This is a genomic window from Longimicrobium sp. (assembly GCA_036389795.1).
Classification (GTDB): Bacteria; Gemmatimonadota; Gemmatimonadetes; order Longimicrobiales; family Longimicrobiaceae; genus Longimicrobium.
Genome location: DASVWD010000239.1, coordinates 1 through 43655 on the forward strand (window position 1 = coordinate 1; position 43655 = coordinate 43655).

At 72.9% G+C, this 43655-nt stretch carries 36 protein-coding genes and 1 pseudogene; 18 read left to right on the forward strand and 19 right to left on the reverse strand.

What is annotated here, in order from left to right:
• Window positions 1–354 precede the first annotated feature (354 nt).
• The 5 genes from VF746_28020 to VF746_28040 form a co-directional block, all read right to left on the reverse strand.
• The gene (locus tag VF746_28020; GenBank protein ID HEX8696298.1) at window positions 355–2064 is read right to left on the reverse strand and encodes a M28 family peptidase; all 1710 of its coding nucleotides are present in this window, start codon (window positions 2062–2064) and stop codon (window positions 355–357) included.
• Window positions 2065–2471: 407 nt separating this feature from the next.
• Complete coding sequence (locus VF746_28025) at window positions 2472–4130, reverse strand: S41 family peptidase (protein ID HEX8696299.1); 1659 nt, start codon at window positions 4128–4130, stop codon at window positions 2472–2474.
• Window positions 4130–4630, reverse strand: coding sequence for a nuclear transport factor 2 family protein (locus VF746_28030; GenBank protein ID HEX8696300.1), 501 nt, complete (start codon window positions 4628–4630; stop codon window positions 4130–4132). Before VF746_28030 ends, VF746_28025 begins: the two co-directional genes overlap by 1 nt.
• Window positions 4631–4657: 27 nt before the next feature.
• The gene (locus VF746_28035) at window positions 4658–5014 is read right to left on the reverse strand and encodes a dimethylsulfonioproprionate lyase family protein (GenBank protein ID HEX8696301.1); all 357 of its coding nucleotides are present in this window, start codon (window positions 5012–5014) and stop codon (window positions 4658–4660) included.
• Window positions 5011–6243, reverse strand: a complete 1233-nt coding sequence (locus VF746_28040) for a serine hydrolase domain-containing protein (protein ID HEX8696302.1) — start codon at window positions 6241–6243, stop codon at window positions 5011–5013. Before VF746_28040 ends, VF746_28035 begins: the two co-directional genes overlap by 4 nt.
• A gap of 802 nt (window positions 6244–7045) precedes the next feature.
• Here VF746_28040 and VF746_28045 point away from each other — a divergent pair.
• Window positions 7046–8182 carry a histidine kinase gene (locus VF746_28045; protein ID HEX8696303.1) on the forward strand — a complete coding sequence of 379 codons (1137 nt, stop codon included), beginning with the start codon at window positions 7046–7048 and terminating at the stop codon, window positions 8180–8182.
• Entirely contained in the window at window positions 8179–8979 is an 801-nt protein-coding gene (locus tag VF746_28050) for a LytTR family DNA-binding domain-containing protein (GenBank protein HEX8696304.1), read from the forward strand. Before VF746_28045 ends, VF746_28050 begins: the two co-directional genes overlap by 4 nt.
• Here the strand turns inward: VF746_28050 and VF746_28055 are convergent.
• From VF746_28055 to VF746_28095, 9 genes are all read right to left on the reverse strand, one after another.
• The gene (locus VF746_28055) at window positions 8976–9185 is read right to left on the reverse strand and encodes a hypothetical protein (protein ID HEX8696305.1); all 210 of its coding nucleotides are present in this window, start codon (window positions 9183–9185) and stop codon (window positions 8976–8978) included. The genes VF746_28050 and VF746_28055 overlap by 4 nt on opposite strands.
• 269 nt (window positions 9186–9454) lie before the next feature.
• Window positions 9455–9856, reverse strand: coding sequence for a c-type cytochrome (locus VF746_28060; protein ID HEX8696306.1), 402 nt, complete (start codon window positions 9854–9856; stop codon window positions 9455–9457).
• Window positions 9857–10038: 182 nt separating this feature from the next.
• Complete coding sequence (locus tag VF746_28065) at window positions 10039–10434, reverse strand: hypothetical protein (GenBank protein ID HEX8696307.1); 396 nt, start codon at window positions 10432–10434, stop codon at window positions 10039–10041.
• Entirely contained in the window at window positions 10425–11039 is a 615-nt protein-coding gene (locus VF746_28070) for a cytochrome c oxidase subunit 3 (GenBank protein HEX8696308.1), read from the reverse strand. The genes VF746_28065 and VF746_28070 overlap by 10 nt, the downstream gene beginning before the upstream one ends.
• On the reverse strand, window positions 11036–12973 hold the full coding sequence (gene ctaD / locus VF746_28075) for a cytochrome c oxidase subunit I (GenBank protein HEX8696309.1): 1938 nt from the start codon (window positions 12971–12973) through the stop codon (window positions 11036–11038). The genes VF746_28070 and ctaD overlap by 4 nt, the downstream gene beginning before the upstream one ends.
• Window positions 12970–13992 (reverse strand): cytochrome c oxidase subunit II, encoded by a 1023-nt coding sequence (gene coxB, locus VF746_28080; GenBank protein HEX8696310.1) that lies wholly within the window; start codon window positions 13990–13992, stop codon window positions 12970–12972. The genes ctaD and coxB overlap by 4 nt, the downstream gene beginning before the upstream one ends.
• A complete protein-coding gene (locus VF746_28085; GenBank protein HEX8696311.1) occupies window positions 13989–14525 on the reverse strand; it encodes a c-type cytochrome in 537 nt (178 codons plus the stop codon). Before VF746_28085 ends, coxB begins: the two co-directional genes overlap by 4 nt.
• A gap of 17 nt (window positions 14526–14542) precedes the next feature.
• On the reverse strand, window positions 14543–15346 hold the full coding sequence (locus VF746_28090) for a substrate-binding domain-containing protein (protein HEX8696312.1): 804 nt from the start codon (window positions 15344–15346) through the stop codon (window positions 14543–14545).
• Between the two features lie 131 nt (window positions 15347–15477).
• Window positions 15478–17343 carry a methanol/ethanol family PQQ-dependent dehydrogenase gene (locus tag VF746_28095; protein HEX8696313.1) on the reverse strand — a complete coding sequence of 622 codons (1866 nt, stop codon included), beginning with the start codon at window positions 17341–17343 and terminating at the stop codon, window positions 15478–15480.
• Window positions 17344–18053: 710 nt separating this feature from the next.
• On the opposite strand from VF746_28095, the gene VF746_28100 reads away from it, so the two are divergent.
• On the forward strand, window positions 18054–18917 hold the full coding sequence (locus tag VF746_28100) for a formate/nitrite transporter family protein (GenBank protein ID HEX8696314.1): 864 nt from the start codon (window positions 18054–18056) through the stop codon (window positions 18915–18917).
• A gap of 241 nt (window positions 18918–19158) precedes the next feature.
• Here VF746_28100 and VF746_28105 read toward each other — a convergent pair.
• Window positions 19159–19943 (reverse strand): annotated as a pseudogene (locus VF746_28105) (IS5 family transposase).
• 114 nt (window positions 19944–20057) lie between these two features.
• Between VF746_28105 and VF746_28110 the strand changes: the two are divergent.
• From VF746_28110 to VF746_28140, 7 genes are all read left to right on the forward strand, one after another.
• Window positions 20058–20981: an ABC transporter substrate-binding protein gene (locus tag VF746_28110; GenBank protein HEX8696315.1), complete on the forward strand. Its 924-nt coding sequence runs from the start codon at window positions 20058–20060 to the stop codon at window positions 20979–20981.
• A gap of 94 nt (window positions 20982–21075) precedes the next feature.
• Window positions 21076–22065: a PQQ-dependent catabolism-associated beta-propeller protein gene (locus VF746_28115; GenBank protein ID HEX8696316.1), complete on the forward strand. Its 990-nt coding sequence runs from the start codon at window positions 21076–21078 to the stop codon at window positions 22063–22065.
• Window positions 22066–22316: 251 nt separating this feature from the next.
• A complete protein-coding gene (locus VF746_28120; protein ID HEX8696317.1) occupies window positions 22317–22799 on the forward strand; it encodes a cupin domain-containing protein in 483 nt (160 codons plus the stop codon).
• A gap of 206 nt (window positions 22800–23005) precedes the next feature.
• Complete coding sequence (locus VF746_28125; GenBank protein HEX8696318.1) at window positions 23006–24361, forward strand: hypothetical protein; 1356 nt, start codon at window positions 23006–23008, stop codon at window positions 24359–24361.
• A 58-nt stretch (window positions 24362–24419) separates the two neighbouring features.
• A complete protein-coding gene (locus tag VF746_28130) occupies window positions 24420–24614 on the forward strand; it encodes a hypothetical protein (GenBank protein ID HEX8696319.1) in 195 nt (64 codons plus the stop codon).
• Between the two features lie 2 nt (window positions 24615–24616).
• Window positions 24617–25540, forward strand: coding sequence for a radical SAM protein (locus VF746_28135; GenBank protein HEX8696320.1), 924 nt, complete (start codon window positions 24617–24619; stop codon window positions 25538–25540).
• Window positions 25541–25542: 2 nt separating this feature from the next.
• A complete protein-coding gene (locus VF746_28140) occupies window positions 25543–26730 on the forward strand; it encodes an aminotransferase class III-fold pyridoxal phosphate-dependent enzyme (GenBank protein ID HEX8696321.1) in 1188 nt (395 codons plus the stop codon).
• 105 nt (window positions 26731–26835) lie between these two features.
• On the opposite strand, the gene VF746_28145 is transcribed toward VF746_28140, so the two are convergent.
• The gene (locus tag VF746_28145) at window positions 26836–29388 is read right to left on the reverse strand and encodes a BamA/TamA family outer membrane protein (GenBank protein HEX8696322.1); all 2553 of its coding nucleotides are present in this window, start codon (window positions 29386–29388) and stop codon (window positions 26836–26838) included.
• A gap of 430 nt (window positions 29389–29818) precedes the next feature.
• On the opposite strand from VF746_28145, the gene VF746_28150 reads away from it, so the two are divergent.
• From VF746_28150 to VF746_28165, 4 genes are all read left to right on the forward strand, one after another.
• Window positions 29819–30472 (forward strand): hypothetical protein, encoded by a 654-nt coding sequence (locus VF746_28150; GenBank protein ID HEX8696323.1) that lies wholly within the window; start codon window positions 29819–29821, stop codon window positions 30470–30472.
• Between the two features lie 361 nt (window positions 30473–30833).
• Window positions 30834–31223, forward strand: coding sequence for a BlaI/MecI/CopY family transcriptional regulator (locus tag VF746_28155; GenBank protein HEX8696324.1), 390 nt, complete (start codon window positions 30834–30836; stop codon window positions 31221–31223).
• Window positions 31220–32953, forward strand: a complete 1734-nt coding sequence (locus tag VF746_28160) for a M56 family metallopeptidase (GenBank protein HEX8696325.1) — start codon at window positions 31220–31222, stop codon at window positions 32951–32953. The genes VF746_28155 and VF746_28160 overlap by 4 nt, the downstream gene beginning before the upstream one ends.
• 83 nt (window positions 32954–33036) lie before the next feature.
• Complete coding sequence (locus tag VF746_28165; protein ID HEX8696326.1) at window positions 33037–34581, forward strand: serine hydrolase; 1545 nt, start codon at window positions 33037–33039, stop codon at window positions 34579–34581.
• Between the two features lie 170 nt (window positions 34582–34751).
• Here the strand turns inward: VF746_28165 and VF746_28170 are convergent, their stop codons facing one another.
• Window positions 34752–36911, reverse strand: a complete 2160-nt coding sequence (locus VF746_28170; protein HEX8696327.1) for a glycoside hydrolase family 15 protein — start codon at window positions 36909–36911, stop codon at window positions 34752–34754.
• Window positions 36912–37042: 131 nt separating this feature from the next.
• Window positions 37043–38005 carry a cytochrome c oxidase assembly protein gene (locus VF746_28175; protein HEX8696328.1) on the reverse strand — a complete coding sequence of 321 codons (963 nt, stop codon included), beginning with the start codon at window positions 38003–38005 and terminating at the stop codon, window positions 37043–37045.
• Between the two features lie 222 nt (window positions 38006–38227).
• Here VF746_28175 and VF746_28180 point away from each other — a divergent pair, with 222 nt between their 5' ends.
• The gene (locus VF746_28180; protein ID HEX8696329.1) at window positions 38228–38701 is read left to right on the forward strand and encodes a YsnF/AvaK domain-containing protein; all 474 of its coding nucleotides are present in this window, start codon (window positions 38228–38230) and stop codon (window positions 38699–38701) included.
• Window positions 38702–38789: 88 nt separating this feature from the next.
• On the opposite strand, the gene VF746_28185 is transcribed toward VF746_28180, so the two are convergent.
• A complete protein-coding gene (locus VF746_28185) occupies window positions 38790–39314 on the reverse strand; it encodes a glycine zipper domain-containing protein (GenBank protein ID HEX8696330.1) in 525 nt (174 codons plus the stop codon).
• Between the two features lie 407 nt (window positions 39315–39721).
• On the opposite strand from VF746_28185, the gene VF746_28190 reads away from it, so the two are divergent.
• The 3 genes from VF746_28190 to VF746_28200 all read left to right on the forward strand — a co-directional run bounded on the left by VF746_28190 (window position 39722) and on the right by VF746_28200 (window position 43384).
• The gene (locus VF746_28190) at window positions 39722–41119 is read left to right on the forward strand and encodes a sodium:proton antiporter (GenBank protein HEX8696331.1); all 1398 of its coding nucleotides are present in this window, start codon (window positions 39722–39724) and stop codon (window positions 41117–41119) included.
• Between the two features lie 248 nt (window positions 41120–41367).
• Entirely contained in the window at window positions 41368–41832 is a 465-nt protein-coding gene (locus VF746_28195) for a PDZ domain-containing protein (protein ID HEX8696332.1), read from the forward strand.
• Window positions 41833–42046: 214 nt separating this feature from the next.
• Window positions 42047–43384, forward strand: coding sequence for a serine hydrolase domain-containing protein (locus VF746_28200; protein HEX8696333.1), 1338 nt, complete (start codon window positions 42047–42049; stop codon window positions 43382–43384).
• The last annotated feature ends 271 nt before the right edge of the window (window positions 43385–43655 follow it).

Below are 43655 nucleotides of genomic sequence, written 5' to 3' on the forward strand. Positions count from 1 at the left end.
AAACAGATTGGCATCACACAGAGGACACGGAGGACACGGAGAGAACTTCAATCTCTCCGCTGTTCCTCTGTGTTCTCTGTGCCCTCTGTGTGAGACCTTTTCAGGGCTGATACCCGAACGATTCCCTGCGAAATGGTATCACGCAGAGGTAGCAGAGGAAGACCAATCGGGCGATGTGTTCTCTACTACCTCTGCCGACCCTGCGTGAGACATTCCGGACACGGGTCTCGAACGGCGGCCAGTCGAATCGACAGAACACGAAAACGCCCCGGCCGCCGGAAGATCCGGCGGCCGGGGCGATCCGTCGCGGCAGGAAAAGGAGGGCAGGCTGTAGCTATCCCCCGTCCCCTGCGGCTACTGCCGGCACTGCCCGTACGGGTCCGGCTTCGGCTTGTCCACCACCAGCCGCTCCGGCCGGTCGCCCACCGCCTTCGCCACGTCGGCGATCAGGCGGCTCACCTTGGCCAGCTTCTCGTAGTCGAGGTACTGCGGCTCGTCGGTGAGCATGTGGTAGTCGAAGTGGCCGCCCGTGGTGAAGAAGGTCACCGGGATCCCCCACCGCGCGTAGTTGTAGTGGTCGCTGCGGCAGTAGATGTTGGCCGGGTGCCCGTTGGCGTCCCACGAGTAGTCGAAGGTGAAGCCGTGGCTGGCCGACGTGTTCACCTGCTCGATCAGGTCGCCCAGCTGCGTCGAGAGCCGGCGCGAGCCCACCAGCTGCACGTAGCCGGCGCCGCCGCCCTGCAGGTCGTCGGCGCGGCCGCGGCCCACCATGTCGATGTTGAGCTGCGCCACGATCGAGTCGCGCGGCACCGTGGGGTGCTCGGTGAACCACTCCGAGCCCAGCAGCCCCTTCTCCTCGGCCGTGTGCCACACGAAGAGCACCGAGCGCTTCGGCCGGTTGGCCGCCAGGTACTCCGCGATCTCCAGCATCGCCGCCGTCCCGCTCGCGTCGTCGTCGGCGCCGTTGAAGATCGAGTCGCGCCGGGCGGGGCGCTCGGCGCGCAGCCCCTGGAGCACCCGCTGCACCTCGGCCGCCTTGGCCGCCGTGGCGCTGTCGGGCTGCTGGTCGGCGCCGGTGGGGCGCAGCACGCGGTTGAACGCGCGGAGGGAGTCGTGGTCCAGCGCGCCCGGGGCCACGCCGTCGTGGTCGTTGTGCGAGCCGATGGCCACGTACTGGCCGCGCAGCCGCGGGTCGCTCCCGCGCAGGACGGCCACCACGTTGCGCGCCGGGTGCTCGGCCGGCGTCTCGGTGAACGCCACCGTGCCGCTCACCGCCTTCCCCGCCGCGCCCGGCTGCAGGCCCGCCAGCGGCGCGCCCAGCAGCTTCTCGGCCGCCGCGGCGGTCACCAGGACCGCCGCCGGCGCGGCCGGCGCCTGCGGCTGCTGGTGGCCCGCCTGCGAGAGCATGAGCTGCGGCTCGGTGAAGAAGCCCAGCACCGGCGGCGGCGTCACGTCCATCGACGCGATCGCCACCCCGGCCGCCGTGGCGTAGCGCCCCAGCGGCGCCGCCGTCCAGAAGCGCCAGCTCGGGCGCCCGTCCGGCCCCGCCGGCGCCGCGAACACCACCAGCTTCCCCGCCGCCTGCTCGGGCGAGATCATGCCGGGGTCGCCGATGCGGCCGCCGTAGACCACCTGCGTGCCGCTGGCCGCCAGCCGCTCGCCGAAGGTGAAGGCGCCGGGCACCGAGGGGATCAGCACGAAGTCCGTCCCGAACGCCAGGCGCTGCCCGTCCACGGTGAGCACGGCGCTCCGGTCCGCCCCGCGGCGCACCAGGGGGATGGTCTGGAAGAAGGTGCCGCCCTCGCCGGCCGGCTCCAGGCCGATGCGCCGCGCCTGGCGGGCGATGTAGTCGGTGCCCATCACGTTGCCGCGCGTGCCCGACTCGCGCCCCATCATCGAGTCGTCGGCCAGCACGTACACGTGCGTCATCGCGTCGGCCGCGGTGATGGCCGCCGAGGTGGGCCGCGGCGGGTGCTTGAGCGGATGCTCCGGCGCCTGCGCGAGCGCCGGCCCCGCGAGCAGCGCGAGCGCCAGCGCGCCGGTGGAACCTGCGTGGATCTTCACGGAACGGAACTCCTGGTGATGGGAACGGGGCGCACGCCGCGCCCGAGAAAACGACAAGACACTGCGAACCGCCCGGTTCGGGCATGTCCCTCCGCTGCGCTCCGGGCCGGGCTGCGCGCGCCGTAGGGCACGATACGACTGTGCCCAACGGCGCCGGGCCCCGGTCGCGCCAAACCCCCGGCGCGCCCGTGTCCCGGCCCTCCGGGCGCGCATCCCTCATGCAACTTCAGGGAACAGGGGACAGGTTACAGGGAACAGGCGGCACCATCCCCCGTCCCCGCAGGGCCCCGTAAAGTCCACCCTCTCCCGAAGTTGGGAGAGGGTTGCCGCTCTAAGGCGGCGGGTGAGGGCCCCCGCGGCCGCGCCAAAGTCCGCGATCGTGCATGGGACAGCGGGGGCCTGCTTGCTCAGCCCCGGCTGCGCGCCGCCGCCGTCGCGGGGACCGGCGCCGGCACCGGCCGCGGCACCCGCGCGAAGGTCTCCGCCTGGGTGGCGGCCCCGCGCAGCAGCCCGAGCGCCGCCTGCAGCTGGTCGTCGCGCGCCGCCGCCCGGCGGAAGCTGGCCGAGTCGCCGAACGCCAGCGAGGCCACGCGGTCCTCCAGCAGCCGGTCGATCCACCCGGATCCCGCGTCGAACTGCCCCCGCTCCACCGCCACGCCTTCCCTGCGCAGCCGCGCGAAGAGCTGCTCGCGCCACTCCGGCCCCGGCACGAAGTCCGGCCGGGCCGTCCTCGCCAGCTCCAGCGTGAGCTCCGAGAGCACCTCGTTCGTCGCCGACGCCCGCGCCGAGAGCGCCCGCGCCAGCGCGCGCTCGGGCCCCGCCAGCGTGTCGGAGCGCACCACCACGTCCGGGGTGATCCCCCCGCCGCCGTACACGGGCCGCCCCTGGTCGGAGTGGAACACCGGCCGCGCCGCCAGCGCCGAGTCCGAGGGCGGCAGCGTGTCCTCGGGCGCGAAGGAGCCGTCGGGGAGCAGCTTGCGCTCGCGCTGGATGGAGCGGCCGCTGGGCGTGTACCACTTCCCCGTGGTCAGCTTGAGCGCCCACCCGCCCTCCAGCGGGAAGAGGTCCTGCACCAGCCCCTTACCGAAGGTCGGCTCGCCGACGACCACCGCGCGGTCGTGGTCCTGCAGCGCCCCCGCCACGATCTCCGCCGCCGACGCCGTCCCCTCGTCGGTGAGCACCACCACCGGCTCGGCCGGCGCCAGCGGGTCGGCGGCCGCGCGGTACACCTCGGTGGGGACGTTGCGGTAGACCACCCGCAGCACCTCCTGCCCCCGCTTCACGAACACGTTGCTGACGCGGATCGACTGGTCCAGGCTCCCGCCGCCGTTGCCGCGCAGGTCCAGGACGAACGCCCGCGCCCCCGCCTTGCGGAGCCCCGCCACCGCCCGGTACACCTCCTCGGCCGAGCTCTCGCTGAAGCGGTCCAGCGGCAGGTAGCCGATGCGGTCGTCCAGCATCAGCGCGTAGGGGACCACGGGGATGTGCACCACCGCCCGGCGCGCCTCGATGCGCACCGGCGCGGCCTCGCCGCGGCGCACCAGCGCCACGCGCACGGTGGTCCCCTCCGGCCCCAGCAGCCGCGCCGTCACCCGGTCCAGCGGCACCCCCGTCACCCGCACCCCGTCCACCTCCACGATGCGGTCGCCCACCCGCACCCCCGCGCCCTCGGCGGGCGTCTGCGGATAGACGCGCATCACCGTGGCGGTGTCGCGCACCACCTCCACCAGCATCCCCAGCCCGCCGTAGCCGTTGCGCAGGCTCTCGCGCTGGAAGTCGGCCAGCTCCTCGGGCGAGTAGAGGTCCGCGTACGGGTCGCCGATGCGGCGCAGCAGCCCGCGCGCCGCCATCTCGTACAGGCTGTCCTCGGGCACCTGGTCGGCGCCCAGCGCGTACACGCGCGCGAAGACCTCCTGGAAGAGCTGCGCGCCGTCGCTCACGGCGCTCTGCAGCATGAAGCCGCCCACCACCAGCGGCGGCACCAGCGCCGCCAGCAGCGCGCGCTTCAGGCCGCGCCTGCGCTCCCGCGCGTCCACGCGGCGGGCGGGGGTCCTGCGACGGCTCATCACCGGCCCCGGGTCGGCGGCAGCTCCGGGCACCCCTCGCGCCGGCGCGTGTCGGTCACCTGGATCACCTTCCACCCGTCCGCGGCGCGGAAGAGCTGGAAGGCGTTCACCCCGCAGTGCGACAGGCGGTCGCCCGCGTAAAAGGTGTAGCGCATCCACGCCGTGGCCAGCGGGCCGTCCACCCGCACCTCCAGCCCGTCGATACGCTCGTCGTACACCACGTCGTGCGGCGTGCCCACCGTGCGCACGAAGGCCTCGATCGAGTCCACGCGCACCCCCGTCTGCCCGTCGGGGCGCACGCCCGTCGTCATCAGCCGCGCCGTGGGGTGCATGACGGAGCGGACCACGGTGCTGTCGCCCGCGCGCATCCCGTCGAAGAGGCGGCGGATCGTGGCCGCGACTTCGGCCTCGGCCGCGGCGCCGGTGGTCTGCTGGGCGCGGAGCGGGGCCGCGGGCGCGAGCGCCAGGACGGCGAGAACGGCCAGGGAGATGCGCTTCATCCGTCGAGACTCGTTCGAAAGGAATGGTCAGGAGGTTCGGCCCTCGCCGGGCCGTTCCCCGCCCTCGGGGCCGTAGAAGAACACCCAGGTGGCGAAGTCGTCCGAGAAGTCCTCGAAGCGGTGGACGACGCCGGCCGGGACGAAGAGCACGTCGCCGGGCCCGAAGACGTGCCGGTCGGCGCCGTTGACGAACCACCCCGTCCCGGAGATCACCACGTACACCTCGTCGCGCGTGTGCGGCTGCTGCGGGTCCGTCCCGCGCGGCGCGTACACCTCCACCACCAGCGAGCCGTGCTCGAGCTGCGTGGTGAAGCGCTCGCCGCCCGGCCCGGGCAGCGTGGCCAGCGCCTCGGCCGCGGTGACGCGGCGCCGCGCTTCGCTCACCGGCCCCGGCTCCCGGCGGGGAGCGACTCGACCACGATGCGCGCCAGCTCGGTGACGACCTGCCCCGGGCCGCGGCCCAGGGCGCCCTCCGCCGTGGTGTTCACCTGGAAGGCGACGGCCACGCCGTGCTCGGGCCAGTAGCGCACCTCGGTGAGGTAGCCCGGCATGTAGCCGCTGTGCCCCCAGGTGACGCCGAGCGGGGTGGGGCGGACGATGACGCCCAGCCCGTACCGCGCCTCGCGCCCGAGCATCGGGGCGGGGACCCCCACCAGCGCCTTGTCGAGCAGCGCCCGTGGGAACGCCCGCCCCTCGTAGAGCGCCTTCGCCCACCGCGCCAGGTCCTCGGCCGTGGAGGCGAAGCCGCCGCCCGCCCACTCGAACTGGGGATTGACCGCGAAGCGCCCCTGGGCGTCGATCATCGCGTCCGCGCCGCCGAAGGGATTGCCGGGGCCCGCATACCCCTGAGCCAGTCCGTTGATCCGGCGGCTGTCGGAGGGCACCGTGTTCGCCAATCCGAGGGGCAGGAGCACCCGCCGCTCCACTTCCGCGTACAGCGTGGAGCCGGTGATCCGCTCGATGATGGCGCCCAGGACGATGTAGTTGGTGTCGGAGTAGTCCCACCCCTGCCCCGCCGCGAACGGCGCCCGCGCGTCGAAGAGGTACGCCAGCCGCTCCTGAGGCGTCCACACCCGGTCGGGATCGGCGGAGAGGTCGCGCAGGAAGCGCTCGTTCAGCTCGTAGCGCACCAGCCCGCTGGTGTGGTTCATCAGCATCCGCACGGTCACGTCCCGCGCGTTCGGCAGCCGCCCGAACCACGGCTCCGCGCCGAGATGCTTCGCGATCGGGTCGTCGAGCCCCAGCCTCCCCTCGCCCACCAGCTGGAGGGCGACGGCAGCCACGTACGTCTTCCCCACGCTCCCCGAGAGCATCCGGTCCGCCGGCCGCATCGCCAGGTCGCGCGCCGTGTCGGACTGACCCGTCGCCAGCCCGAGCACCGTCCCGTCCGGCAGCGCGATCCCGGCGGTGGCCCCGGGGAAATGCCCCGCCGCGTGGATGCTGTCGAGCTTCGCCTGCAGCCGCGCCACCAGCGCCGCGTCCACCCGGCGGACGGACGGCGCCGCGGCCGCCGCCCGCTGCGCCCGCACCGCCGGCGAGCACGCCGGCGCGGCGACCAGGACGGCGGCGAGGAGCGGGCGGAGCGAGCGGAGGAGGTACGGGGTCCGGATCATCGATTCGGATCCTGGTGATGGCTGGCCGGCTGGCCGGGCGAATGAATTCGCTGCAACGACCACACGAAGTCCGCCTGCGCGGACTGGCGGGCTGCGCCCGCGCGCTTCGCGCCGACGGGGCGAGTATCGATGCGAGGGAGCAACCTGCCTCGCCCGTGCGGCGCCTGCCACCCGCGCCGAACCCGCGCCCACACCGAAGGAGCCCGCGCAGGCGGGCTTTTCGCCGTTGTAGCCGCGGGTTCACCCGCCTTTCCCCACCCAGACCCACCCCCAACGGAGCAAGCCCCGGCGCGGCGGGGAGCGGGCCGGCGGGTGGGACCGGCCATCCTCCGCGCGGCCGGGGCCGCTCGGGTCGGGGCGCCGCCGGCGCGCGGGCGCCGCAGCGCGATTCTATCCTGTCTCGGGAAGCCTAGAAAGCCTCCATCCTTCCCGCCTGGACCGGCGTCTCACGTGGAGTCCGCCCCCGCGGCCCTCAGCCGTGCCCACCCGGAGAAGCGCATGAGGGCTTTGAAGTGGGGGTTGCGTCGGCGTTATCGAGCCGCGGAGGACGGTGCTCTCTCCACTCGCCGGACTGCTGCCCGGCGCTAACAGCTTAGCACCGCGGGCGGCCGCGCAGGTACCGGAACGGGACGGGACGTGTCGGCGGGTGACGAGCGGTGGACGCGCGGGACGAGCGGAGAGCACCCGTTTCCCGAACACACCCCGAAATCCGAATGACTGGACGGCGCCCGCCCGCCGCCCGCACCTTCCTGCCACGCGGCCGATCCCGGTCGCGCGGGAACGGCGAGGACCGGAGCGAGGCGTGGAGACGAGCGAGGCGGGCGCGGGAGGAAGGTGGAAGCGGATCCGGGGCGACCTGCTGCTGGGGCTCGCCTTCTGGAGCGCCGTGGACCTCTTCTTCTTCTCGCGCCTCTACGTGCAGATCGGCGTGGCCGAGAAGCCGCCCTTCACCGCGCGCCAGATCTTCGGGCCCCACCTGCTGGAGACCGTGGCCGACGTGGCGCTGTGGACCCTCTACACCCCGCTCATCCTCCACCTGGCGCTGCGCTTCCGCCTGGGCCGCCGCCTCCTCCCCTGGGCGGTGCACCTGGGGGCCTCGCTCCCGCTGGCGGTGGTGAGCAGCCTGGTGGGGTGGGTGGTGGTCACCGCCACCTGGCCCGTGCCCGACCCGGCGCTCGCGCGCTGGCTCGCCTCGACGGTGCACAACAACGTGCAGGTGTACTGGATGGCCGTGGTGGCCGCCCTGGCGCTCGACTACTGGCGCCGCGCCCGCGAGCGCGAGCTCAGGGCCTCGCAGCTCGAGACGCAGCTGGCCCGCGCGCACCTGCAGGCGCTGGAGATGCAGCTGCAGCCGCACTTCCTCTTCAACACCCTCAACTCCATCTCCGAGCTGGTGCACGAAGACCCGCACGCCGCCGACCGCACCATCACGCGGCTCGGCGACCTGCTGCGCATGAGCATCGACCGCCAGGCCGGGCAGGAGGTGCCGCTCGCGCGCGAGCTGGAGTTCGTGGGCGCCTACCTGGAGATCGAGCGCACGCGCTTCCACGACCGGCTCACCGTGGAGACGCGCGTGGACCCCGGCGCGCTCGACGCGCTGGTCCCCTCGCTCATCCTGCAGCCGCTGGTGGAGAACGCCATCCGCCACGGCGTGGCGCCCCGCGCCCGCCCGGCGCGCATCGTCCTGGGCGCCGAGAGGGACGGCGACGTGCTGCGCCTCACCGTGGCCGACGACGGGCGCGGGCTCCCCCCGCGGGTGCGCGAGCGGGTGGGGCTCGGCAACACGCGCACGCGGCTCACGCAGCTCTACGGAGACCGGCACCGCTTCGAGGTGGCCGCCGCGCCGGGCGGGGGTACGCTGGCCACGGTCGAGGTCCCCTACCGCCGCGCCGCGGACGCGCCCGCGCGCGAGGCGCCGCGCCTGGTGGAGGCCCGGTGAGGCTGCGCACGCTGGTGGTCGACGACGAGCCGCTGGCGCGCCGGCGCGTGCTGCGGCTCCTGGCCGCCGAGCCCACGGTGCAGCTGGTGGGCGAGTGCGGCGACGGCCGGGAGGCGGTGCGGGCGATCCGGGAGCTCCGCCCCGACCTGGTGTTCCTGGACGTGCAGATGCCCGAGATGGACGGCTTCGCGGTGCTGCGCGCGCTGGAGCCGGGCCCGCTGCCGATGGTGGTGTTCGTCACCGCCTTCGACCAGTACGCCATCCAGGCCTTCGAGGTGCACGCGCTCGACTACCTGCTGAAGCCCTTCGACCCCGAGCGCCTGCAGGCCGCGCTGCGCCGCGCCGAGACGCGCGCCCACCGCGCCGGGCGCGACCACGAGCGCCGGCTGGTGGAGCTGCTGGAGCACGTGGCCCAGGGGCAGCAGGAGCTCGGCCGCCGCATGGCGCCGCCGGGCGCGGCCGCGGGGCGGCTGCTGGTGAAGCAGGGCGAGCGGATGGTGCTGCTGAAGGCCGAGGACGTGGACTGGATCGAGAGCGAGGGGAACTACGTGGGGCTGCACGTGGGGAAGCAGAAGTACCTGGTGCGCGGGACGATGGCGTCGATGGAGGAGCAGCTCGACCCGCGCCGCTTCCTGCGCATCCACCGCTCCACCATCGTGAACCTGGACCGGGTGAAGGAGGTGCGCCCCTGGTTCGCCGGCGACTGCATCGTGGTGCTGAACGACGCCACCGAGTTGCGCCTCTCCCGCCGCTACCGCGACCGCCTGGAGGGGATGGTGGGCGGCACGGCGAGCTAGGTCGATCCCGCCTCTTCCAGCGGGTCGTCGTACCATGGATCGTCCTCCAACCCATCCATCAGCGTCGCCTCCCAGACCCGCCGCTCCGCGAGCTCCTCTTCCCAGGCGGCGGGGTCCGCCCTGAGCGCGTCATAAGCGGCGTTCACTTCCGCGAAAAACCGCCGACGGCGTTCGGCCTCATCCGGGAGGTCGGGAGGATTGGTCATCGGTGGAGTGGTTGGAGGAGATGATGTATGGGACAACAGGGCCTACGCCCGGGGAGCGTTTCGCCGGTAGGGGGGTTCTTGCGATCCCCGCAGACCGATCTGGATGCGCTCGGACCGAGGCACTGTGCTCATGGGCGTCCAGAGCGGGATCAAACGCCGAACTCTCGGCGACTGGTCTGCATCCAGCTTGAACTTGCCCGCTCCAAGGGCGCGCTGAAGCCCCCCAAATGGTTTGTTGAGGATCTCATCGTTCGTGTCCATACCTGAGGTTACCTCAGCGTGTAAAGGTACGCCGCGATGTCGCGCGCGTCGGCGTCGGTGACGCGGAGGTTGGGCATCGCGGTGGCGCTGTCGATGCCGGGCGGGTCCTTGATCCAGCGCTCCAGGTTGGGCGGCGTGTTCTGCAGCACGCCGGCGATGTACATGCGGCTCGCCACGCCGGCCAGCGGCGGCCCCACCCGCCCGCGCGCGCCGGGGACGCCGGGGATGGTGTGGCAGGCGTCGCACCCGTAGCGGCCGATCAGCTCCCGCCCCTTCTGCGGGTTGCCGCCCGTGAGCCGCACCGCGTCGCGCGAGCGGTAGTCCTCGCACCCCGCGAGCACCAGCGCGACGATCCCCGCCAGCGCCGCCCCGCGCGCCACCGCCCACGCCCCGCCGACCGTTCTGCGCATCACCCGTCTCCCGCTACCGGGCTCCCGCTCCGCAGGCGGCACGCGCCCACGCTCCAGGAAACCATGCCGTCCGAGTCGAAGGCCGACCCCGCACCGAACCAGCCTGCGAAGGCAGGCTTCTCGCCGTTGTTGCCGCGGGTTCACCCGCCCCTGCCCGAATCGCACCCCGCACTTCGCACTCACTACAGCTGGCACGGCCGCAGGATCACCGTCCCCGCCCACTGGGCCAGGATGATGAGCGCGAAGAACGCGCCGAGCACCATCCCCACGATCGCCAGGAAGCGGCTGCGCGGGAGCGTTCCTGCGCCCTCCGTGGGCCAGTCGCGCCCCAGCTCGCGCCAGTGGGCGCGCGACAGCAGCCCGCCCGCAACCGCCAGCGCCAGGGAGACCAGGTTGGCCAGGTGCACCCACACCTCGCCGTCGCGGCACGCCACGGGGACCAGCGCGTACGCCACCTGCAGGTTCAGGAAGAACGCCGCCGCGGGGAGCAGCACCCCCACCCACAGGGGGACGAACCCCCGCGGGCGGTCGAAGCGCGTCTCGCCGCGCACGCTCGCGTCGGTCTCGGCTACAGCCATCGCGGGGAGAAGTAGACCAGGAAGTAGAGCGGCACCCACACCAGCGACAGGAAGTACTGGTAGACCGCCGCGTCCTCGGCGTCGGAGAAGTGCTTGTCCTCCCACTTCGACGAGTAGGAGAGCGCCGCGAACACCCCCGTCTCGAGCAGGTCCGCGATCAGCAGGGTGGCGTGGGCCCCCAGCACCAGCCAGGCCACCGAGCCGTAGGCGTTCTCGTCCCAGCGCACGTTCAGCGAGCGCAGCTCGAAGTAGCGGAGCACGGTGGCCGCCAGCGACATCGCCGCCCCGACCGTGAGCCAGAGCCGCACCGGGACCAGCTCCCGCCGGAGCGCCGCCCGGTGGACGAACGCCAGGGGGACGATGACCAGCAGGATGAGCACCAGGTTGACGGTCGGCACCAGCAGGTCCGGGAGCGGCACCGGCGGCGGCGGCCAGGTGAGGAAGTTCCGGCGCAGGTAGAGGTAGGCGGCCGCGCAAATGGCCAGCGTGGCGCCCTCGATGGTCATGAACGAGAGGGTGCCCCACCAGTTCACGGACTTCGAGCCGAAGACGACCTCCGGCAGCCCGGAGACGTCGAGCGTGGCGCGGCGCGGCTCGGGCGTCATCCCTTGGGATCCTCCGTGCGCTTCGGCGGCAGGCCCCAGAGCACCAGGAAGGGGAAGAGCAGCACGGTCCCCAGCACCGCGCCCCAGGGGGTGAAGACCAGCGCGATCAGGAGCGCCCCCGTGGCCAGCGCCGCGAAGAAAGGCCACGGCGTGTCGCCCGGCAGCGGGTGGCGGGCCTCGGGGTCGGCGTCCATGGTGCTGGTGATCAGCACCTCGCGCCGGTCCGTCCTGAGCCCCGTCACCACCGGCGCGTCCGCCGTCTGCTGCCAGAGCGGCGAGCGCCCCTGCACCACGGGGATGTGCAGGAAGTTGTAGGACGGCGGCGGCGAGCTGGTGGCCCACTCCAGCGAGTCGGCGCCCCACGGGTCGTCGCCCGCCGGGGTGCCGCCGCGCAGGCTCTTCAGCACGTTGGCCACGAAGACGAGCGCGCTCAGCGCGATGGTGAAGGCGCCCACCGTGGCCAGCAGGTTCAGGTCGCCCCAGCCGGTGCCCGCGAGGTAGGTGTAGACCCGGCGCGGCATCCCCATCAGCCCCAGGAAGTGCATGGGGAAGAAGGTGAGGTTCACGCCGACGAAGAAGAGCCAGAAGTTCACCTTCCCCATCCGCTCGTCCATCAGCCGGCCGGTGAACTTGGGGAACCAGTAGTAGAACGCGGCCCAGAGCGGGAAGAGCGCCCCCCCGATCAGCACGTAGTGGAAGTGGGCCACCACGAAGAAGGTGTCGTGCGCCTGCAGGTCGAAGGGGATCGACGCCAGCATCACCCCCGTGACCCCGCCGATCACGAAGAGGAAGATGAAGCCCAGGATGAAGAGCAGCGGCGTGTCGAACCGGGGGCGGCCCGCCCAGAGCGTGGCGATCCAGCAGAAGATCTGCACCCCGCTGGGGATGGCGATCATGATGCTGGCGGCGGTGAAGAAGCTCTGCCCCATCTGGAAGATCGGGGTGGCGAACATGTGGTGCACCCACAGCCCGAACCCCACGAAGCCGTTGGCCACCAGCGACAGCACGATGGCCGTGTAGCCGAACACCTCGCGCCGCGTGAAGGCCGGCAGCATGGCCGAGACCATCCCCGTGGCGGGGATGAAGATGATGTAGACCTCGGGGTGCCCGAAGAACCAGAAGAGGTGCTGCCAGAGGAGCGCGTCGCCCCCTTCGGCCGGGTTGAAGAAGTGCGTGCCCACGCCGATCATGCGGTCCATCGCCAGCATCATGCTCCCCGACGCCACCGTGGGCATGGCGAAGAGCACCATGAAGCTGGTGACCAGCATCGACCACACGAAGAGCGGGATGCGGTTCAGCGACATCCCGGGCGCGCGCATCTTGAAGATGGTGACGGTCAGCTCGATGGCCGCCACCAGCGCCGCGATCTCGGTGAAGGTGATGGTCTGCGCCCAGATGTCGGAGCGCTTCCCCGGCGCGTACTCGGGGCCCGACAGCGGCACGTAGTTGAACCAGCCGTTGTCCGGGCCCGAGTTGGTCAGCAGGCTGACGTAGAGGAAGACCCCCCCGATCAGGAACACCCAGTACCCGAAGGCGTTCAGCCGCGGGAAGCTCACGTTGCGGGTGCCGAGCATCAGCGGCACGAAGTACAGCGCCATGGCCTCCATCACGGGCACGGCGAAGAGGAACATCATGGTGGTGCCGTGCGTGCTGAAGAGCTGGTCGTACTGGTCGGGGCCGATGAAGCCGTTCTCCGGGCGCGCGAGCTGGATGCGCATCAGGAGCGCCTCGATCCCGCCGAGCACCAGGAAGACGAAGGTGGTGACGACGTAGCGCGCGGCGATCGCCTTGTGGTTGGTGGTGAAGAGCCACCCCGCCACCCCCGGCTTGCGGCGCCAGACGCGGTCCAGCTCGGCGGTCTCCCGCTCGCCCAGGAGCCCCGCGGGCGGCTGCGCCTTCCTTTCCTCGGCCACCCCGCTCGGCGGTGGGTTCATCGGAGCGTCTCCAGGTAGCTGAGCAGGGCGTGCAGGTCCTTCGGGTCGATCGGGTTGGCCGGCATGCGCGTCCCCGGCTTGATCCGCTGCGGGTCGGTGATCCAGCCGCCCAGGTGCCCGCGGTTGTTGGGCAGCACGGCCGCGGCGATGGTGCGGCGGCTGGCCAGGTGCGTGAGGTCCGGAGCCACGCTCCCCCCCGCCGGCGTGCCGCGGATGGTGTGGCACATCACGCAGGCGTTGCCCAGGAAGACCTCGAGCCCCCTGCGCGTCACCGAGTCCGCCGGCGGCCGCGCGTTGGTGAGCTGGTGCTCGAACCAGCGGGCGAACTCGGCCTCGGGCTCGGCCACCACCTCCAGGCCCATCTTGGCGTGCTGGTGCCCGCAGAACTCGGCGCACTGGCCGCGGTAGACGCCCGGCCGGTCGGCGCGCAGCCAGGTGAGCGTGGTGTAGCCGGGGATCAGGTCCTTCTTCCCGTGCAGGTTGGGCACCCAGAACGAGTGGATCACGTCGTCGGACTGCAGCATCAGCCGCACGGGCCGGCCGACGGGAATGTGGATCTCGTTGGCGATGGTCAGGTGCCGGCTCTCGTCGGGGTCCACGTAGGTGGCCTCCCACCACCACTGGTGACCGGTGACGGTGATGGTGAGGATGTTCCGGTTCTGCGGCGTGGCCACCGCGCGGCCGGTGAAGAAGTCCAGGAGGAGGAAGACCACCAGGATCGCCACCGTGGCGCCCACGGCGGTGGTGACCCCGCGCCGCATCCGCCGCTCCTTCTCCTCGGGCTGGATCTCGTCGCGCCGGCGGTGGAAGACGGCGTAGAGGAGCGCCGCCATGACGATGAGCCACACGGCGGAGGCCACCACCAGCATCGGCCAGAAGAGGTTCTCGATGCGCTCCGCCTGGATCCCCGCCGGGTTCAGCACGTTCTGCCGTCCCCCGCACGCGGCGAGGAGGACGGCGGCCGCGGCGGCGGGCGCGGGGCGGAGGAGGGGAAGGACGCGGCGCACGGCGGACCTCACGGCGGCGGCGCCTGCGTGGGCGGCTTGACGGTGACGCGGCGCTCCGGGTCGGGGTTGGCGTCCTCCAGCTGGTCGCCGCGGCCGGACCAGGTGTCGAAGGGCGTCAGCTCGGAGAGCGAGCGCACGTACGCCACCAGTTTCCAGGTGTCGGCGGTGCCGATGCGGCCCTTGAAGGAGGGCATCCCGTTGGGGCGCCCCTGCTGGATCGTCTGGAAGATGTTCTCGGGCTCGCTCCCGTAGATCCACTGGTCGTCGATGAGCGGCGGGCCCATGCTCCCCCCGCCCCCCGGCGAGTGGCAGCCGGCGCAGTTGAACCACGAGAAGAGGCGCTTCCCCTCGGAGACCGCCCAGGCGTTCTCCTCGTAGACGGTGGCGGTGGCCTCGGGCGTGGGCGGGCCCGCCTGCAGCCCGCTGGTGCGCACGATCCCCCCGGCCGCGGAGCCCGGCGGCACCTCGCGGAAGTCGCGGTCCTCGCGCTCGCAGGCGGCGAGCAGGGCCGCCAGGGCCAGCACCGTCGGGGCGAAGCAGCGCATCCGGATCTCTTTCCTCGTCATGGTGCCGACGCGACCCGGGGCGTCTCCACGCGCGGCACGCCGTAGCGGTCCAGGATCGCGTCGATCTCGGCGCGGCGGCGGCGCAGCACCTCGTCGACCTCCGCGCGCAGGGTGGCGTCGCCGCGGCGCACGCCCATGGAGATGTCGTAGACCATGGGGAAGAACGGCAGGTCGACCTGCGGCTCCACGGGGACGATCTCCAGCGGGACGCGGTGCTCGCGCGCCCACCACCCGGCCAGCGGCCCCCAGACCACGGCGACGTCGATCTCGCCGGCCGCCAGCGCGTCCATGATGCGCGCCGGCGGGTTGGGCTCGCGGTAGTCGCCGTAGACGCTGTAGCCGCGCAGGTTGCCCACGATCCCCCGCCGGGCCAGCGCGTGCGCGGGCGGCGCGTTCGCGTAGTCGTCGCCCAGGAGGGGGACGCCGATCTTCAGCGTGCGCAGCGCCGGGTCGTCGAACGAGCGGAGGTGGAGCCCGCGGCCGCCGCGGTAGGCGAAGACGTAGGTGGAGCGGTAGTAGGGCCGGGTGGTCTGCACCAGCTCGTAGCTGCTGGGGACGCCGGCCACCAGGTCGCAGGCGCCGGCGCGCAGCGTGTTGCGGACGAAGCCGCGGCGCTGGGCCCACCAGGTGTAGCGCACCTTCGCCCCCAGGTCGCGCGCCACCAGCTCGGCGATGCGGTTCTCGAACCCCTCGCCCGCCGCGTTGGAGAACGGGAGGTTGTTGGGGTCGGCGCAGACGCGGAGGGTCCTGCCCTCGGAGCACGCGGAGAGCGTCGTCGCGAGGACGGCGATCAGCGCCACGCGCGGGCCGCGGAGCCAGGTGCGAAAGTGCGAAAGTGCGAAAGTGCGATGGGACCCCCGCATGAGCGAGGTCCCGCGCCCGCAGGCGCCGTTCACTTTCGCACTCTCGCACTCTCGCACTTTCGCACTCCTCACGGCAGCGAGAACACGTACAGCGTCCCGCCCTTGCTCGTATACTGCGGCAGGTCCTGCATGGCGCCCACGAAGCCGCCGCCCGCGGTGGGGTCCTGCGGCGAGAGGTCGCCCGAGACGACGGCGCCCGACCAGCCGCCCACGCCGTCGAAGATCGCCACGTACTGCTTGCCGTCGGGGCCGCGGAAGGTGATCGGCTGGCCGATGATCCCCGAGCCGGTGCGGAACTGCCAGAGCAGCCTGCCGGTGCGCGCGTCCACCGCCTTGAACCAGCGGTCCATCGTGCCGTAGAACACCACGTCGCCCGCGGTCGCCAGCGCGCCGCTCCACACGGGGAAGCGCTCGCGGAGCTTCCACACGGCGCGGCGCCCCACCGGGTCCCACGCGGTGAACTCGCCGCGGTGGCCGCCGGGGCCGCCGTAGAAGCGCACGTTGGCGCCCACGAACGGCGTGCCCGCGATGTAGTTGGCCTCCACCGACTCCCAGTCCATGCACAGGTTCTGGTGCGGCATGTAGAGGAGGCGCGTGCGCGGGCTCCAGGCGGCGGGCTGCCAGTCCTTGGCCCCCGGCGCGGCGGGGCAGATCTCGCGCGTCACCTCGCCGATGCGCGGCTCCTTCTCGCTGGCGTACTGGAGCCGGCCGCTCTTGAGGTCCACGCCCTTCGTGGAGGTGATGTAGACGTAGGGGTCGGCGGAGAGCACCTGGCCGGTGCCGCGGTCCATCACGTACACGTAGCCGTTGCGCTCGGCGCGCAGCAGCGCCTGCACGGTGCGCCCGCCGATGGGGAGGTCGACCAGGATGTTCTCGTTGATCCCGTCGTAGTCGAACAGGTCGTGCGGGGCCCACTGGTAGAACCAGCGCGCCTGCCCGTCGTCGGGGTCGCGCGCGAAGATGCCGGCCGACCACTTGTTGTCGCCGGGGCGCTGGGCGGGGTTCCAGGGGCCGGGGTTGCCGGTGCCGTAGTAGATCAGGTCCAGCCGCGGGTCGTACGACACCCACCCCCACACGGTGGCGCCCCCGGTCTTCCACATGTCGGGCGGCCAGGTGGTCACGCCCAGGTTGTTCCCCCGGTCGCTGGCGTAGAAGGGCCGGAAGCCGGGGCCGATCAGCACGTCGGGGTCGGGGCCCGTGTTGTACGCCTTCCAGACGGTGCGCCCGGTGCCGGCGTCGAGCGCCTGGACCCACCCGCGCACCCCCATCTCGCCGCCGGCGTTGCCGACGATGACCTTCCCCTTCACCACCAGGGGGGCCATGGTCATCGTCTCGCCCCTGTTGATGTCGCCCAGCTTCACGCGCCACACCTCGCGGCCGGTGGCGGCGTCGACGGCGACGGCCTGGTTGTCGAGGGTGACGTAGAAGAGGCGCCCGTCGGCGTAGGCGGCGCCGCGGTTGACCAGGTCGCAGCAGGCCACCCCCGGCGCCGAGCGCTCGAAGGGCGGGCGGTAGCTCCACTTCACCTCGCCCTGGCGGGTGAGGTCCAGCGCGTAGAGGAAGTTGGGGAACGGCGTCACCACGTACATGGTGTTGCCGACCACGAGGGGGGCGCCCTCGTGGCCGCGCGTGTTCCCGGTGGTGAAGGTCCACGCCAGCTTGAGGCTGGCGACGTTCTGCGCGGTGATCTGGGCGAGCCCGCTGAAGCGCGTGTTGGCGTAGTCCTTCGACGCCATCAGCCACTGCCCGTCGTCGGGCGTGGCGGCGCCCCGCACTTCGGTGGGCGGCGTGGCGGAGGGGCCGGGGACGGTGCTCGGCTGGTCTTCGGGCTCGTTCCCCTCCTTGCACGCGGCGAGGAGGACGGCGCAGGCGCAGAGCGCGAGCGGGAGCCGGCGGACGCCGGAACGGACACTTGTGGACGAAGGCGAAAACACGTCTGCGACAGCCTCAAGCTGGGGTTGAGACCTCGACCGCGCTGCGACCGGACTTCGCCCTGCTGCGGCGGCCGGCGAATGCAGGTTCTGGACCGCCCCTCGTTACACCTACGCTGGTTTTGGTTTTCGTGCACTAACTGTTCCAGCATGCGCCTTCCGTTCACTTACCGTAACGGACACCCCCGCACGGCCTGGCGCCTGGGTTCTGCTCCCTGCCCCGGAGGCTGGTCCCCGTCTTGCGCGCCGCCCCCGGCTGACCGTGCCAGGGCTGCGGGCGCCGGCGCGGGCCCTCACCCGGCGGCCTTAGAGCCGCCACCCTCTCCCAACTTCGGGAGAGGGGACTCGACGGGGCTTTGGCGCGTGGGAGCGGGACCCTCGTAGGGGCGAGGCATGCCTCGACCGGCGGATGGCAGTACATGCGCGGCAGGCGGCCTCTTGCGCCGATGCCTCCTGTGCTCGGACTCGCAGGCTCGCCCCTACGGAACCGCGGAAGTTGCATGAGGGATGCGCGCCCGACAGGGCCGGGACCGTGGCGGCCGGGGGGTTTCGGCCGGCGCGGGCCCGGCGCCGTTGGGCACGGTCGTATCGTGCCCTACGGCGCGCGCAGCCCGGCCCGGAGCGCAGCGGAGGGACATGCCCAAAACGGCAGTGCGAAAGTGCGTGAGTGCGAAAGTGCGAAAGTACAAAGCACCCTCACCTGGGCGGCGTCCGTGAGCGAACCGGAGCGGGATGCGGAAGAGGAGCGGCCCGAGGGCGCGCCCGACCTGAGCGAGCGCGAACGGAAGAAGGCCGACGAGGAGCAGTCGCTCGACGCCGACACCACCCACGAGGTGATCCGGCGCGAGGGCGAGGAGGAGCTCAAGCGCTCCACCGCGGCGCTGGCGTGGTCGGGGCTGGCAGCGGGGCTGGCGATGGGGTTCTCGCTGGCGGCCGAGGGGATCCTGCGCGCGCACCTCCCCGACGCGCCCTGGCGGCCGCTGGTGAGCAAGCTGGGCTACAGCTTCGGCTTCCTGATCGTGATCCTGGGGAGCCAGCAGCTCTTCACCGAGAACACGCTCACCGCCGTGGTGCCGCTGCTGGCGCGCCGCACGCGCGACATGTTCCTGAACGTGGCGCGGCTGTGGGCGGTGGTCCTGCTGGCGAACCTGGCGGGCGCGTTCCTCTTCGCCTGGGTGATCGGGCGCACGGAGCTGTTCACGCCCGAGGTGCGCCACGCCTTCGACGAGATCGGGCGCAAGGCGGTGGAGCACGGCTTCTGGCTCACGGTGCTCAAGGGGGTGTTCGCGGGGTGGCTGATCGCGCTGCTGGTGTGGATGCTCCCGGCGTCGGAGGCGGCGCACGTGCTGGTGATCGTGGCGATGACGTGGCTGGTGGGCGTCGGCGAGTTCTCGCACATCATCGCGGGCGCGGCGGAGGTCTTCTACCTGGTGGTGACCGGCGCGCTCGGCTTCGGCGACAGTCTGGCGCGCTTCGTGGCGCCGACGCTGCTGGGGAACGTGATCGGCGGGGTGACGCTGGTCTCGGCGCTCAACCACGCGCAGGTCACCGCCGGCGGCGGGAAGAATCGTGGGTGAATGATCCGGGACGTCTGAAGTCTCGGAATTCCGAACCATAGCCCACCGTTGTCATCCTGAGGGCGCACGCACCGAAGTTGCGCCTGCACGGGAGCCCGTGCGCCCGAAGGATCTGCGGGTGGGGATTCGCGCGTCAGTCGGGCTCACGCTCGAATCCGACCCGCAGATCCTTCGTCGCCGCCCGGCATTCGGGCACGATGACGGTCTCGCGCGGCGGCTCCTCAGAGACTTTTGAGAAACGTCAAAATGGCCGAAGTCGGCGTACCATCAGGCGGATCATCGCGAGATACATCCACGTCAGGGTGCTCTCCGGCGACTCCTCGTAGTCCTTGCTCAGGCGACGGTGTTTGCCGAACCAGGCGAATGTCCTCTCGACGACCCACCGCATGGGCAACACGGAGAAGCCCTTTTGCCCCGCTGGTCGTTCGACGATCTGCAGCTTCCAGCCGAAGCCGTACGCGAGCACGGAGGGCGTTCCGCGGTAAATCTGGTCCGCGAAGATCGTTTCGAGCCGGGGGCACACCCCCTTCAGCTTCGGCAATACCAGTGCGGCACCTGCAGCATCCTGAACGTCCGCCGGATGCACGGCAGCCGCCCACAGCAGACCGAGCGTATCGACTACGATGTGCCGCTTGCGTCCTTTGACTTTCTTGCCCGCGTCGTATCCACGCGGCCCCCTTTTTCGGTGGTCTGGGCTGACTGGCTGTCCAGGACCCCCGCGCTCGGCGTCGGCTCGCGCCCTTCGGCTACACGAACCTCTCTTCGCAGGAAATCGTGAAGCCGCTCGAGCGTGCCGTCGCGCTTCCATCGGCGGTAGTGGTCATACACGTCCGCCCACGGGGGGAAGTCGTGGGGGAGCATCTCCCACTGGCAGCCTGACTTCAGGATGTAGAGCAACGCGTTCACGATCTCCACGAGCGGGTACTTCCGGTGTGTCCCGCCGTGACTGGCCGGCTTCTCGATCTGAGGACGCAGGAGCTCTCACTGCGCTTCGGACAGATCGCTCGGATAGGCTTTTCGGCTCATGTTCGAGCATTATGTCCGATTCGAGTCGGATTCTCAAGAGTCTCTCAGGATGACAGCCGTTTGGGTTCGAGGTTGCTACTACCCTCTGGCGGTACAAGGACCGGCAAACACGGGATGATCCGGCTCGTCTGCGCGCTCGTCTGCGTCGGGACCGCTCTCGCCGGGTGCTCGGAGGCGAGGGAGGAGCCGCGCGCCGCCGGGGAGCCCGCGGCGCCGCCGGCACGGACTCCGACGGACACGCTGCGGATCGGCTTCGTCTACAAACAAGGGGCGCCGCGGGATACGGAGGTGATGCGGACCGTGTACGGGGTGCGCCTCGGCGTGGAGGAGGCGCAGCACGCGGCGGCGATGTTCGGGCGCGCCGTCGAGTGGTTCCACGATGACGATCCGGAGCGGCTCGTCGCGGAGAGGCGGGTGCACGCGCTGGTGGGCGGGTTCGGCGAGGAGCAGTGTCGAAAGGTTGCAGAGGTTGCGCAACGCCGCTCGGTGTTGTACCTGAACGTCGCGTGCACTTCCGACGCGCTCCGCGGCGACGCGTGCAACCGGTTCGCGTTTCACGTCGCCCCCAGCGAGGCCATGCTCGCCGACGCGGCGCGCGCGGCCGGGGTGGAGGGCGGCCGGGCGGCGGCCTGGCACGACTCGCTGGAGAGGTTCGGCGCGGGGCAGCTGCGCGACCGGTTCCGCGCGCGCTGGGGCGACTCGCTGGAGGTGGTGGGCTCTCAGGGATGGGTGGGGTGGTTTGGGGTGAAGGTGCTCTGGGAGTCCACCCTCCGCGCGCGCACGGCGGAGGCTTCGGCGCTGGTTTCCTATCTCGAACGTCCCTCCACGCAGTTCGACGGGCACAAGGGCCGCCCGCTCTCCTTCCGCTCCTGGGACCACCAGCTCCGCCAGCCGCTCTACGTCGTCTCCCCCTCCGGCGACGTCGTCGAGGTGCCCGCCGCCGCGCCGGGGAGCGAGGAAGGCTCGCGCGAGCTGCTGGACCGGCTGGGGACGACCCGGGCGGAGACGGCGTGCCGCATGGCGTCCGCAGGCGGATGAATCCGCGGCTACGACTACAGAAAGCCTCGCCGGACAGCCGATGCAATTCGAACTCGGTGCGCGCGAGGCTTCGACTGACCCAGAGCAGCGCCCGGTGCGAATCTCCCGACTCGTTCTCGTTTCCGTCCTCATCGCCTTTTCCCCGCTCTTCGCATCGGCGCAGGGGCGGGCGCCGCTGCTGTTCGTCAGCAACGAGGGGTCGCGGGACATCAGCGTCGTGAACACGGCGACGAACCGGGTGGTGGCGACGATCCCGGTGGGGGTCAGGCCGCGCGGGATCCAGGTGAGCCCCGACGGGAGGCGCGTGTACGTGGCGCTCTCGGACGAGCACCCGAACCGCGCCGGGGGCCGTGACGCCATCGCGGTGATCGACGTCGCCACGCGCCGTGTCGTCGCCCGCTACCAGGGGGGGACGGACCCGGAGCAGTTCGGGGTGACGCCGGACGGGCAGCGCCTCTACGCGTCGAACGAGGACGCGGGGACGGCGAGCGCCACGGACCTGCGCACCGGCCACGTCCTGGCGACGCTGGTGGTGGGGATCGAGCCGGAGGGGGTGGCGGTGAGCCCCGACGGGCGCTGGGTCTACGTGACGGCGGAGACCAGCAACACCGTGTCGGTGATCGACACGCGCGCCAACCGCGTGGTCGGCAACCTGCTCGCGGACGCCCGCCCGCGCGCGGCCGCGTTCTCGCCCGACGGCGCGCGCGCGTACGTGACGAACGAGATCAGCGGCACGCTCACCGTGATCGACGCGCGCCGGCACCAGGTGGTGGCCAGTGTGGAGATGGAGCGCGGCGAGGGGAAGCCGGTGGGCGTGGCGGTCTCGCCCGACGGGCGGCGCGTGTACGTGGCCAACGGGGCGACCGGCACGGTCGTCGTGGTCGACGCGCGGACGCTCAGGGTCGTGGGCCGCGTCCGCGTGGGGCGGCGGCCGTGGGGGATCGCCGTCAGCCGCGACGGGCGGCGCGTCTACACCGCCAACGGCATCTCCAACGACGTCTCGGTGATCGACGCGGCGACCAGCCGCGTGGTGGCGACGGTGCGCGTGGGGCAGCGGCCGTGGGGGGTGGCGGTGGGGTTCTGAGGCGCCTCCGATGCCCCGGCCGCGATCGGAGTCGCCGCGTGTCGTCGCGGGATCGCGTGCCGGCCGGGCGTCGCGAGCGGCCGAGGCCACCCGCTGGAACCGGGAAGCCTCGCCTGAGCATCCTCGCGACGCGCGGGATCGGTCGGGCGAGGCTTCACTTCGATCGCGGGTCCGCTGATCGGTGCGCGTCACGCTCCTTGCGTGGACGCGGCGCGGGCGGGCGAGAACGATCTCCAGCACGAGAGAGGCGAATGGGCGAGGCGGAGACGGCGGGGAGGACGATCGCGATCCGCACCTTCACGGGGGTGGTGCGCGTGCGCGGCGAGGAGACGCGCGGGCTGCTCACCGTGATCGAGCACACGCTGCCGCCGGGCCGCATCGCCATGCCGCTGCACCGCCACGAGCGCGAGGCGGAGACCACGTACGTGCTCGAAGGCACCCTCAGCGTGCAGGTGGGGAAGCGGGTCACGCGCGTCGGCCCCGGCGCCACCCTGGTCAAGCCCGCGGGCGTCTTCCACACCTTCTGGAACGAGGGCGCCCGCCCCGCGCGCTTCCTGGAGATGATCGCGCCGGGCGGGCTGGAGGCGTACTACGAGGAGGTGTCGGGGATCGTCCCCGCGTCGGGCGTGATCGAGATCGAGAAGGTGCTGGAGATCTCGCGCCGCTACGAGCTGGAGTTCGACATGGCGAGCCTCTTCGACATCATGGAGCGCCACCAGGTCCAGCTCGCGTAGACGCGGCGCCACCGACGACGCGAATCGCCCCTCCCCGCGCGCAGCGGGCGAGGGGCGATATCGTCGGGAAAAGGAGACGGGAGGACGGCGCCGGAGTGTCCACACGGCATGAAAGCTGCGCGCCCCTCGGGCCAGCGCTGGCCCTTCTTATCGCCTCGTCCTGCGGGGCGACACCCGTGTCGCGGACCCTCCTCCACCCGCCCTGAATGGGTCCTCTTGCTCACGAGCTGGAAGCGGACGGGGCGCAGCTCCCGCGCCTGTTCCGCGAGCGCCTCCTGCAGCAGAGCATCGAGCACGCGCGCACGCGGGTGCCCGCGTACCGGCGGCTGCTGGCCGAGGCCGGCGGCGTGAGGCGGCTGGAGGATCTCGCGGCGCTTCCCATCACCGAGAAGCAGGCGCTCTTCGACTACCCGGAGGCGTACCGGGCCGAGGACCTCGATACGGCCCTGGTGCAGAAGACCAGCGGCACCACCGGCAAGCGCCTGGAGATGCATCGCAGCTCGGCCGAGGTCGAGTTCATCCACGGCTTCTTCAGCCAGGTCCTCGACCGCGCCCCCGGGGCGCAGCAGCCGATCTGCGTCAACCTGGTGCTGGGCTGCAACGGGCCGCCGCTGCCGGTCCCGTACCCGGGGCCCAGCCTGAGCGTGGACCTGACCGACCCCGCCTGGATCGAGCGGGCCGAGACCCTCGCCGCGGCGCCCTGGCTCCTGTGCGGCACGGAGCCGCGCCCGGCGGTGGTGGCCGGCCTGGAGTCGCAGCTGCGGATCCTGACGCTGCTGCTGGCGGAGCGGGGGTTCGACTGGTCCCGGAGCGCGGTGCGCTCGCTGGTCTCGTGCGGCGACCTCCTGACCGCTCGCCTGCGCCGCCTCTACGAGACGACGTGGGGCGTGCCGGTGCACGACCGCTACGGGATGACCGAGATCTTCGGCGGCGCGAGCCCCTGCCCCGCCTGCTCGAGGTGGCACTTCGATTGCTTCGTCGTCCCCGAAGCCGTCGATCTTCGCGCGCGCCAGCCGATCCGCCGGGGAGTCGGCGCGCTTCTCCTCACCTCGCTCGTCCCGTTCGTGCAGAAGCAGCCGCTGGTCCGCTACTGGACCGGGGACCTGGTCGAGTTGCACCCCGGCTGCCCCGTGGACGACTTCGGCTTCAGCATCAAGGGCAGGCTCGTGCGCAGCGTGGTGGCCGAGGAGGAGGCGGGGGCGGTGGTGCTGCTGACCGCGGCCGACGTCTACGACGCGCTCGACGACTTCCCGGAAGTTGCGTCGAGCGAGATGTTCCGGCACGTGCCCGTGCGGGACCACTCGGCGCTGGGGCACCTGAAGTTCCGGCTCGAGTCGTCGAACGGCGCCGGGCGCACGCACGTCCGGCTCCTGGTGGAGCTGCGCCATCCCCCGGAAGCCCGGCCCGAGCACACCCGCGCGCTGCTGGAGCGCATCCGCGGCGCCGTGATCGCGCGACACCCAGAGTTGGCATCCCGCCTCCACGACGGATCGGTCGAGTTCGCGGTGGAGGCATCCCCGCCCGGCACGCTGACGTCGTTCCTTCCCGACGAAGTCGAGTAGGCCGGGAAAGCGGCGTCCGGCACGTGCCGGCACCCGAACCGCGCAGCGGAGGTGACCCATGAAGAACCCAGCCGCCGGCCGTTCCGTCCACCTGACCGAGGAGACGCACCGCGAGCTCGCCGACCTGTACCGGCGCATCTCCAAGCTGGGCGACCCCAGGCTGGCCCAGCTGGTGGTGGCGGAGGCCGTGATCGCCCGGGCGGTGCGGGACTCGGCGGCCATCGCCGCGGCGATCGCGCAGACCTCCCTCTGAGCGTGGAGACGTCCCTGCCGGTCGCGCGCGCGTCGCCGGAGGCGCGCGTGTGGGTGTGGGTCGACGCGGCGGCCGTGTGCAACCTGTCGTGCGCCCATTGCTACACGGCCTCGATGCAGGCGGCCGCGGTCATGGCGCTCGACACCTTCCGGCGGGTGGTGGGCCGGCTGGCCGGGAGCGGGCTCCGGGTGCAGCGCTTCCACCTCAACTGGCGGGGCGAGCCGCTGGCGAACCGGGCCCTGCCGGAGATGCTGCGCCACCTGGCCGAGGCGGCGCCGGAGTGGCCGGTGGAGTGGCACACCAACGGCACCCTGGTGACGCCGGAGCGCGCGGAGCGCCTGCTGGCCGCCCACCCCGCGCAGCGCGTCTACGTCTCGCTGGACGGGGGGAACCGCGCCAGCTTCGAGCGCAACCGCGGGGAGGGCGCCTGGCGGCGCGCGCTGGCCGGCGCGGAGGCCCTCCTGGCGGCCCGCCCGCGCGGCGCGGGGCCGGAGGTCGGCATCTACCAGCTCGACCTCGGCGTCCCGCCGGAAGAGTACGACCCGCGCTTCCTGGAGCTGGCGCGCGCGGCGGACGTCCACACCGTGGTGAAGCCGGTGCACACCGACGGCGGGCCGCTGGTGGGGCTCCGGCGGCTGCCGCGCGGCCCCTGTTTCTGGCTCGGCCACACACTGGCCGTGGACACCTCCGGGGGCGCGCACACCTGCCTCCTCTCGGGCGGGAGCGCGCTGGGCTCGCTGCTGGAGGAGCCCGTGGAGACGCTGCTCGGGCGGGCCCGGGCGCTCCGCCAGGCCGTCGTGGACGGGGGGCGGTCGCGGGTGCCGGGGTGCGCCGGGTGCTTCAAGGAAGAGGGCGCGCCCGCGGCGGAGGCTCCCTCCGCCGCCGGCGTCCCCGCCCGTCCCGCGCTGGCCGCGGCGGGCGCGTGACGGTGGACGGCCCTCCGCGGTTCACGCACGGGAGCGGCGTGCTGCTCTTTGACGCCGCGGGCAACACGTACCTCGACCTGCTGTGCGAGTGGGGGGTGGCGCCGCTGGGGTGGAACCCGCCCGAGGTGGTGCAGGCGGTGGCCCGCTCCCTGGCGGAGAACAGCTTCGCGGCCCGGCACTGGGCCGGCGACCTGGGCGACCGGCTGGCCGCCGAGCTGCGCGCCGGGCTGGGGCACGAGGGGTACGCGGTCTTCCCCGCGCTCAGCGGCTCCGAGGCCGTCGACATGGCGCTGCGCATCGCCCGCAGGGCCACGGGGCGGCCCGGAGCGCTGTACCTGGGCGGCGCGTACCACGGGAGCACGCTGGCCGCCCGGGCCGCGTGCGGCGTGCGGGGGTGGGTGACGGAGGAGGAGCGCGGCGGCTTCCCGAACGTCGAGATCCCGGTCGGGCCGGGCGGGGAGATCGACCTGGACCGGGTGGAGCGGGAAATTCGCGCCGGCCCCGGCCTCGGCTGCCTGATCCTGGAGCCGCTGCGGGCGAACGCGGGCTTCGTCGCGCTCGACCCGGCGCGGATGCGGGGGCTGCGGGCGCTCTGCCGGGAGCACGGCCTGCTCTTCATCGCGGACGAGATCACGGAGGCGCCGGCGCGCTGCGGGGTGTGGTGCGGGATGCACCACTTCGGCGAGCAGGCGGACGTCCTGCTCCTGGGGAAGTCGCTCTCGGCGGGCGTGTTCCCGATCGCGGCCGTGGCGGTCGCCCCCGAATTCGCCCGCTTCGCCGAGGCGCCGGGGTTCTTCTCCACCTTCGCGTGGACGCCTCCCGCCTGCGCGGGCGCGCTCGCCACGCTCGAGGTCATCTCGTCGCGCGACCTGGTGGAGAGGGCGCGGCGGCTACGGGCCCAGGTGGAGGACCAGCTGGAGGAGATCCGGCGGTTCCCGGGGGTGACGGCGGTCGCCGGGATGGGGATGGGCTTCGGCATCGGCGTGCGCGAGGACGGCCGCAGTCCGCCGGTCCGGGTGGAGCTGGCCCGCCGGCTGCGCCTGCGCGGCGTCATCGTCGGGCCGAACCCCAACCTCCCGGGGCTGGTGCTGATGCCGCCGCTCACCATCGAGCTCGCGGAGCTGCGCAGGGGGCTGCAGGCGATCCTGGAGGTGATCGCGAGCGCGCCCGACGGCGGCGTGGTCGCCTAGATCCGGGGAACTTCAGGCCTCACGCAGAGTCAGCAGAGTGAGCGGAGAACCCCTCCGCTGACTCTGCTGACTCTGCGTGCTGAAAGTCTTTTTCCGGTCCCGGGATCAGAACGGCATCCCGAGCGTCAGGTACAGGGTGCCCTTCTCGCCCTTCGCGTAGGCGACCGTCGCGGAGCGGCCGAGCGCCTCGAAGGAGAGGCCGCCGCCGAGCGCGGTGTGCCAGTCGCCGGGCGAGTCGCCGTCCACGTAGACGCGGCCCGCGTCGGCCAGGGCGAAGACGCCCACCAGCGGGCGCAGGACCAGCAGGTTCACCCGCGCCAGCCGCGCCCGCAGCTCGGCCTGCCCGAAGAGCGCCGCGTCGCCGCGGAAGCGCTGGTAGGGGAAGCCGCGCAGCGTCCCCGGCCCGCCCACGAACGCCGACTCCTGGAAGGGGAAGTCGCCCAGCGCCTGCACGCCTGCCGCGCGCAGCGCCAGCACCACCGGCCCCAGCGGCGCGTACCCGCGCGCGTCGGCGCTCAGCCGGCCGAACTCGCCGAAGTCGCTGGTGAAGCCGTTCGCCACCGCGCCCAGGAAGGCACCCCGGCGCGGGTAGACGTCGCTGTCGCGCAGGTCCACCGCCGCGCCCGCCTCGGCGCCCGCCTGCCAGAAGCTCTCGCCCCCCTCCGGCAGCGGCGAGAGCGGGTGCAGCGCGCCCAGCTCCTCGGGGTCGGTCCACTTCGCCACGGGGCCGGCGTACAGGTCCAGCCGCTCGGTGTCGCGGAAGAAGTACGCCACCTGCGCCCGCACCTGCGTCTGGTCGATCAGGAAGGCGTCGCGGTCGGGGTCCTCGGGGCTCTCGTTGCCGAAGCCGTGGAAGCGCACGTTCTCGAACGTCGAGGCGCGCGCGTTCACCGCCACCCGCGAGGGGCGGTTGGTGTGGCGGAAGTCGGCCAGCAGCTCGGCGCCGTAGCCGCCCTCCTGCGGGGCCCAGAGCGCGCGCAGGGCGACCATGCTGGCGTACGGGGTGCGCCGGAAGCCGTAGCGCGTCCAGGTGGGGCCCACGCCCAGCACCAGCCCCGTGTGCAGCTGCCAGCCGGCCCACGGGGTGAAGAGCGAGCCGCCGCTCCCCCAGTCGCGCGGGGGCGGCGGGTTGCCGATCAGCGAGTCGGGCTCGGGCGGGCTCCACTCGCGGGTGTCGACCTTCGCCTCGCGCCCCGGCTCGAAGCGGTTGTCGCCACGGTCGTCGTGGAACACCGTGCGCCGCCCGCCGGCCGCCGCCGACTCGTCGCGCAGCTCGTCGTCGCCGCCGCCGCCGATCACGCGCACCAGCACGCCCTTCTCGCGCGAGGCTCCGCGCACCAGCGCCCGGTCGTCGCCGCCGTGCAGGAAGACGCGCACCTCGCGCGTCTCCGCCGGCACGAAGCGGCGGCGGTAGTACGGCTCGCCCGGGCGGTCCTTCTCCGTGTGCACGACGACGTCGACGCTGCCGTCCTCCAGGCGGGTGATCTCGGCGCGCTCGGGCTCGTCGGTGCTGTGCAGGTCCACCTCGCGGGCCTGCAGGGCGTACAGCTCGGCGGCGGCCTGCGGGAGCTGGTCGCGGCGGCTCTTGAGCGCGGCGGCGAGCGCGGCGCCCTCCACCGCGTGGTACTCGGGCGGGAGCCGGCGCACGGCGGCGTCGATCACCTCGTCGGTGAGCCGGGCGCGCAGGAACGCGGCGGTGGAGTCCCACTTCTCGCGCGAGAGGCCGGAGAGGAGGCGGCGGTCCAGCTCGCTGGGGTGGCGGTGGTAGCGGAAGACCTGGTCGTAGCGCGGCCCGAAGCGCACGATGATCGGGGTGAACGAGCGCGCGATCCCGGGGATCAGCCCCCCGCTGCTGTTGAAGGCGTTGTCGCGGTCGCGGGGGATCGCCCGCCAGTACTTGAGCCCGCCGCGGTCGAAGCGCGCCCAGCGCCACTGGTCCCAGTGCCGGTCCCAGTCGCCGAAGAAGACGTCCATCAGCCGCGCGGTGAGGAACGCCTCGGCGTCGACGCGGTGCTCGGGGTCCTCCGCCAGCTTCTCGCGGAAGTCCTCGTTCCAGCTCTCGCCCGATCCCTCCACGTCTTCCGCGCCCGCGAAGCCGTCGATCGGGCGCTCCTCGACCTGCCCCAGCCTCCCGGCGAACTGGCGGAACTCCGTGCCCAGGAACGGGTGGTCGGGCATCACGTACAGCCGCGGCGTCGCGTGCAGCACGCCCACCGCGTCCAGCAGCGGCGGCACCACCAGCGCGGCGGCCGGGTTCTTGGCGCTCACCAGGTCCTGCGCCACGCGGTGCGGGATGGTGCCGCGCAGCTCGGGGCGCATGGAGGGGGTGACGTCCTTCTGGACCGAGCGGAAGACGTACTCGCGCCCGTTGCGCCCCTTCATCCGCACCGACTCGGTGGAGAGCCCGCCGCCCTCGCGCTCGACGGTGAGCCCCCCGGCGAAGGTGTCGGGGTTCAGCACCTCGACGCGCACGGGCGTGGTCCACAGGTCGCGGTAGTTCTCGCCCAGGAAGAAGGTGCGCAGCCCACCGGCCTCGTACTGCCGCCCCGCCACCACGGTGCGCGTCTCCTGCGCCGCGGCGCCGGGCGCGAGGGCGGCCGCCAGGGCGAGCACAAGGCCGGCGACGCGCAGGGTCGAACGGCTCGGGGTCGCTTCCACTCGTCGGTCTCCGTCGGAGGGTCGAGAAGGGCGGAGCGGGGACGGACACAAGGCAATCGCCCGTGCCTACGGAACAAACGTGCCGCGGCGGGCATCGTCACGTTCGCGCGGCCCCGGCGCCGCCGCGGGCAGCCCCCACCCTGGCGCCTGGCGCGCCTGTCCCTCCCCCGAATTTCAGGGAAGGGACCTTGGCACGGACCGGCGGCCCCCCGGAGACGGACCGGGCCAAGGAAGCGAGGGCTTTGGCTGGCCGGGTGGCCGGGAGAGCATGAGGTAAACACGGGGCGCGCTGGTCGGCTTACCGGTTTCCGCTGGACATGGCAGAGGCCGTGGATTACTCTGCTCTCCTGCCCCTCCCGCGTCGCCGGCCACGGATGGCGCGCCACCCGCGGCCGTTCGGCCGCCCCCAGGGTCAGAAACGGAGGCGAACATGCGAGGCTTGCTGATCGGACTGCTGGTACTGGCCGGAGCGAGCATCCCGTCCGTCGCCCGCGCGCAGGCGACGATCGCCGAAAACATCAACCGCTACCATCCGGGCTGCCACGCCCGGGCGGACATGCGGGGAGGCGACTGCGTGGCGGCGGCCCACCGCTACTGCGAGGCCAACCACTCGAGGAACAGCTTCGGCTTTCCCATTCGGCGGGATGTGGAGAACATCCACATCGCGTGCGCCTTCCGCGCCTGGTACGGCGAAGTGGCCTACGGGCGGCTGCAGGAGCTCCATCCCGAGTGCGGGGGCCCTGCCGACGCCCAGACGCCGGCCTGCGTGGCCGCCGTGCGGCGGTACTGCGCGAACGAGAGGTCGTTGTCGGGCGGCCTGATCCAGGAGGTCGGACCCGGGAGTGCCGCGGTCGCCTGCTTTCGGGCGACTCGCCAGAGAGACGTGGAGTACCGGAGGCTCCTCGCGATCTCCGCCGCCTGCAACGGACCGGGCGCGGCGGGCTCGCTGAGCTGTGTCACGGCCAGCGCCGAGTGGTGCCGCTTGGGTAACCGAAGCGAGTTGGGCCTGCCCCAGGAGGTGGGCCGCGACTCGCTCGCGGTATCGTGCTTCCCCGCCAGGGTGCAGGTGATGCGGGTGCTCTGAACGGTGATGCGCCCCGACGCTCGAGCGTCCAGACGCACGAAGGGGCCCCCGGCGCGCGCCGGGTGACAGCCCACCCTGGCGCCTGGCGCGCCTGCCCCTCCCCCGAACTTCAGGGGAGGGAACTCGGAGCTTCGCGCGACGCAACCAGGCGCGGGAGCGAGATGGATTGCGCGGTTGAAGCCTCGCGGCGGTTTGCGAGGCTTTCCGTAGTTCCAGCGAGTGTGTTCACGCACTCGCGACGGCGGCGCTGCGCGACGAAGCCCGCGTTGATGAACGGAACACTTGACGGCGGTGTTCCAAGTGTTAATATCTTAACAGATGTCAAATTTTTGACGGACCGCCTTCCACCCGACGATTCTCCGTGAGCCACGAAGCCCCTGCCGCGCTGAGCCGGCGCGAGCGCCAGATCCTGGACGTGCTGTACCGCCTGGGCCGCGCGACGGCCGCGGAGGTGACGGCCGAGCTGGACGACGCGCCGACCTCCACCACCGTGCGCGGGCTGCTGCGCATCCTGGAGGAGAAGGGGCACGTGCGGCACGAGCAGGACGGCCTTCGCTACGTCTACCTCCCGGCGGTGCCGCGCGAGGACGCGGGGGTGTCGGTGCTGTCGCACGTGCTGAAGACCTTCTTCGAGGGCTCGCCGGCGCGGGCGATGGCGGCGCTGCTGGGCTCGCGCGCCGACGGCCTCACCGGGGCCGAGCTGGAGCGGCTGGCGCGCATCGTGGAAGACGCGCGCAGGGAGAGCGCATGAGCCCCGCCCTCGCCTTCCTGCTCGGCGCCACCGCCAGGGCGTCGCTGGTGGTCGCCGCCGCGGGGCTCGCGGCGGTGATGCTGCGGCGCGCCTCGGCCGCGGTCCGGCACGGCGTCTGGGCTGCGGCGCTGCTGTCGCTCCTCCTCCTCCCCGCCCTCTCGCTCGTCCTGCCCGCCTACCGCCCGCCCGCCGCCGTCGTGGAGCGGCTCGCCGGGCTGCGGCCGCGCGCCGCGGCGGGTCCCGTCGCCGATGCCGTGCGGCCGGGCGGAGCGAGGCGGACCGACGATCCGGCGATCTTCGGCGGGGAGGATGGCCCGATGCCGTCCCGCCCGCCCGTCGATCCGGGGACCGTCGTCGTCGCCGCCTGGATCGCGGGGTTCCTGCTGGTCGCGGGGCGGGCGCTGCGGAGCCGGCTGGCGGCGCGGGGGCTGGTGGCGCGCGCGCGGCCGGTGTCGGAGTGGACCGCCGTGCTGCCGCGGGGCGTGCGGCTGCTGGAGAGCGGCGAGGTGGCGGCCCCGGCGGTGGCGGGGATCTTCCGCCCGGCGGTGCTGCTGCCTCCCGGCGCGGCGGCGTGGCCGGAAGAGCACCGGCGCGCCGTGCTGGCCCACGAGCTGGCGCACGTCGAGCGGCGCGACGTGCTGACGGACCTGCTGGCGCAGGCGGCGTGCGCGCTGCACTGGTTCAACCCGCTCGCCTGGATCGCCGCGCGGCGGCTGGCGGCGGAGCGCGAGCGCGCCTGCGACGACCGCGTGCTGGCGGCCGGCGTGGAGCCGCTCGGCTACGCCACGGTGCTGCTGGAGGCGGCGCGGGCGTCGCTCGCCGCGCGCGCGGCGGCGGCCGGGACGCTGGCGATGGCGCGGCCGTCGGAGCTGGAGTCGCGCTTCACCGCCCTGCTCGACCCCCGGCGCCGCCGCGGCCCGCTCTCCCGCCGCGCCCGCGCCGCGCTGGCCTGCTGCGCCGCGCTCTTCCTCCTCCCCCTCGCCGCCTTCCGCGCGGAGCCGGCGCCCTCTCCCGCCCGCGAGCCGTGGACCGGCCCCGCCGCGACCGCCGCGGCGCCGACGGCGCGGAGAGCGCCGGCCGCGCGGCGGGAGACGACGAGCGCCGCCGTCCAGCACGCCGACGCCGACCAGCCACTCGTCATCACGGACCAGGACTCGCTGCTGGACCCGGAGAGCGAGCGGGTGGCGCTGCCGTACGAGCGGCTGGCGGCGCGGGCGGCGGCGGTCCCGGCGGCGGGGCCGGACGCGCGCGCCATCGCCGCGCTGCAGGCGGAGCTGGACCGCGTGTCGCGGGGGCCCGGCGACCTGGTGCGCGAGCGGGCGATCTGGGCGCTCACGCAGGTCCGCGGCGGCCGCCTGGTGGAGCCGCTCCTCGAGAAGCTCGGCGACGCCGACTGGAAGGTCCGCGCGTACGCCGCGTGGGGGCTGGCCGTCGCCGGCGACCGGCGCGCCACGGCGCCGCTGATCCCGTTGCTCCGCGACCCCGTCTGGCGCGTCCGCGCGATGGCCGCCGCCGCGCTGGTCGACCTGGGCGACCCCGCCGCGCGCGACGCCATGGTGGCCGTGATCGCCGACCCCGCCTGGCAGGTGCGCATCAGCGTCGTCCACTACCTGGAGCGCTCCGGCAGCCCCGACGCCCTCGCGCAGTTGCGTCCCCTGCTCTCCGATCCCCACGCCGGCACCCGGCTGACCGCCGAGGCCGCCGCCGCCCGCCTCTCCGGCCGCCGTTAGCCGTCCGCCGGCCGGAGACCGGGATTTCGCTCGCCCACAGGTGTCAAAAAATTGACACTTATCCCTCACGCTTCGAGGATGCCATGAGCCCACGTCCGACCTTCCTCTCCGCGCGCACGGCGATCCTGGTCGCGGCGGCGCTGCTCGCGCCGGGCGCCGCGCACGCGCAGACCGGCGCCCTGCCGCCGGAGCTGGACGCGTACATCGCGAAGGCGCTGGCCGAGTGGGAGGTGCCGGGAATGGCGCTCGCCGTCGTCCGGCACGACTCGGTGCTGGTGGCCAGGGGCTACGGCGTGCGCGAGCTGGGGAAGCCGGGGCGGGTGGACGAGAACACGGTGTTCGACATCGCCTCGCTCACCAAGAGCTTCACGGCGGCCGGCGCGGCGGTGCTGGTGGACGAGGGGAAGCTCGCGTGGGACGACCCCGTGCGGCGCTGGCTGCCGTGGATGGAGTTCCCCGACGCGTACCTCACGCGCGAGGTGACGCTGCGCGACCTCCTCTCGCACCGCACAGGGCTGGAGGCGGCCAACTTCGCCTACCGCTTCACCGGCATCGACCGCGGGGAGACGCTGCGGCAGGTGCGCTGGATGCGGCCGCAGGCGCCGTTCCGCACGCGCCAGGTCTACAACAACATCCTCTACGCCGCCGCCGGCGAGGTGACGGCCGCCGCGGCGGGGACGACGTGGGCGGAGCTGATGCGGACGCGCCTCTTCCAGCCGCTGGGGATGGGGAGCACCACGGCGGAGGAGGAGCCCGACCGCGCCGGGAACGTGGCTTCGCCGCACGCACCGATCGGCGGCGTGCAGCGCCCGGTCCGCGCGCGCAACCACCAGGCCATCTCCCCGGCGGGCGGGGTGTACTCCACGGCGGCCGACATGGCGCGCTGGCTCCGCTTCCAGCTCGCGGACGGCGTGCTGGACGGGCGGCGGGTGATCTCCGCGGCGGCGATGGCGGAGATGCACCACCCGTGGACGGTGATCCCCACCACGCCCGAGATGCGCGCGTCGCGGCAGGTGGAGGGCTACGCCGGCTACGGGCTGGGGTGGAACGTGATGGACTACCGCGGCCGCCCGCTGCTCTGGCACAGCGGCAACTCCGACGGGATGCCCAGCTACATGGCCATCCTGCCGAAGGACGGGATCGGCGTGGTGGTGATGCTGAACTCCTGGGGCGCCTCGGTCCTGCACGGCGAGCTCGTCTCGCGCGTCCTGGACACGCTCCTGGGGCTGCCCACGCGCGACTACAGCGGCGAGCTGATGGCGCGCACCCACGAGGCCGAGCGCCGCGCGCGGGAGGCGGCCGCGCGCGAGGACTCGGCGCGCGTGCGCGGGACCCGCCCCACGCTGCCGCTGGACGCCTACGCGGGAGTGTACGCCGACAGCCTGTACGGCGAGATCGCGGTGGCGCGCGAGGGGGAGAAGCTCACGCTGCGGATGGGGAAAGGCGAGATCGCGGACCTGGAGCACTGGCACCACGACACCTTCCGCGTGCTCTGGCGCGACGACCTGTTCCGCGAGTACTTCTCGACGCTGGTGACCTTCTCGCTCGACGCGCGCCCCGCGCCGGCCATGCTGGGGATGCGCCTCAACCGCGACTGGATCGAGGCGCGGCGGAGGGCGGCGCCGTAGTCCGCGGTGAAACTCGGTCGCGCACGACGGGCATCGGCGCGGCCGCGGGGGCCCTCACCCGCCGCCTTAGAGCGGCAACCCTCTCCCAACTTCGGGAGAGGGTGAGCTCGACCGCCTCGGTGCGGGTTGGGAGTAGCTGCCGGCTGTCCCCTGTCCCCTGTCGCCTGCGGTTACGCCCGCCAGCCGGCCTTGCTGAGCCGGCGGTCGATGTCGTAGGCGGCGCTGATCAGCGCCAGGTGGGTGAAGGCCTGCGGGAAGTTGCCCAGGTGCTCGCCGCTGGGGCCCAGCTGCTCCGCGAAGAGCCCCAGGTGGTTGGCGTAGCCCAGCACCTTCTCGAACACGAAGCGCGCCTGCTGCAGGTCTCCCCCGCGCGAGAGGCACTCGGCGTACCAGAACGAGCAGATGCTGAAGGTGCCCTCCTCCTCGGCGAAGCCGTCGGTGTGGCCGCCCTCGATGCGGTAGCGGCGCACGAGCGAGTCCTCCACCAGCTCGGCCGTGATCGCCTTCATCGTCGACGTCCAGCGCGGATCGGTGGGGCTGATGAAGCGCAGCAGCGGCATCAGGAGCGCCGAGGCGTCCAGCTGGTCCGAGCCGCGGTGCTGCACGAACGCCTTCTTCCGCGGGTCCCAGAACTCCTCGAAGACGCTGCGGTACATGGCGTCGCGCGCCGCCAGCCAGCGCTCCAGCGGCGCGGGGAAGCTGCGCTTCATGGCCAGGCGCACCGCGCGGTCCACCGCCACCCAGCAGAGCACGCGCGAGTTGAGGTACTCGCGCAGCCCCGCGCGCACCTCCCAGATCCCGTGGTCGGGGCGCCGCCAGTTCTCGCACACCCAGTCCACCAGCCCGGACAGGCGCATCCAGAAGTCGTACGAGATCGGCTCGCCGTACTTGTCGTACAGGTACACCGAGTCCATCAGCGCGCCGTAGACGTCCAGCTGGCTCTGCCGCCCCGCCCCGTTGCCGACGCGCACCGGCCGCGAGCCGGCGTACCCGTCCCAGCCGGCCAGCTCCTCCTCGGGCACGTCCGCGCCGCCGTCGATGCGGTAGAGCGGCTGCAGCGGGCCGATGTCGTCGTCGAAGTGGTGCGGGAGCCGCTCGATCCAGCGCATGAACGCCGCCGTCTCCTCGGTCATCCCCAGGCGGATCAGCGCGTAGAGGGTGAAGGCCGCGTCGCGGATCCAGGTGTAGCGGTAGTCCCAGTTGCGCCCCCCGCCGATCCGCTCCGGGAGGCTGAAGGTGGGCGCCGCCACCAGCGAGCCCTGCGGCTGCCACACCAGCAGCTTGAGCACCAGCGCCGAGCGGTGCACCTCGTCGCGCCAGCGGCCGGTGTAGGTGGAGCGCCCGATCCAGCGCCGCCAGAAGTTCGCCGTCTCCTTGAACGCGTGCGACACGTACTCGTGCGACGTCCCCGGCGAGGGCCCCCGCGCGTCGCCCACGTCCACCACGAAGGTGGCCGACTCGTTGTGCCCCAGCGTGAACTCCGCCACGGCGTCGCCGCCCGCGACCTCCACCGGCACCGTGGCCGAGAGCCGCACGCGGAAACTCCCGCCGTCGGGGGCGAAGAGCGCGCCCCCCTCCTCGGCCGTCACCCGGTGCGGCGCCGGCCCGTAGCCGAAGCGCGGCGCGCAGCGCATGCGGAAGCGCACCTCGCCGCGCACCGCCTTCACGCGCCGCACCACGCAGCGCACGTGCTCCGACTGGCCGATCGGCATGAAGTCGGAGATCTCGGCCACGCCCTCGGCCGAGAGGAAGCGGGTGAGCAGGACGTTGGTGTCGGGGAGGTAGAGCTGCTTGTGGCGCGCGTCGTTGAGCACAGGGGAGAGCTCGAAGACGCCGCCGCGCCCCTGATCCAGCAGCGACGCGAACACCGGCGGCGCGTCGAAGCGCGGCGCGCACATGAAGTCGAGGGAGCCGTCCTTCGCCACCAGCGCCACCGTGTGCAGGTCGCCGATGACGCCGTGGTCCTCGATCGGGGGGTAGGGCCTGGACAAGAGTGCGTGAGTGCGTGAGTGCGTGAGTGCGTTCGGACGCGTCACATCATCCGTCGGCCGGGGCCGCGCGGCAAGATCGCGAACCGCGAACCGCTGGCTCGGGCGTGTCCCTCCGCTGCGCTCCGGGCCGGGCTGCGCGCGCCGTAGGCCTGCAAACAACGCAGGCCGACGGCGCCGGGCCGCCGCCGCCACGATACCCCTGTGGCGGCGCCGTCCCGGCCCTCCGGGCGCGCATCCCTCACGCGAGGTTTCGTTGCGCGAAGCGCCCTGGGGCCGTAGGGGCGAGCATGCGAGTCCGAGCACAGGCGGCATCGGCGCAAGAGGCCGCCTACCGCGCATGTACTGGCATCCGCCGGTCGAGGCATGCTCGCCCCTACGAGGATCTTCGCACCGAGCCCCGTCAAGTCCACCCTCTCCCGAAGTTGGGAGAGGGTTGCCGCTCTAAGGCGGCGGGTGAGGGCCCCGCGCGGTCACGCCGCCAGCGCGCGCCGCGCCTCCGCCGCGCGCACGCGGCGCTCCGAGGCGCGCAGCCACTGCAGCAGCAGCCACACGGCCGCCGCCAGGTACGGCACCCCGCCGGGGATCCACATCACCAGCCCCGCGAGCTGCTGGTCCGCGGCCGGCGTGAGCCCCCACGCCGCCGCCGACTGCAGGTGCGCCGCGTACCACGGCGCCTCGCTGAAGGCCAGCAGCGCGCCCAGGGCCCCGCTCGCCATCGCCATCGCGAACGCGTAGAGCACCGCCGCCCCGGGAGAGCGGCGCAGGCGGCCGGCCGGGTGCAGCGCCACCCACCAGAAGAGCGCCGCCGTCCCCAGGAAGCTCGCGTGCTCCAGCGCGTGCACCCCCTCGTGCGCCAGCGCCGCGTCGTACGCGCCCGGCAGGTGCCACGCCCACAGCGCCCCCGCGTGCAGCGCGAACGCGGCGAGCGGGTGCGCGAGCCCCCGGAAGAGCGCGCGCAGCCCCAGCGCGTGCCACCACCGGGCGGCCGCGGCCCGCCCCCGCCGCGGCAGCCCCCAGGCGAGCCCCACCTGCGGCGCCCCCAGCACCAGCAGCGGCGCCGCCACCGCCATCAGCAGCAGGTGCTGCAGCATGTGCGCGGTGAAGAGCGCCCCCCCGGCCGCGTCCAGCGGCGACACCAGCGCCACCAGCAGCGCCGCGATCCCGCCCCCGAAGGCGAGCGCCTGCGCCCTCGCCACGCCGCGGCCCGCCCCCGCCCGCCTCCACACCGCCTCCACCCCGCGCGAGTAGATCCACGCGGCCACGAAGAGCGAGATCAGCACCCCCGGCTCCCACGACCACGCCCCCCACAGGTCGTGCGGCGCCACCGGCCGCCCCGGGTGCGCCGCCAGCGGCCCGGGCACGCCCGCGGCCAGCGCCGCCGGCAGGAGCGCCCGGCCTCGACGCAGAGTCGACCGAACCTCGTGGAATCTCACGACTTACGCACCGGGTGAGCGGGGCCCGCATCTTGCCCGCGCCCGGAGAGGCAAGCCGCATTCCGCACCCTCGCTCCGCACTTCGCGACCCCCTCGATTCCCCCGTCCGCTCTGTCCAGAGTTCGTCCAGGGTTGGAACGCATGTTGCAACCGCCTTCCGCCCCACGTTTTCCGGCCGAAGGAGCCGGGGGACCGGTCACCCACCAACCTGGGAGGTGCGGGATGCGCGACAGGGACGAGCTCGACCGGGAGCGGCCGCTGGAGGCGAACGGGCTGCGCGGCGAGGAGGAGCGGAAGCTGACGCTCTCGGAAGAGGAGCTGGAGCTGCGGAAGCGGCAGGTGTCGGCGGGCGAGGTGGGGGTCGAGAAGCGGGTGGAGACCGAGCACGTGCGCGAGAGCGTCCCCACCCTGCGCGAGGAGGTCACCGTCGAGCGGCGGCCGATCACCGACCCCATGCAGGCGCGGGGGGAGATCACCGAGGACGAGATCCGCGTCCCGCTCCACGCCGAAGAGGTGGTGGCCGAGAAGCGCGTGGTCCCCAAGGAGGAGCTGGTGGTGCGCAAGCACGCCGTCCAGGAGGAGCGCGTGGTGGAGGCCGACCTGCGCCGCGAGCACGCCGAGGTGGAGCGCATGGGCGACGTCGACCTCCGGGACGACGCCGGCCTCCGGGGCGACGGGCTCGACCGCGACCGCTGACGGTATCGGGCAGGATGACGGAAAAAGCGAGGGGCCGGGTGAGATCACCCGGCCCCTCGCTCTTTCCATCCGCCGCCGACGATGCGGCTCAGTACTCGATGCGGCGGCTCTTGTCGACGTTGTTGCCGATCACGGCGCCCGCCACGCCGCCCACCACGCCGCCGATCACGGCGCCGCGCACGCGGTGACGGCTCCCGCCGGCCACCGCGCCGGCCACCGCGCCCACGCCCGCGCCGATCGCCGCGTCACGCACGGTGTGCTTCTGCTCCACCACCCGCGGCTGCCGGACCGGCGCCGAGGCGTAGGTCCCGCTCGAGCTCGAGCGGCGGCCCACCGAGGACGACGAGCGGCGGCTCGAGGAGCGGCGGGGCCGCGAGACCGGCCTCTCCTCCTCTTCCGCCGGCGCCGCCTCTTCCTTCACCGGCGCCGGCGCGTGCGCGGCCAGTGCGGAAAGCTCCAGCGGCGAGGCCACCGGCTGCACCGGGGCGGCGGGCTGCGCCGCCAGGCTGTCCAGCCAGGCCAGGTCGCGCTCCAGGGTCGGCTGCTCGTCACGCCCGCAGGCCGCGATGACCATCAGGGGGGACATCACCAGGGCGATTTTCAGGACACGCATGCGTCTACTCCTCCGTCTCGACTCTTCGATGGTGGTGGCGGCCGGGCGTGAAAACCCGCTTCACCATTGGACTTTCCGTCCGCCGTCGCCGCCCGTGGGCTCCGATGTCTCGCCGGGTATCTTGCAGACCCCGGGCCACGCGTCACGCTGCTACCGCTTCATCATGCATCTGCTACGGATATACGTCGCAGACCTCCCTACGATTGAGTCTTAAATATACCTCACGCAACGACTTAGGTCAACTCCACCACCGGGTGGGCACGTCGGCGGCGGCCCGGGAACGAGGCGGTCCGGGCCGTCCCGCGCCCGCGGCCGCGCTTGCCTCGCGGGCGGTCGCGCCGCTATCAACTTCCCGTTCCCCGCGCGGGCACTGAAGGCAGGACGACGCGACCGGAGAAGCGCACCCGATGACCCTGTTTGAGGTCCTGGCGGTCCTGATCACGCTCACGGCCCTGATCGGGTTCGTCAACGAGCGCTACATCGGCCTGCCGCCCACCATCGGCGTGCTACTGGGCGGGCTGCTGGTGTCGCTGGCGCTGGTGGCGCTGGACGAGCTGGGGCTCACGGGGCAGGGCTTCGCGGCCGGGCTGCTGGCCCAGATCGACTTCGACGCGCTGCTCATGCAGGGGCTGCTGAGCTTCCTGCTCTTCGCCGGGGCGCTGCACATCAACCTGGGCGAGCTGCTGGAGCAGAAGTGGACCATCCTGCTCCTGGCCACCTTCGGCACCCTCCTCTCCACCCTGCTGATCGGCGGGGCGATGTACGGCGTGCTCGCCGCGCTGGGGCTGCCGATCCCGCTGGCCTGGGCGCTCCTTTTCGGCGCGCTGATCTCGCCGACCGACCCGATCGCGGTGCTGGGGATCCTCAAGCGCATGAACGCGCCCAGGCGGCTGGAGGTGCTCATCGGCGGCGAGAGCCTCTTCAACGACGGGGTGGGCGTGGTGGTGTTCACCATGATCGCGGGGCTGGCGCTGGGCGAGGGGCACGCGGAGCCGACCGCGGCGGGCGCGGCGGGGCTCTTCCTGCGCGAGGCGGTGGGCGGCGTGGCGTACGGGCTGCTGCTGGGGTGGGCCGCCTTCCACCTGCTGCGCCGGATCGACAACTACACGGTGGAGATCCTGATCACCCTGGCGGTGGTGACGGGCGGCTACGCGCTGGCGGGGCGGCTGCACACCTCGGGGCCGATCGCCGTGGTGGTGGCGGGGATCCTGGTGGGCAACCCCGGGCGCCGCTTCGCCATGTCGGAGGTGACGCGCGGCCACCTCGACACCTTCTGGCTGGTGGTCGACGAGGCGCTGAACGCCGTGCTCTTCGTGCTGATCGGGCTGGAAGTGCTGGTGCTGCGGCTCACGGGGCCGTTCCTGGCCGCGGGGCTCGCGGCGATCCCCGTGGTGCTGGCGGCGCGCGCGGTGAGCGTGGGCGCCCCGATCGCGGCGCTGCGCCTGCGCGTGCCCTTCCTCCCCTACACGGTGCGCACCATGACGTGGGGCGGCCTGCGCGGGGGGATCGCCGTCGCGCTGGCGCTGTCGCTGCCGGCCTCCCACGCGCGCGACCTGGTCGTGGTGATGACGTACGCGGTGGTGGTCTTCTCGATCCTGGTGCAGGGCCTGACCGTGGCCCCGCTGGCCCGCCGCGCCACCGCCCGCGGCGTGGAGGCGCCCCTGGCGCTGGACTCCTCGGGCGTCCCCGTCGACGCCCTGGTCCCCGCGCCGGCGGCGGAGCCGGACGCGGACGAGCCGGCGGCCGAAGGCGCTCCCCTGGTGGCCGACGCACCCGCCGGGAGCGCCGATCTTCGGCCGTCGTGAAGGCGCGAACGACAGCCGGTTCCCACGCGGTCAGCCATGGGGCGGCCGCAGGGATGTGGCATACGTGGAGCAATACGAGTATTCTCCTCCGCGTGTCACGGGTCGCCGGGGCGGCGCCTCGGCTCACCCGCTCGCTCCAACCCTGCCGGCCTCACAGGCATCCTAGCAGGCGCCGGCGCAGATCCGCCCGTCGTCGTCTCCATTCGAGAGCGACGGCTCCTTCCACTCTCCCTCAACCGAATCGGGGCATGCGACTCTCACCCTCCGTATCCACCCTCGCGGCGGCCCTCGCGCTCCTCCTGCTGCCCGCGGCGCTGGCCGCGCAGGCGACCCCGTCCACGCCGAACGCTTCACGGCCGGTCGGGTGCCGCGGCACCAGCTCTCAGACGTCCGCGCTCACGATGCAGGGCGTGAACGGACAGCCGATCGTGTTCCCGGACTATCCCTTGATCGTGGACGTCCAGCCGGGCTCGCCGGCGGAGCGGGCCGGCATCAGGCCCGGCGACATGATCGTCGTCCAGGACGGCCGGGATCTCATCGGCAACCCACCGACGCAGCCCCCCCTGGCGGGAGATACGGTTCGCTACCTGGTGCGACGGAACGACACCGAGATCCCGATCACCGTCGTCCTCGGCCGCTGGGACCCGCCGGAGGAGGCGCCCGGGGTGACGCGCATCTGCCGGCCCGTGGGGACCGGCTCCGGGGGAGACTGAGCTCGGCGTCGTTCCGGTTCCGAACTGATTCGAATCACACAGAGAAACAGAGGAACAGAGAACCGAATCCTCTGTTTCTCTGTTTCTCTGTGTGAGACTACCCGAGCCTGGTTCCGAACGATACGAGGAGAAGACAGGCCCGGTCCTCGCATGGAAACGGCCGACGCGCCGCATCCGGTGGGAGCGCGTCGAGGATCGGGGACGAGGGGAGGAGATGCTGGAGCGGGCGAAGAGCGATCCCGCGGCAGAGTGGGAGGAAGCGGAGGAAGAAGAGGCGCCGGAGCCGCGGCCGGAGCCGAGGCGGTACTCGTGGAGGCAGCGCGCCGTGGCCGCGCTGCTGGCGATCTCCTTCCTGCTGCTGCTGGCGTGGCCGTTCTTCCTGAGCGGGCGCGTCCGCTGGCTCCTCACCCCCGTCCCGCGCCTGGCCGGCGCCCACGCCACGCCGCCGGTGGACCTGCGCGCGGAAGACCTGCGGCGGGCGGAGGAGATCGTCTTCGGCGAGGTGGAGCGCGAGGCGTTCCCGGGAGCCGCGCTCGCCGTCGGCCAGCGCAGCGCGATCGTGCTGGAGCGCGGGTACGGGCGCACCGGGTGGACGCGCTTCGCCCTGCCCGTGGACCCGGACCGCACCCTCTACGACCTGTCGTCGCTCACCAAGGTGGTGGCCACCACCGCGGCGGTGATGGTGCTGGTGGACGACGGGCGGATGCGGCTGGACGACCCCCTGCAGCGCTGGCTCCCCACCTTCCGCGGCGGCGGGCGCGAGAAGATCACCGTCCGCCAGGTCCTCACCCACACCTCCGGGCTCCCCGCCGCCGTGCTCGACCTGGGCGAAGGCACCCCGCGCCAGCGGCTGGAGCGGCTGATCGCCACCGTGGAGCTGGTCGACGAGCCCGGCGCGGAGGTGCTCTACTCCGACGCGGGCTTCGTGCTGCTGGGCGAGGCGGCCGCGCGCGCCGCCGGCGAGCCGCTCCCCGCCTTCCTGCGGCGGCGGGTGTGGGGGCCGCTGGGGATGAGCTCCACCCGCTACCAGCCGGGGCTCATCTGCCGGGTCTGCGCGCCCACGCTCTCGCTGAGGGACGGCCGCCCGTTCGCGGGGAAGACGAACGACCCCTTCGCGCGCGAGCTGGGCGGCGCCACCGGCAACGCGGGGCTCTTCTCGACCGCGCACGACGTCGCCCGCTTCGTGGCGATGCTGGCCAACGGGGGCGAGCTGGACGGCGTGCGCGTGGTGCGCGCCTCCACGCTGGCCCAGTTCACCCGGCCGGGCCCGCGCACCGGCACCCGGGCGCTGGGCTTCGAGGTGTTCTGCCGCGAGGGCACCGTGCCCAACCACGTGCCGTGCAGGACGGAGCCGTACGCGTACGGCCACACCGGCTACACGGGCACCTCGTTCTGGATCGACCCGAAGAGCGGGGCGTGGGTGGTGCTCCTCACCAACCGCACCTACCTGCCGCGCGCCCCCAACCGCATCCGCCTGGTCCGCCGCCGCCTCTTCGACACGGCGACGGGCCAGGGCCCCGCGCCCGACAGCGCCCGCACCGATTCCACGTGATCCGACACGGACAACTGCTTTCGTCTCACGCAGAGTCGGCAGAGTCGGCAGAGAACACATCGCCTTCCGCGGTTTTCCTCTGCTACCTCTGCTTCCTCTGCGCGAGGCCATGTCGTTGGGATGACACGCACTCATACGGAATCCGGAAAATCAGTTGGTGTTTGCTGTCATTCTGAGGCCCGATCACACAGGACCGGCATTCGCACGGATGACCGCAGGGCCGAAGAATCTTCTCACCCTGCCAGGTAGGTTGGGCGCGGTAGCGGCACGG

What these genes read in the sequence shown, in the direction of transcription:
- VF746_28040 (HEX8696302.1), bottom strand. Translation starts at nt 6,243, where the DNA reads ATGATCCGGACCCCGTACCTCCTCCGCTCGCTCCGCCCGCTCCTCGCC.
- VF746_28130 (HEX8696319.1), top strand. Translation starts at nt 24,420, where the DNA reads ATGAAGAACCCAGCCGCCGGCCGTTCCGTCCACCTGACCGAGGAGACG.
- VF746_28195 (HEX8696332.1), top strand. Translation starts at nt 41,368, where the DNA reads ATGCGACTCTCACCCTCCGTATCCACCCTCGCGGCGGCCCTCGCGCTC.
- VF746_28180 (HEX8696329.1), top strand. Translation starts at nt 38,228, where the DNA reads ATGCGCGACAGGGACGAGCTCGACCGGGAGCGGCCGCTGGAGGCGAAC.
- VF746_28170 (HEX8696327.1), bottom strand. Translation starts at nt 36,911, where the DNA reads ATGCGCGGTAGGCGGCCTCTTGCGCCGATGCCGCCTGTGCTCGGACTC.
- VF746_28085 (HEX8696311.1), bottom strand. Translation starts at nt 14,525, where the DNA reads ATGCGCTGCTTCGCCCCGACGGTGCTGGCCCTGGCGGCCCTGCTCGCC.
- ctaD (HEX8696309.1), bottom strand. Translation starts at nt 12,973, where the DNA reads ATGAACCCACCGCCGAGCGGGGTGGCCGAGGAAAGGAAGGCGCAGCCG.
- VF746_28055 (HEX8696305.1), bottom strand. Translation starts at nt 9,185, where the DNA reads ATGACCAATCCTCCCGACCTCCCGGATGAGGCCGAACGCCGTCGGCGG.
- VF746_28125 (HEX8696318.1), top strand. Translation starts at nt 23,006, where the DNA reads ATGGGTCCTCTTGCTCACGAGCTGGAAGCGGACGGGGCGCAGCTCCCG.
- VF746_28160 (HEX8696325.1), top strand. Translation starts at nt 31,220, where the DNA reads ATGAGCCCCGCCCTCGCCTTCCTGCTCGGCGCCACCGCCAGGGCGTCG.
- VF746_28190 (HEX8696331.1), top strand. Translation starts at nt 39,722, where the DNA reads ATGACCCTGTTTGAGGTCCTGGCGGTCCTGATCACGCTCACGGCCCTG.
- VF746_28200 (HEX8696333.1), top strand. Translation starts at nt 42,047, where the DNA reads ATGCTGGAGCGGGCGAAGAGCGATCCCGCGGCAGAGTGGGAGGAAGCG.
- VF746_28185 (HEX8696330.1), bottom strand. Translation starts at nt 39,314, where the DNA reads ATGCGTGTCCTGAAAATCGCCCTGGTGATGTCCCCCCTGATGGTCATC.
- VF746_28110 (HEX8696315.1), top strand. Translation starts at nt 20,058, where the DNA reads ATGATCCGGCTCGTCTGCGCGCTCGTCTGCGTCGGGACCGCTCTCGCC.
- VF746_28025 (HEX8696299.1), bottom strand. Translation starts at nt 4,130, where the DNA reads ATGAGCCGTCGCAGGACCCCCGCCCGCCGCGTGGACGCGCGGGAGCGC.
- VF746_28120 (HEX8696317.1), top strand. Translation starts at nt 22,317, where the DNA reads ATGGGCGAGGCGGAGACGGCGGGGAGGACGATCGCGATCCGCACCTTC.
- VF746_28060 (HEX8696306.1), bottom strand. Translation starts at nt 9,856, where the DNA reads ATGCGCAGAACGGTCGGCGGGGCGTGGGCGGTGGCGCGCGGGGCGGCG.
- VF746_28070 (HEX8696308.1), bottom strand. Translation starts at nt 11,039, where the DNA reads ATGACGCCCGAGCCGCGCCGCGCCACGCTCGACGTCTCCGGGCTGCCG.
- VF746_28065 (HEX8696307.1), bottom strand. Translation starts at nt 10,434, where the DNA reads ATGGCTGTAGCCGAGACCGACGCGAGCGTGCGCGGCGAGACGCGCTTC.
- VF746_28150 (HEX8696323.1), top strand. Translation starts at nt 29,819, where the DNA reads ATGCGAGGCTTGCTGATCGGACTGCTGGTACTGGCCGGAGCGAGCATC.
- VF746_28030 (HEX8696300.1), bottom strand. Translation starts at nt 4,630, where the DNA reads ATGAAGCGCATCTCCCTGGCCGTTCTCGCCGTCCTGGCGCTCGCGCCC.
- VF746_28165 (HEX8696326.1), top strand. Translation starts at nt 33,037, where the DNA reads ATGAGCCCACGTCCGACCTTCCTCTCCGCGCGCACGGCGATCCTGGTC.